The following is a 54,193-nucleotide window of genomic DNA, read 5'->3' as shown; positions in this document are numbered from 1 at the left end:
ATTGAGTTCGCCGCCGAGGATGAAGATCGCCGACAGCATATAGAGGAAAACCACGGCGATCATGATCGAGGCGAGGCCGGCATAGGTCGTCACATAGGACGAGAAATGGTCGAGGTAGGTCGCGAACATCGTCGAGCCGACAAGCCACGCAGCCAGAGTGAAGATGATGCCAGGCACCAGCGAGACAAAGCGGCGCTTGCCCGCCGGCAGCCAGTAGTGGACGGCAAACAAGCCACCGATAATGACGGTTGAGGCGATGACGTAACGCCATAGCGTGATCGTGCCCGTATAGGGTTTGATCCACTCGAAATGAGCTTCCGCCAGCCGCGCCAGCAAAGGCGCAAAGACCAGGAGCACGCTGATCGCCAGGAAACCGGCCGTCGCGATCAGCACGAAGAAAATGCTCTGCACCCGGCGGTAGATGATGCCGCGCGTTTCGGCGACGCGGTAGGCGCGGTTGAGCGAGGTGCGCAGCGCCTCGATGCCGTTGGAGGCGAAATAGGCCGCCAGCAGCACGCCGTAGGTCAAAAGATCGGTGCGCCGCACGGTCAGCACGTTGAGCACTTCGCGCGCGATAGGCTTGGCGATCTGTTCGGGCCAGGTGTCGAAGACCAGGTGCACGGCAGTATCGGCGAACGCCTGCGCGCCGAGGAAGCTCGCCAGCGTGGTGGCGAAGATCAGGAACGGGAACAGCGCCATGAGCGAAGTGATCGCCAGATGGCTGGCCATGGCCCAGCCGTCATCGGTGTTGAAATGGCCAAGCGCGTCATAGAGCACGCGGCGCAGCACGACGATATTCCGCATCAAGAGCCGCGTTCCCTTCGATTGTCTCGACGCCGCGAATATGGGAAGGGATTGTGGCAAATGGCAACCCTTGCTCAAACCACGATGCCGCCTGCCAAAGAGTTGCGCACCATCATCGTCACCGGCGCCTCGTCCGGGATAGGCGCCCACTGCGCCCGTGCACTGAAGGCGGATGGCTGGCGCGTGTTTGCAACGGCGCGCAAGCCGGATGACATAGCCGCACTTGAAGCCGACGGCATCGAGGCCTTTTATCTCGACTACCGTGAGCCGGATTCCATCGCAGCACTTGCGGCATCGGTGCTGGAGCGGACAGGCGGACGCCTCGACGCCCTGTTCAACAACGGCGCCCATGCACAGCCCGGCGCCGTGGAAGACCTGCCGGTTGCGGCATTGCGCGAGCAGTTCGAGGCCAATTTCTTCGGCTGGCACGACCTCACCCGACGCATCGTACCGGTAATGCGTCGCCAGGGACATGGCCGCCTCGTTCATTGTTCCTCGATCCTTGGGCTAGCGCCGGTCCCTTTTCGCGGCGCCTACTCAGCCTCCAAGCACGCGCTCGAAGGCCTGATGCTGTGCATGCAGCAGGAACTCAGGGGCAGCGGCATCCATGTCTCGCTGATCGAACCGGGGCCGGTGATCTCGAAAATCGCCAGCAACGGGCTGTTCTGGTTCCTGAAAAACATCGACCACGAGAATTCCGTCCACCACGTCGCCTATGCCACGCAGCTGGCGCGGCTTCGGGCCGGCGGCAGCTCATCACGGCTGAAAAAGGGGCCGGAGGTGGTCTATGCGGCCTTGCGCCATGCACTTCTGTCGCGGTGCCCGCGCCCGCACTATGTGGTAACAGTGCCGGCCAGGATTGGCGTGATGCTCAAGCGCATCCTGCCGGCATCGATGCTCTACCGCGTTCTGGCCGGACGCGCCTGATCGCAACAGAACTGGGAACAGATCATGGCAACCGTCATCAAAGTCCTCCTCGTCCTCGTCATGGTCGCCGTGGTGATCGTGCTTGTCCGCGGCCTCATCAACATGATGCGCGGCGGCTCCGGTGTGAGCTCGAACAAGCTGATGCAGGCACGCGTGCTGCTGCAGGCGCTGGCGTTGGCACTGATCCTGCTGGTGGTGTATTTCACCCGCAAGTGACGGCCGTTCGGGAGGCGACGTGGTCAAGCTCAACAAGATCTACACCCGCACGGGCGATGACGGCACCACTGGCCTCGGCACCGGTGAACGCAGGCTGAAATCCGACCTGCGCGTCGATGCCTACGGCACCGTCGATGAAGCCAATGCCTGCATCGGCATCGCCCGCCTGCACACAGCGGCAAGTTATCCCGCCATCGACGCCATGCTGTCCCGCATCCAGAACGATTTGTTCGACCTCGGCGCCGATCTCGCCGTGCCCGACGACGGCAAGCCGCTCGGCTACGAGCCGCTGCGCATCATCGCCTCGCAGACCGACCGCGTCGAAAAGGATATCGACCTTCTCAACAAGAATCTGCAGCCGCTCAAATCCTTCGTGCTCAATGGCGGCACGCCGGCGGCGGCAGCACTTCATCTTGCCCGCACCGTGGCGCGACGGGCCGAGCGGATCATGGTGGCACTGGCGCAGGACCCGGCCGAACATGTCAATCGCGAGGGGCTGAAATACATAAACCGCGTCTCGGACTTTCTGTTCGTCGCCGCTCGTGCGGTCAATGACAACGGAAATGCCGACGTGTTATGGGTGCCCGGCAAGAACCGCTGAATTTTCGAAGGCGGGAAAGGGCTTGGGGCATGTTCATCCCGCTTTACGACTCCAACAGGTTGCGCCACATCCGGCTGCAATATGTGACGATCGGCCTGATCGCGGCCAACGTGTTGGTCTTTCTCATCACGACGATCGGCGGCGAAAATTTCAACAACGCAGCCGTGCTCGGCTTCGGCTTCATTCCTTCGGTTGTCCACGACACGGCAGAACTCTCGCCCCAATTCGTCGTCATTCCCGAGAGCCTGAGTTACCTTACCTATGCCTTCCTGCATGCCGATATCTTTCATCTCGGCGGCAACATGCTGTTCCTGTGGGTGTTCGGCGATAATGTCGAGGACGCACTCGGCCACATCCGCTACCTCATCTTCTACCTGCTTTGCGCCATCGCCGGCGCCTTCTTCCAGGGGCTCGTCGCCTGGAGTTCGGAGGTTCCGCTGATCGGCGCCTCCGGCGCCATTGCCGGCGTCGTCGCCGCCTATCTGGTCCTCTACCCTCGGGTGAAAGTGTGGGTGCTGGTCTTTGCCCGGATTCCGCTGCGTATCCCGGCCTTCATCCCGCTGATCCTGTGGATCGGCTTCCAGGTGGTGATGTTTGCCGCCGGCGGCGAAAACCAGATATCCTGGGCCTGCCACATTGGCGGCATCATTGCCGGTGGCGTGCTGGTGCTCATCATGCGCAGCCGCGGCGTGCCGCTGCTCGCCGGTGACGACGGCGAGCCGGAACCCGCCGATCAGCCAGCCGCTTCTATTGGGCCGGCGCCAGCCGGTCCGGCTCCCGTGCAACCTGAGACGCGTTGGGGCCGGGGTGGCGCTTCCGGTCACAACTGAACCGATTTGAGTGGTTTGGCCGCTGCCGTGGCATATTGACGTGTTGCGTCGCCACAACTACGGAGAGCGCCACCGCTAGGCGGCAGAAGACCAGAATTCGTCCGGCCAGGATTCCGTTTGGCCGCAATTCAGTCAGGAATGTCGGCTTTCGACAACTCTGCGGAGGCGCACGCTGCTATAGCGCGCCCGGATATCTCAGGAGAGGTGACAGGCAAATGAAGATCCTTGTGCCCGTGAAGCGGGTTGTGGATGCGAACGTCAAGGTTCGCGTCAAGGCTGATGGTTCGGCGGTTGAACTCGCCAATGTCAAGATGGCGATGAACCCGTTCGACGAGATCGCGGTGGAAGAGGCACTCCGGCTGAAGGAAGCCGGCAAGGCCGAAGAGATCATCGTCGTTTCGATCGGCCCGCAGCAGGCGCAGGAAACGCTCCGCACCGCGCTCGCCATGGGCGCCGACCGCGCCATCCTGGTCAAGACAGATGAACAGACCGAGCCGCTCGGCGTCGCCAAGGTGCTGAAGGGCGTCGTCGACGCCGAGCAGCCCGGCCTCGTGATCCTCGGCAAGCAGGCGATCGATGATGACTCGAACCAGACCGGCCAGATGCTGGCCGCCCTGCTCGGCTGGGCACAGGGCACCTTCGCCTCCAAGGTCGTGCTCGACGGCGACAAGGCCAAGGTGACGCGCGAAGTCGATGGCGGCCTGCAGACGGTGGAACTGAAGATGCCGGCGATCATCACCGCCGATCTTCGCCTCAACCAGCCGCGCTACGCCTCGCTGCCCAACATCATGAAGGCCAAGAAGAAGCCGCTCGACGAAAAGAGCCCGGCCGATTACGGCGCCGACGTCAAGCCGCGCCTGAAGGTGCTCAAGACCGAGGAGCCCAGCGGCCGCAAGGCGGGCGTGAAGGTCAAGAGCGTCGCCGAACTGGTCGACAAGCTGAAGAACGAAGCCGGCGTGCTCTGAGACTGGAAGGAACAGATAAAATGACCATTCTCCTCATCGCAGAACACGACAACGCAACTCTTTCCGACCAGACCGCCAAAGCGCTCTCGGCGGCGCTGCAGATCGGTTCGGACGTGCATGTGCTGGTCGCCGGCAAAGGCGCCAAAGGCGCTGCCGACGCCGCCGCCAAGCTCAAGGGCGTGAGCAAGGTGCTGCTGGCCGAGGCCGACGAACTGGCCGAGCGCCTCGCCGAACCGCTCGCCGCACTCGTTGTCTCGCTGGCCGGCGCCTACGACACCATAATCGGGCCGGCGACCTCGTCGGGCAAGAACGTCGCGCCGCGCGTGGCGGCCCTGCTCGATGTCGCGCAAGTCTCCGAGATCATCGAAGTGGTTTCACCAGACACGTTCAAGCGGCCGATCTATGCTGGCAATGCGATCCAGACGGTGCAGTCTACCGACGCCAAGAGGGTCATCACTGTGCGCACCGCCTCCTTCCAGGCTGCCCCCGAGGGCGGCTCGGCAGCTGTCGAGACGGTGAAGGCCGCGGCCAATCCCGGCCTCTCCACTTTCGTCGAGAACAAACTCTCGGAAACCGACCGTCCGGAGCTGACCTCGGCAAAGATCATCATTTCGGGCGGCCGCGCGCTCGGCTCCTCGGAAAAGTTCCAGGAAGTCATCCTGCCGGTCGCCGACAAGCTCGGTGCAGCCGTCGGCGCCTCGCGCGCTGCCGTCGACGCCGGCTACGCCCCGAATGACTGGCAGGTCGGCCAGACCGGCAAGGTCGTGGCGCCGGACCTCTATATTGCCGTCGGCATTTCCGGCGCCATCCAGCACCTTGCTGGCATGAAGGATTCGAAGGTCATCGTCGCCATCAACAAGGACGAAGAGGCGCCGATCTTCCAGGTTGCCGATTACGGCCTGGTCGGCGACCTGTTCGTCATCCTGCCGGAACTGCAAAAGGCGCTTTGACGCTCTCTGCCAAAGCGTATTAAATTGTGAAAGGGTGGGGTAGACGAAGCTGCCCCACCCTTTTAGTTTGCACTGCACAAAAAGCAGGCCGCAAAGGCCTTTTCGACGGGATCGCTGCAAATGGCCAAGATCGAGACGATCGGCATCATCGGCGCCGGCCAGATGGGCGGCGGCATCGCGCATGTATCAGCACTTTCGGGTTTCAAGGTGCTGATCTACGACGTCTCGCCCGACCGTATCGAGAAGGGCATTGCCACGGTCAGCGGCAACATGGCCCGTCAGGTCGGCTCCGGCAAGCTTGAGGAAAAGCTGCGTAACGAAGCGATGGCGCGCATTTCCGCAGCCCCCACCATGGCTGATCTCGCCGGTGCCGATCTGGTTATCGAGGCGGCGACCGAGGACGAGACGGTCAAGCGCAAGATTTACGCGCAGCTCTGTCCCCAGCTCAACCCGGAAGCCATTCTGGCGACCAACACCTCGTCGATTTCGATCACCCGGCTTGCGGCGCAGACCGACCGTCCCGAGCGTTTTATCGGCATACATTTCATGAACCCCGTGCCGCTGATGAAGCTGGTCGAACTGGTGCGCGGCATCGCTACCGAGGATCAGACCTTCGAGGCGGCCAAGGCCTATGTGAAACAGCTCGACAAGACCATCACCGTCTCTGAAGATTTTCCGGCCTTCATCGTCAACCGCATTCTGTTGCCGATGATCAACGAGGCGATCTACACGCTCTATGAGGGGGTCGGCTCGGTCGATGCCATCGACACCGCCATGCGGCTCGGCGCCAACCATCCGATGGGACCGCTGCAGCTCGCCGATTTCATCGGCCTCGACACCTGCCTGTCGATTATGCAGGTGCTGCATGACGGCCTGTCGGATTCGAAATATCGCCCCTGCCCGCTGCTGGTGAAATATGTCGAGGCCGGCTGGCTCGGCCGCAAGACCGGGCGCGGCTTCTACGACTATCGCGGCGAGCATCCGGTTCCGACGCGCTAACCACCAGAACGAAAGTTCCGTGCTCCCTCAGGACGCCGCTGCAAGCGGCGGCTCTGCTTGGCCTCTTGACCCGGTATCGTCAGGCGCCACGGAAACACAGCCGCGGCCGGCGGCCTTGGCCGCATAGCAGGCAGCATCGGCCCGGGCGATGATCTCGTCGACTTCACCGCTGTTGCTGTGGATTGGCGCCAGCCCGATGCTGGCATCGATCGCATGCGGCCGGCCGTCCCAGCTGAACTGCAGGCCGCGGATGGCGTCGATGACAGAGCGTGCGGCAATCCTGGCGCCGGCGCTCGGCCCGGCTTTCAGGATGACCGCGAATTCGTCGCCGCCGAGGCGGGCCACGATATCCTCCGGCCCAAGCGCACCGCGAATGGCCTCGGCAACCCGCTTCAGCAAGGCGTCGCCGGCGGCGTGCCCGCCAGTGTCGTTGACCAGCTTGAAATGGTCCAGATCGATGAACATGAAATGATGTTCGCCCGCCGACCTGGCTGTGCCGGCCTTGCGGCTCCGGTCGACCAGTTCCTCCATGGTGCGGATAAAGCTCGAACGGTTGGCAAGGCCGGTCAGCGCATCATGCGCGGCGGCATAGGCGAGCTGGCGCTGCAAGGCGCGCGCATCGGTGAAGTCCTGGAAGACGATGACAAGACCGCAGAACTCCTGGCGGTCGTTCATGATCGGCGACACCACCTGGCGGATGCTGCAGCGTGTGTCGTCGCGACGGATGAGGACGGCGCGACTGTTCTGGTCGGCAGGGCTGGCGCTGCCGAGCGCCGGCCGCGTCATGCCGATCCTTTGCCCGGTTTCTTCGTCCACCGCCCAGTAGACATGGCCAAGCGTCTTGCCGAGCGCCTCCGCGCCAACAACGCCGGTGAGCTTTTCGGCGACCGGGTTCATGAAGGTGATGCGGTTGGCGGCATCGGTGCAGATGACGGCGTCGCCGATCGACTGCAGCGTCACCCTCAGCCGCTCCTTCTCGTCGGCCAGCATTGCCGCCGATACGATGAGGCTTTCCTCGGTTTGCTTGCGCTGGGTGATGTCGGTCAGGCTGCCGATGGCCCTGACCAGCCGTCCGTCCTTGTCGCGTTCGAGCGTCTTGCCGCGGTCGAGGATCCAGACCCAGTGGCCATCCTTGTGGCGCATCCGGAACTCGGCTTCGAAGAACGGTGTCCTGCCCTCCAGATGGGCACGATCGGCTTCGGCGACGTTTTCGCGATCGTCGGGGTGGATCATCGCCAGCCAGCGGTCGGGGTCGCCGTCCAGTTCGCCATCGGCATAGCCCAGCATCTTCACCCAGGTGGCGGAGTAGGTGGTGCCGCCCTTCCGCATATCAAGATCCCAGACGCCTTGTCCGGCGCTGGCCAGGGCAAAATTCCAGCGCGTTTCGGCTTCGGCTATGCGCGCCTCGGATTGCTTGCGCGCATCGATATCCTCGATCTGGGAGACCAGGTAGAGCGGGCTCCCGCTCTTCTCGTCGCGAATGACGGAACCGGCAAGATGGGCCCATACCGGCGTGCCGTCCTTCCTGAGGTAGCGCTTTTCGAAGTGGAAGGCGTTGACGGTGCCCGCCCGCATGCCGTCCATCGTCTCACGGCCGATCTGCACATCGTCGGGATGGGTGATCTGGAAGAAGGTCAGCGCCTCGATCTCCTGCTTGCTGTAGCCGAGCATGGCGGCGAAGGCCGGGTTGGTTTCATGGATGCGGCCGTCGAGGCCGACAATGGCGATGCCGATCGCCGAATCCTCCATGGCGCGGCGGAAACGCTGCTCGCTTTCGGCGATCTGCCGGCGGTCGTCCAGTATCCGGTAAATGAACAGGGCGGCGAGAATCAGCGCAACGGCGGCGACCGGCACCGATATCTGCAAGCATAGCTTCAGCACTTCGGCGCTGACATCGAGCCGCGACAGCAGGAGCGCGACCACGGCAGCGCAAAGCCCTCCGGCCGCAAGCACCAAAGCCACGTGACTGTCAGCCCGCAGGCTTTTTCGCTCTCGCCGCATCACTGTGCATGCCACCCCATGCGCAACACATTTCTGCAAAAAACACTGGATGATCGATTTTAAGGAAAGGTTGCGCCGGAGCCACCGGCAACACGGTGAACCCGCAAACAATTGCCGGCATGATTAAGGATCGGTGATTATTGGGCGATCTTGAACGGCCCGGTCACCAGCGCACGAAGAACCGTCCCCCGAGCGCGCCCAGACCGGCGAGGACGGCGATGGCGAGCGTGTACCAGGTGGCGACGAAAAGCGGCGAATCGTCGAAGCAGTGCGCGGCGTAGAAGGTCGCCGCCAGGCCGCCGGCGAGCAGTCCCGCGACCGCCCCGGCCAACACCGGCCGCGTCGGCGCGCCATAGCGCAGCATCCACAGGAAGACGGCAAGCGGGCCGATGCCGATCAGCGGGATGAAGCCCATGCAGATCATCATGTTGGAGCCGACCATGCGCGTGCTCCACATCGGCTCCGGCACCATGAACAGTTCGAGAGCCACCGCCACGGCCACCAGCAGCGGCGCCGCCAGCATCCAGGCCGCGGCTCTTGCCGTCGAAGCGCCAGGCGTCGACAACGCCCGGACCAGGCCAAAGGCGGTGACGGCGAGCACGATGGTGAACACGAACTTCGCCAGGAACCGCATCGTGTGCATGGCGGTCATGATGTCGGGACGCGGGCCGATGGTGAGAAAGAAGACCAGAGCCGCGATCACCGCCGCGGCTGCGGCCGCCATCAACCAGGCCGAGCGCAGCGGCATCGCCTTGCTGCTTGTGTCGGCGTCGAGTGCCTTGATGAGATCCTCCGTCCTCATGTCACTGCCGCCCGAAGCGCCCCTGCCCAAATCGCTTGGCGATCGCGGCAAGCCCGCGATGCAGCGACACCCGCACCGCCGTCTCGCTGACGCCGAGCCTGGCCGCCGTCTCGCCGATGGAGCGGCCGTCGACCGAGATCGAAGAAACGACGGAACGCTGCGCAGCCGGCAGTCCGTCCAGCGCCCGGTTGATGTCGCGTTCGCTGACAGTCTCGGTTTCCGGCTCGGCAAAGGTCTCGGCGATCTCGTCGATCTCGATTTCGATGCGCCGTCCGCGCCGCCGGAAAGCATCGATCAGCTTGAAGCGGGCTATCGCATAGATCCATGGCAACACCGGCGCGTCCTGGCGCCAGGTATGCCGTTTCACATGAATGGCCAGCAAGGTTTCCTGCACGACATCCTCGGGATCGACCCCGCCCTGTACGATCTTGCGCCTCGCAAAGCCGCGAACCAGCGCGGCGATCCGGTGCAAAAAGTCGGCGTAGGCCCTTTCATCTCCCGCGATCGCGGCCCGCATCAGCCGGGAAAGCTCGGCCTCATCCTTGCCGCTCACAAGAGTTCACTCCCCGATCTTCGCGCCTCGGCATCGATTTGTTACGTGTCCGGCGAAATGATGTCCAAGCCAAAGTGCCGCAAAATCACGAAAGTTTGCGGGAGCGGCGACCGATTGAAGCAGCCGAGCAATGTTGACTACTGCTGTCAGGTATCGATAGGTGCAGCCTGCGAAACCAGAACCACCGAGATTGAGGATGACGCCATGAGATACACGCTCTCCACCCTAGCGGGGGCCACAGCGCTGGCCGTGAGCATGATCGCCGGGCCGGCGATGGCCGCGGATGCCGGCATCATCGTCTACAACGCCCAGCATGAGAGCCTGGCCAAGGAATGGGTCGAAGGTTTCACCAAGGAAACCGGCATCAAGGTCACGCTGCGCAATGGCGGCGACAGCGATTTCTCCAACCAGATCGTCGCCGAGGGCGCTTCTTCGCCGGCCGACGTGTTCCTGACCGAAAACTCGCCGGCGATGACCCTGGTCGAAGCGGCGGGCCTTTTCGCGCCGGTCGACGCCGACACGCTGGCGCAAGTCCCGGCCGAATTCCAGCCGAGCAGCGGCAGATGGGTGGGTGTCGCGGCGCGCAGCACCGTCTTTGCCTACAACAAAACCAAGCTCACGGCCGAAAAGCTGCCCAAATCGATGCTCGATCTCGCCGATCCGAGCTGGAAAGGCCGCTGGGCAGCCTCGCCTTCCGGCGCCGATTTTCAGGCCATCGTCAGCGCGCTGCTCGAGCTCAAGGGCGAAGCCGCAACCGCCGACTGGCTGAAGGCCATGAAGGAGAATTTCACCGCCTACAAGGGCAACGGCACGGTGATGAAGGCGGTCAATGCCGGCGAGATCGAAGGCGGAATCATCTACCACTATTACTATTTCGGCGATCAGGCAAAGACCGGCGAAAACAGCAAGAACGTCGAACTGCATTATTTCAAGAACCAGGATCCCGGCGCTTTCGTCTCGATCTCCGGCGGCGGCGTGCTCGCCTCGAGCAAACACCCGAAGGAAGCCCAGGCGTTCCTCAAATGGGTGACCGGGAAAGGCGGCCAGGACGTGCTGAAGACCGGCACGTCCTTCGAATACGCTATCGGCAAGGACGCGCAGTCCAATCCCAAGCTGGTGCCGCTGGCCGACCTGCAGGCGCCGAAGGTCGATCCGGCGACACTGAACTCCAAAAAGGTGACGGACCTGATGACGGCAGCCGGCTTGCTTTAGGCTGGGTTCGTCCTAAAAGGGCAACGATTGCGCTCCTGCCGGACTTTCCGCAGGAGCGCTCTGTTTTCGAGATGGCATTGTCCATGACAACACATTGCGTTTCCGGCCGCGCCTGCGGCGCCCCCGCCCCGGCGGCAGTGGCGCGGTCGAGCTGATGCAAACTGCGGTCGATCTCGCACGTTCAGGCCAGACAGTCGGGCGGTCCCGCCGGAAGCCCATGTCATCCTGGATCGCGCTTGCCGCCATAATCGTCTCGCTGCTGTCGCTGCTGCCGCTGGCGTTCATCATCTGGATCGGTGTGCAGATCGGCTGGGACACTGCTTCGGCCCTGGTCTTCCGGCCGCGCGTCGGCGAACTTCTGGTCAACACCGTGCTTCTGGTGGCGCTCACCGTGCCGATCGCCACCGTGCTGTCGGTGACGCTGGCATGGCTGACCGAGCGCAGCGACCTGCCCGGCGCCCGCCTGTGGGCTTGGCTGTCGGTGGCGCCGCTCGCCATCCCCGCCTTCGTGCATTCCTACGCCTGGATCACCATGGTGCCGACCTTGCACGGCCTGTGGGCCGGCGTGCTGGTCTCGGTTCTCGCCTATTTCCCGTTCCTCTATCTGCCGCTGGCGGCGGCTCTGCGCCGGCTCGATCCTGCTTTGGAGGACGCAGCCGCAGCACTCGGCCTTGGACCATGGCGGGTGTTTTGGCGTGTCGTGCTGCCGCAGCTGAGACTGGCCATTTGCGGCGGCGCGCTGCTGGTCGGCCTGCATCTGCTGGCCGAATACGGCCTCTACGTCTTCATCCGCTTCGACACTTTCACCACCGCGATCGTCGACCAGTTCCAGTCGACCTTCAACGGCCCCGCCGCCAACATGCTGGCCGGCGTCCTGGTGACATGCTGCTTCGTGCTGCTCGCTCTGGAGGTGCTGGTGCGCGGCGAAGAGCGCTATGCCCGCGTCGGCTCAGGCGCGGCGCGCCACCGGCAGCGCTCGAGGCTCGGGCGCGCCACGCTGGCTTGCCTGGCTCTGCCTGCCGTCACCACGCTGCTCGCCATCGGCGTGCCCTTCGTCACCATCGGCCGCTGGCTGGTCGCCGGCGGCGCCGATGTCTGGCGTTTGGACGAGATCGGCCTGGCGCTTGGCCAGACACTGTTCCTGGCGCTGGCCGGCGCCTTGCTTGCGACCATCGCCGCCATGCCGATGGCCTGGATCTCGATCCGCGCGCCGGGACCGCTGCAGCGGCTGCTCGAAGGCTGCAACTACATTGTCGGTTCGCTGCCCGGCGTGGTCATCGCGCTGGCCTTGGTCACCATTACCGTGCGCATCGCCATGCCGCTCTACCAGACGCTGTTCACAATCCTGGTCGCCTATGCCCTGATGTTCCTGCCGCGCGCCTTGATCAGCCTCAGAGCCTCGATCGCACAGGCGCCGGTCGAGCTCGAACGCGCCGCCGCCAGCCTTGGCCGGCCGCCGCTGAAGGCGCTTTGGTCGACAACGATTCGCCTGTCGGCGCCGGGGGCTGCGGCCGGCATGGCGCTGGTCGCGCTCGGCATCATGAACGAGCTGACCGCCACCCAGATGCTGGCGCCCAACGGCACGCGCACGCTGGCCATGGCGTTCTGGTCCTATAGCGGCGAGATCGACTATGCCTCCGCCGCCCCTTACGCCTTCATCATGGTGGCGATGTCGCTGCCGCTGACCTGGCTGCTCTATGTCCAGTCGAAACGGATGGCCGGGCGATGAGCTTTCTCGAAATCAGTGGCCTCACCAAGCACTACGGCCCGGTCGCAGCCCTTGCCGGCATCGAGCTCAGCGCCGCAAGCGGCAGTCGCACCGCGATCGTCGGCCCGTCCGGCTGCGGCAAGACGACGTTGCTGCGGCTGATCGCCGGCTTCGAGGCGCCCGACCAGGGCCGCGTCGTGCTCGACGGCGAGGTGCTGGCCAATGGCGGCCATGCGGTGCCGGCGCACCGCCGCGGCATCGGCCTGGTGGCGCAGGATGGCGCCCTGTTCCCGCATCTCAGCATCGGCGACAATATCGGCTTTGGCATGGCCCGCGGCGAGGACCAGCGCGCCGAGCGCATCGCCGAGCTCGCCTATACCGTCGGGCTGGACAAGGCGATCCTCAAGCGCCGCCCGCACCAGCTCTCCGGCGGCCAGCAGCAGCGCGTGGCGCTGGCCCGCGCCATGGCGATGAAGCCCAGGCTGATGCTTCTCGACGAACCGTTCTCGGCGCTCGACACCGGTCTGCGCGCCTCGATGCGCAAGGCGGTCGCCGAACTACTCGAAGCCGCCGGCATCACCACCATCCTGGTCACCCACGACCAGGCCGAGGCGCTGTCCTTCGCCAGCCAGGTGGCGGTCATGCGCGACGGAAGGTTCTCTCAGATCGGCACACCGCGAGAACTCTATCTGCAGCCGAAAGACCGCATGGTTGCCGAGTTTCTTGGCGACGCCATCATCTTGCCGGCAAAGATTTCAGGCGGCTTCGCCACCTCCTCGCTTGGTCGCATAGCCGTCGACTCGAAGGAGCGGCGCGACATCGCCCGCATCATGCTGCGACCGGAGCAGGTGCAGGTAAAGCGCACGTCGCGCGAAGGCATGTCGGGTCCTGCGGGCACGATATTCGCCGAGGTGACGGACTCGGAATTCGCAGGCTCGATGTGCACCATTGCCGTGCGGCTGTTGAACAACCCCGATCCGCCGGACGCCGCGGCGATCGGCAGCACACCGCTGACCTTACGCAAGCCGGGAATCGACGCACCTGCCGTCGGCGAGATCGTGCGTCTGACAGTTTCCGGCAAGGCGCATGTCTTCGCCTGAACTGCCGATGCGTCGGATTGGCGCGAGCGGCTGCGTCAATCGACTCGTTTCCCAGCATTGTCGAACCAATGCAGCTTCTCGGCCCTGGCCACGACGCGCAGTTGATCGCCGGGTTTGGCCGTGGCGCGGCCGGCCACACGCACGACGATGCGGTTGCCGCCGGCGGCACAGTGAAGAAAGCTTTCGGCTCCCACAGGTTCGACCGCCTCGACCGCCGCAGGCAGAATAAGCGCGCCGGATGATGCCTCGGCACTGAAGGTGACGTCGGCATCCTCAGGGCGGAAGCCAAGCGTGGCGGCGTTCGTAGGCGCGAAGTCAACCGTCTTGCCGTCGGTCAGCGCCGGACCAGCCGGTCCTTGCGAAAGAGGCAGAAGGTTCATCGGCGGCGCTCCGATGAAGGAGGCGACGAAGGTCGATGCCGGCTTCTCGTAGATGTCGAGCGGCGCGCCCGTCTGCTCGACCAACCCGCCATTCATGACGACGAGAATATCGGCCAGCGTCATCGCCTCAAGCTGGTCGTGGGTGACGTAGACCGAGGTGACACCGAGCGAGCGCTGCAAATTCTTGATTTCGACCCGCATCTGGCCGCGCAGTTTGGCGTCGAGGTTGGAAAGCGGTTCGTCGAACAGGAAGACTTTTGGATTGCGCACGATTGCGCGACCCATGGCCACGCGCTGGCGCTGGCCGCCGGAAAGCTCGCGCGGGCGCCGGTCGAGCAGCGCCGTGAGCTCCAGCACCTTGGCGGTCGAGCGAACCCTGCTGTCGATCTCGTCCTTGGGAGTACCCCGGTTGCGCAACCCGTAGGCCATGTTGTCGTAGACCTTCATATGTGGATAGAGCGCATAGTTCTGGAACACCATGGCGATGTCGCGCTCGGTCGGACCGATCGTGTTGACGATCTTGCCGTCGATGGCGACGGTGCCGGAAGAAATGGTCTCAAGCCCGGCGATCATCCGCAGCAGCGTGGACTTGCCGCAGCCGGACGGCCCAACCAGCACGCAAAGCTCCTTGTCGGGAATGGCGATCGAGACACCCCTCACCGCCTCGACGCCGCCGGGATAGACTTTCTTCACATCCTTCAGATCGATGGTCGCCATCAGCTTCTCACTTTTCGGTATCGACCAGTCCGCGCACGAACCAGCGTTGCATCAGCACCACGATCAGGATCGGCGGCAGTATGGCCAGCATCGCGGTGACCATGACCAGATGCCATTGGGTATCGGCATCGGCGAAGGAGACCATTTTTCTAAGTGCGATGACGATGGTGTTCATGTCATTGCTGTTGGTGACGAGCAGCGGCCACAGGTACTGCGTCCAGCCATAAATGAAGAGGATGACGAACAGCGCCGCGATGTTGGTGCGCGACAGCGGCAGCAGGATGTCGAAAAAGAATCGCCATGGTCCGGCGCCGTCGACACGCGCCGCTTCCACCAACTCACCTGGGATGGTCATGAAGAACTGGCGAAACAGAAGCGTGGCGGTGGCCGAGGCGATCAGCGGAATGATCAGGCCGGCATAGGTGTCGATCATGCCGAGATCGACCATCACCTTGTAGGTCGGCAGGATGCGCACCTCGACGGGAAGCATCAGCGTGATGAAGATCAGCCAGAAGAAGACCATCCGAAGCGGAAAACGGAAGAACACGATCGCATAGGCCGAAAGGATCGAGATGAAAATCTTCCCCACCGCGATGCCGAGCGCCATGATCGTGGTGTTGAGCAGCAATCGGCCGACACTGACGCCGCCGATGCGGCCGACACCGCCGAACAGCGCCTCGCTGTAATTGTTCCAGACCTGGTCGCCGGGCAAAAGAGGCAATGGCGGCTTGAGGATGGTCTGCAGCGTCTGCGTGGAGGCAACGAAGGTGTAGTAGATCGGGAAAGCGACGATCAGGATGCCCAGGATGAGCACGGCGTGGGCGATGAGGGCGCGAAGCGGGGACTGACCAATCATCGCTCGCGCTCAACCGTAGTGGACTTTGCGTTCCACATAGCGGAACTGGATGGCCGTGAGTGAGATGACGATGACCATCAGGATGACCGACTGCGCGGCCGAATCGCCGAGGATCAAATTGACGAAACCGTCATTGTAGACCTTGTAGACCAGCGTCTCGGTGGCCTTGCCTGGCCCGCCGCCGGTGACGGCATGAACGATACCGAAAGTGTCGAACAGCGCATAGACAGTGTTGACGACCAGCAGGAAGAAGGTCGTCGGTGCGAGCAGCGGGAAGACGATGGTCCAGAAGCGCTTCGTCTCCCCGGCGCCGTCCATGGCCGCCGCCTCTATCAACGTCTTCGGCACCGCCTGCAGCCCGGCGACGAAGAACAGGAAATTGTAGCTGATCTGCTTCCAGGCAGCCGCAGATACCAGCAGGATCATGGCTTGGTTTCCGTTAAGCAAGGGATCCCAGGCGATGCCGAGACCTCTCAAGGCGTAGGCCAGCGAACCGATCGAGGGGTTGAACAGAAACAGCCACAACATGCCGGCAATCGCCGGCGCCACCGCATACGGCCAGATCAGCAGCGTGCGATAAAGGCCTTTGCCGCGCACCACCTTCTCGGCCATGACGGCAAGCAACAGGGCCACACCCATGGCGACCATCGCGGTCGCCAGAGAGAACACCAGCGTAACTTTGATCGAGTTGAGGTAGGCCGGGTCGGCCAGCACCTTGCGAAAATTGGCGAGCCCGACGAACTTGCTCTTCAGCCCGAACGGGTCTTCCCTAAGCATCGACTGGTAGAGCGCCTGCCCGGTCGGCCAGTAGAAAAAGATCAGCGTAATGGCGAGTTGCGGCGCCACCAGCAGGTAAGGCAGGGTCTTGTTGGGAAAGACGACGCGTGGAGACAGGGTGATTCCCTCGCTATTCAGGAAATCGTCCACGCGGGTCCGCGTGGACGAGGTTCAACTGACAATCGCTTCAGTTTCCGATCGCTTCCTGAATCGCCTTGTTGCCGCGTGCGACCGCGTTGTCGAGCGCCTGCTGCGCAGTCTGCTGGCCGGCCAGCATCTTCTCGAACTCCTCATTCTCGATGTCGCGCACCTGCGGCAGGTTGACGAGGCGCACGCCCTTCGAGTTCTCGGTCGGCGCCTTGCCCAGCATCTGCAGGATCGGCGTCTCACGGCCCGGGTTCTTGTCATAGAAGCCGGACTTCTTGGTCGCCTCATAGGCAGCGAGCGTCACCGGCAGATAACCCGACTTCTGGTGCAGATACTCCTGCACTTCGGTCTTGGACAGGTAGGAGAAGAACGCCGCGACGCCCTTGTATTCCTCGTCCGATTTGTTGCCGAATACCCACAGGCTGGCGCCGCCCGGCGTGGTGTTCTGGGGCGCGCCCTTGGCGTCACTATCATAGGGAAGCTGGCCGATGCCGTAGTTCATGCCCGATTTGACGATGTCACCGAGACCCCCCGACGATTCGGTGAAGATGCCGCATTCTCCGGCAAGAAAGATCTGCTTGGCTTCGGATGTACGGCCGCCATATTTGAAGGTGCCGTCCTTGGCCAGGTCGGCGAGCGCCTGGAAATGATTGACGAAGATCGGCGCATTGATCTTGAGCTCGACGTCGGTTCCGGCAAGTCCGTTCTGGTTGGTGCCATAGGAAACGTCGTTCCAGGCGGCGAAGGCCTCAAGGTGGATCCAGGTCAACCACGTCGAGGTATAGCCGCAGGAAGCGGCGCCGCTCGCCTTGATCTTCTTGGCGGCTTCCCACACCTCGTTCCAGGTCTTTGGCGGATTGTTCACGTCAAGCCCGGCCTTCTGGAAGATATCCTTGTTGTAATAGAGGATGGGCGACGAGGAATTATAGGGGAAGGACAGCATGGTCCCGTCCGGCTTCGAATAGTAGCCGACGATGCCGGGCAAATACTCGCTCTTGTCGAAGGTCACGCCGGCGCTGGTCAGCACATCGGCCACCGGCTTGATCGCACCTTCGGCGGCCATCATGACGCCGGTACCCACGTCGAACACCTGGATGATGTCGGGCGCTTGCCCCGCACGAAAGGCAGCGATGCCGGCATTCAGCGTTTCGGGATAGGTGCCCTTGAAAACAGGGAGAATTTCATAGTCGCTCTGGCTGGCATTGAAATCCTTGGCGATCTTGTCGACCACCTCGGCATTGGCGCCGGTCATTGCATGCCACCAACTGATCTGGGTGGCGGCGAAGGCGGAGGTGGTGGAAAGCAGGGTCAAGGTGGCGGCAACACCGGCCGCAAAGCCGAACAACTTCATGTTTCATCTCCCGTTTGTCATTGGCGAAAGGGGCGCTCCCGCGAACGCAATATGTGTCGCTGATGACAATCGGACAACGGATTTGTTGCTGTTTCGTGAATTTCATACCCGGCTAACTTCGCGCCCCCTCGCCTTGCAACGAGGACAGAGAGAAATGCCAAGCCGGCTCAGCGATAGAATGGGGCATGGTGGGCCTGCAAGGATCGCCGACCGCCCAGCAATGCGTGAAGGGCCCGCGTGACAGCGCCACGCACCTGCACCGTGCGGCCGCCAAACCGGCGCTCGGCCAGATCGAGATCGGCCGAGCGGCATCGCGCCAGGCGCTGCTGTAACCGTGCGTCTGGAATGAGACAGGATCGCCGCAACGTACAACCCGAAAAACCCGCTGTAGTTGTAGTTCGCATAACCGATTCTTCGTCAAGCGTGGCATACTAATCAAGTGGACGGCTTGATTGCTGTGGGAGAGCAGGTGGGGCGAGATGCTGACGGTCTATAATTGTATCGTGCATGAGCACGATCTGAGACTGGTCGCACTGGCAGCGCTCATTTGCGGTATTTCTTCCTTCTCGGCGGTCAACCTGCTTCGCCATGTCGACCGCTCGAGCGAGCGCAACCGCTATACCTGGCTGATGATAGCAGCCACTTCCACCGGCTTCGGTATCTGGGCGACGCACTTCATCGCAATGCTTGCCTTTTCTCCCGGAATCCCCAACGCCTACAATACGGAAATGTCGGCGCTTTCGCTCGCCGGTTCCGTCGCCCTGACCGCTGCGGGCATGTGGATCGCCACCTTGCGCCGGGGCATCGACTACCCTCTGGTCGGCGGCGCGGTCCTCGGCGCTGGTATCGCCGCCATGCACTATATCGGCATGGCCGCCTTCGAGGTCGAAGGGCGCATCGTCTGGAACCCGCTGCTGGTCGGCGTCTCGGTGCTGACAGGCGTCACCCTCGCCGCGCTGGCGCTGCTGGTCGTGTTGCGACGGCCGTCCATGCAGGCCACAATCGCCGCCGCCATCCTGTTGACGCTGGCGATCTGCAGCCTGCACTTCATCGCCATGGGCGCGGTGTCGATCTTCCCGGACTCCTCCATCGAGATATCGCAGTTCACGGTCGAACCGGTGTCGCAGGCCTTCGCCGCCGCTGCAGTCAGCATGGCTATCCTGGTGCTTTCAGCCGCAGCATTGTGGATCGACCTTCGCTTCCGGCGTCACAAGCTCGAGGCCGAGCGCATGCACGGCCTCGCCAACGCCGCCGTCGAGGGGCTGATCGTCTGCGACGGCGCCCGCATCGTCAGCGCCAATGACAGCATCGCGGCACTCACCGGCATTGCGCCGGAAGTGCTGAACGCGATGCTGCTTGGCGACCTCTTCGGCGAACGCACCGCGGCCGGCATGTCCGACTGCAGCGGACAGGCACAGGAAGCCGAACTCAGAGCCCATGACGGCGCCACCATCCCCGTCGAACTTATCGCCAGAAGCATCGACTATTGCGGCAAGCGGCACAGCGTGGTCGCCGTGCGCGACATCCGCGAACGCAGGAAGGCCGAGCAGGAGATACTGCGCCTCGCCCATTTCGACCCGCTGACCGGGCTCCCCAACCGCCGCAGTTTCTCCGGCCGGCTCGAGGCCGAAATTGCCGCAATGGACCGCGGCGGCAAGGGCGGGCATCTTGCGCTGCTGCTGCTAGACCTCGACCGCTTCAAGGAAGTGAACGACCTGTTCGGGCACGGCGCCGGCGATGCCATGCTGCAGAAGGTGGCGCTATGCGCCTCCGCCGTGCTCCGCCACGGACAGATGCTGGCGCGTCTCGGCGGCGACGAGTTCGCCATCATCGCTCCGAACCTTCCCGATCCGCAGGCGGCCGGCCGCATCGCCGAGGCGGTGCTGGCGGCCATGCGCGAGGAAAACCGGCTGTCGGTCGGTGGCGGGCTGGTGTCGGCCAGCATCGGCATTGCACTTTATCCGCTCGACGCCGATGAGCCGACACTCCTGGTCAGCCACGCCGACACCGCGCTCTACCGCGCCAAGGCCGAGGGCAAGGACACCTACCGTTACTTCGAGGCCTCGATGGGCGCCGAGGCGCGAGACCGGCGCGTGATGGAGCACGAACTGCGCCAGGCCATGGCGCGCGATGAGTTTCGCCTCGTTTACCAGCCACAAAAGGAGATCAGCAGCGGGCGGATGGTCGGGTTCGAAGCGCTGATCCGCTGGCGCCATCCGCAGCGCGGCGACGTGTCGCCGGCGACCTTCATCCCGGTGGCCGAAGACAGCGGCGTCATCATCCAGATCGGCGAATGGGTGCTGGCGACGGCCTGCGCCGAGGCTGCGCGCTGGAAGAACCCTCTCACCGTCGCGGTCAATGTCTCGGCGGTGCAGCTCCACAATCCGAATTTCAGCCGCAAGGTGCATGAAGTCCTGCTCGGCTCCGGCCTGACGCCCGGCAGGCTCGAACTCGAGATCACCGAAACGGCGCTGGTCAAGGACATGCCGCGCGCGCTGGCGACCTTGCGCCAGGTGAAGGCGCTTGGCGTGCGTGTGGCGATGGACGATTTCGGCACCGGCTACTCCTCGCTGTCCAATCTCCGCGCCTTCCCCTTCGACAAGATCAAGATCGACGGCTCATTCATCAAATCAGTCGACAGCAACGGCCAGGTGGCAGCCATCGTGCGCGCCGTTCTGGGGCTTGGCCGCGGTCTCGGCCTGCCGGTTCTGGCCGAGGGCGTCGAGACGCTGGGCGAGCTGAAATTCCTCGACGCCGAGGCCTGCGAGATCGGCCAGGGCTATTATCTAGGCCGGCCGAGCCCGATCGAGGCGTTCAGCGAACTGACCGGCGTCGCGGCGCCGGCGGCACAAGAGGACGCCAGCGTCAAACAACGCGGCGGCAGCATCTTGATGCTGCCGCCGGCGGCGGCCCTGCGCTCAGCCTAGAGCAATTTCAGGAAAAGTGTGAAACGGTTTTCCGTCCGAAATTGCGTCGAAACAAAAAAGTTAGCGCGGGTAGCCGTTTCGACGAAACGGTGAACCGCTCTAAGGGGCGAGTGCGGCCTCGACCAGGCGCTTGGCATCCGGTCCTGACCATTCGGCCGGTCCGTTCATATGCGCGATCAGGCAGCCTTCGCCATCGATCAGCATGGTGACGGGGAGGCCTAGCGCCAAGCCACGCGTCTTGACGTCGTTGAACAGCGCCAGCGTCGAATCGCGGTAGTAGCCGAGCGACCCGATGCCGATATCGGCGAGGAACTTCTTGGGCTTCACATCGTCGCCGGCATCGACATTGACCGCGACCACTTCGAAGGCATCGCTGCCCTTTTCCTTCTGCAAGGCGTCGAGCGCCGGCATTTCGGCGCGGCAGGGCGCGCACCACGTTGCCCACAGATTGAGCAGCACGGTCTTGCCGGCATGATCGGCGAGCGTCATCGGCTTGCCGTCGGGACCGTTGAAGGCGAGACTTTCCAGCGATTGCGGCGGATCGGCGGGCAGCAATGCCGCAACCTGGCCGGTGGCCGCGGCGGCAACTTTTTTGGCGCGGTCGCTCTTGGCGGCGCAGGCGACGTCGTCCTTGCTGTTGCCCGCGCCGGCCGCAGGTGCGCTGCCGGTGGCTGCGTTGTTGCCAGACCCGCTCTCGCTGACATATACCGCGACCGCGCCGGCCAGCACGCCCGCCAGCAAAGCGGCGAGGATCAGGCGCGGGGCCGGGAAGTATCTGTTACCGTCTGCCATTTTTCTAAGACTGCTCCGGAGCACGGGTTATAGCGATGAGCGACAAGAAGGCCAGCAACCAGATGTGGGGCGGACGTTTTGCCTCGGGTCCGGCCGCGATCATGGAAGCGATCAACGCGTCGATTTCGTTCGACCGCAAACTCTATGCCCAAGACATAAGAGGTTCGATCGCCCACAGCGAGATGTTGGCTGAAACGGGCATTATTTCGGCGGCCGATCAAGAAAAAATCGCTCACGGGCTGAACACGATCCTGAAAGAGATCGAGGCCGGCACGTTCGAGTTCTCGACCCGGCTGGAAGACATTCACATGAACATCGAGGCCCGCCTTGCCGACCTGATCGGCCCGGCCGCCGGCCGCCTGCACACGGCGCGGTCACGCAACGACCAGGTGGCGGTGGATCTCCGGCTCTGGGTCAAGGACGAGTGCTTTCGCGTCGCCGAGGCGCTGAAGGGGCTGATCTCAGCCTTGCTCGACCGCGCCGAGGAGCATGCGGCGACCGTGATGCCCGGCTTCACCCACATGCAGGCGGCGCAGCCGGTGACCTTCGGCCACCATTGCATGGCCTATGTCGAGATGTTATCGCGCGACCTGTCGCGCGTCCGCGACGCCATCGAGCGGATGGATGAAAGCCCGCTCGGCGCGGCAGCGCTTGCCGGCACCAGTTTTCCGATCGATCGCCACAAGACCGCCAAGGCGCTCGGCTTCCGCGAGCCGATGCGCAATTCCCTGGACAGCGTCTCCGACCGCGATTTCGCGCTGGAGTTTTTGAGCCTGGTGGCGATCTCCGCCACGCATCTATCGCGGCTCGCCGAAGAAATCATCATCTGGTCGACGCCGCAATTCGGCTTTGTCAGACTGTCGGACAGTTTCTCCACCGGCTCCTCAATCATGCCGCAGAAGAAGAACCCGGACGCCGCCGAACTGGTGCGCGGCAAGACCGGCCGCGTCACCGGCCATCTCGTCGGGCTGCTGACGGTGATGAAGGGCATGCCGCTGACCTATGGCAAGGACATGCAGGAAGACAAGGAATCGGTCTTCGACGCCGCCGAGACGCTCGATCTGATGCTGGCGGCGATGACCGGCATGGTGCGCGACATGACGGTCAATGCCGCCGCCATGAAGAAGGCCGCCAGCTCGGGCCACGCGACCGCGACCGACCTCGCCGACTGGCTGGTGCGTACGCTGGGCCTGCCCTTCCGTGAGGCACACCATGTCACCGGTCGCGCGGTGGCGGTGGCCGAAGAGAAGAAGGTGAGCCTTGAAAAGCTGTCGCTGGAAGATCTGCAGTCGATCAACCCCGGCATCACGGCAGACATCTTCTCGGTTCTGGCGGTGCAGAATTCGGTGAAGAGCCGCACCAGTTTCGGCGGCACGGCGCCGTCGGAGGTCAGGAAGCAGATCCGCAGCTGGAAAAAGCGCATCGCCAAGGCATGATGCCGGGGTGCAATGCGCCTAAAACTCGGTTAAAAGCGCAGCACATAAAGTTTCGGACGGATGGATCGATGACCGCAAGCAGGATTTTGGTGACGCTGACGCTGCTTACGGCGATAGCTGCCGTGACCGCTTGCGGCCGTAAGGCCGGTCTCGACACGCCCTATGAAGCGGCCGTCCAGGCCCGCAAGGACGCCGAGCGCGCCAAACAGCCGGTGCCGCCGGAGCCGGAAAAACCGGTCGTGGACAAGAAGTTCATCCTCGACCCGCTGATCTAGAGCCGATGAGACCGGCTTGGTCTTTCTGGCCAGGTCTCGTGCTAACCAGGTCTCGTGCTCCAACTTCCGGAAACACTCTCGTGAACCATTTCGATTACCGCGACGGCGTGCTCCATGCCGAGGACGTGGCGATACCAGACATCGCCGCAAGCGTCGGCACGCCGTTCTATTGTTATTCGACGGCAACCTTGACCAGACACTACCGGGTGTTCGCCGGGGCCTTTGCCGGGCTCGACACGCTGGTCTGTTACGCCTTGAAGGCGAATTCCAACCAGGCGGTGCTGCGGACGCTGGCAAAGCTCGGCGCCGGCGCCGATACCGTCTCGGAAGGCGAAATGCGCCGCGCGCTCGCCGCCGGAATCCCGGCCAACAAGATCGTGTTTTCCGGTGTCGGCAAGACCGCGCGCGAGATGGATTTCGCGCTCGAGGCCGGCATTCTCTGCTTCAATGTCGAATCCGAGCCGGAGCTTGAATTGCTGTCGGCCCGCGCCACCGCGCTCGGCAAGGTGGCGCCGGTGTCGCTGCGCATCAACCCGGATGTCGACGCCAGGACGCACAGGAAGATCTCCACCGGCAAGGCCGAGAACAAGTTCGGCATTCCCTGGCAACGGGCGCGCCAGGTCTATGCCCGCGCGGCCGGGCTGCCGGGCACCAAGCCCATCGGCATCGATACCCATATCGGCAGCCAGATCACCGAGTTGCAGCCCTTTGACGATGCTTTCGCGCTTCTGGCGGAACTGGTCGGCGCGCTACGCGCCGATGGCCACGCCGTCGAGCATGTCGATCTCGGCGGCGGCCTCGGCATCCCCTACCGCACCGACAACAGCCCGCCGCCTCTGCCCGATGCCTATGCCGAGATCGTCAGGAAGCATCTGACAAAGCTTGGAGTGAAGGTGATGTTCGAGCCGGGCCGGCTGATCGTTGGCAATGCCGGCATCCTGGTCTCGGAAGTGATCTTCGTGAAGGAAGGCGACGCCAAGAACTTCCTCGTCGTCGACGCCGCCATGAACGATCTGATCCGGCCGACGCTCTACGATGCCTTCCACGACATCAAGCCGGTGGTGCAGCCGCCGGCCGACACGCCGCGCATGGGGGTCGACGTCGTCGGCCCGGTCTGCGAGACCGGCGACTATCTCGGCCTCGACCGTGACCTGCCCCGGCTCAAGTCTGGCGACCTCATTGCCGTCACCACCGCCGGCGCCTATGGCGCGGTGCAATCCGGCACCTACAACACCCGCCTACTTGTGCCTGAGGTTCTGGTCGACGGCGACCGTTTCCATGTCGTACGCCGGCGCCAGACCTATGACGAGCTTATCGGCCTGGATTCGGTGCCCGACTGGCTTGCATAGGAGCCGCCACGGCGGCTGCGCTACAGCCGGTTTTGGATGAGCATCCTTGTGTCGGCGATCCTGTCCTCGTCGCGGCGGTAGAACGTCCATTGCTTGATGCGCTTGGGCCGCAGCAGGCCGGCCTGGGTAAGCACGCGCATATGTTCGGAGAGCGTCGCCTGCGTAATGCCGAGCTTCTCCGCGATCAGCAGCGCGCAAACGCCGTCCTCGACCAGATCGCCGTCTGCCTGGGCCGGGAAATGCGCCTGCGGATCCTTCAGCCAGTCGAGGATCTGCAGCCTGCGTTCATTGGCGATCGCCTTGAAGACATCAACCTCTTGCATTTAGCCATTTTGCCAAGTTACTAATTGCTGTCAATCCCAAGGAGATGGTCATGACGAACGGCAACACCGTCACGCGCGAACGCATTGCCGCGATGGAACCGCGCATCCGCCGCTATATCAGGCACACGCCGGTGCTGCGCGTCGACATGGCCGATTTCGACCGGCCGCCGCTGGCGGTCGACCTCAAGCTCGAATGCCTGCAGCATTCCGGTTCGTTCAAAGCGCGCGGCGCCTTCACCAATCTGCTCGAACGGCCGGTGCCTGCGGCCGGCGTGGTTGCGGCTTCGGGCGGCAATCATGGCGCCGCGGTCGCCTATGCCGCCATGCGGCTTGGCCACAAGGCGACGATCTTCGTTCCCGAAGTCAGCCCACCGGCCAAGCTGCAGCGCATCCGCGGCTACGGCGCCGAACTGATGGTCGGCGGCGCCCGCTATGCCGAGGCGCTGGCCGCCAGCGAGGCTTTTGCCGAAAAGACCGGCGCGCTGCAGATCCATGCCTTCAACCAGGAGGAAACATTGGTCGGCCAGGGCACGCTCGGCCTCGAAATCGAAACCGATCTGCCAGACATCGACACGCTGCTGGTCGCTGTCGGCGGCGGCGGCCTGATCGGCGGCATCGCCGCCTGGTTTGCCGGCCGCATCAGGATCATCGCCATCGAGCCCGAAGGCGCGCCGACGCTGCATCGCGCCTTCGAGGCCGGCCACCCCGTCGATGCGCCGGCCGAAGGCGTCGCCGCCGATTCGCTGGCGCCCAAACGCGTCGGCGAGATGATGTTCCCGATCGCCGAGGCCTTCGTCGAACGCTCCATCCTGGTCACCGACGACGCCATCATTGCCGCGCAGAAGGCGCTGTGGGAGCGGGTGCGGATCATCGCCGAGCCGGGTGGCGCCGCAGCCTTTGCGGCTCTCTTGTCCGGCCGCTACACACCGGCGCGGGGCGAGCGGATTGCCGTCCTTGTCTGCGGCTCGAATACCGATCCGGCGAAATTCTAAACCTTGCTTCGACTGAAGTGGGACGCAAACCCGTCAAAGCTTTTCAAGTTTTCCGGAACCGCCTCGCCTTTGCCGTGTTTGCTGGTAAACTTCTGCTTGTTGAGTCCGGGCTATCCCGCCCGGGCAGGAAGGGCCGATGACGGAACGCCCCATTTCCAGTGGCGATCGCAGCCTGGCCGGGCGGCTTGCCCTGAGCCGGCTGGCGACACGGGTCTCGATGACGGTCGAGCGCGGCTGGCCGCTGCTTCTGCCGCTGCTCATCATCGCCAGCCTGTTTCTCAGCCTCTCCTGGCTCGGCCTTTTCCCCCGGCTGCCTGACATTGCGCGCATTATCCTGGTCACTGCGTTCGGTATTGCCACGCTGGCGGCGCTCTATCCGCTGCGTTTCTTCAAGCTTCCATCCGCCGCTGAAATCGACCGCCGTATCGAGGCCGCCAACCAGCTGCAGCACAGCCCGGTGCTGGTGCAGACCGACCGTCCCAGCGGCAAGGAAAGCATCTTTTCCCAGGCGTTGTGGCGCGAACACCAAAAGCGCATGGCCGACAAGCTCGGCAGCCTTGGCGCCGACCTGCCGCGTACCCGCGTGCCGGAGCGCGATCCGTGGGCATTGCGCGCCGTGGCGGCGCTGCTGTTGGTCACCGCTTTTGCCTTTTCCTTCGGACCGTCCGGCGGCAGGCTGTCCGATGGTTTCAGTGCCCATGCGGCGCGCGACATCGTACCGCCGCGCATCGATGCCTGGGTGACCCCGCCGGCCTATACCGGCAAGCCGCCCATCTTCTTGACCGCGCCAGTCATCGATGGCAACGCCAAGCAGGCGGTTGCCACCTTCACCGTGCCGCAAGGCAGCGACGTCTCGCTGCGCGTGACCGGCGGCTCCGGCGAGGAAACGCTAAGCTTTGCCGACAAGGGCGGCAATGCTCGCGCCATCGACCCGTCGGGACCACAGGTGGCGGCCGTCAAGGCAGCGGCGGTCAACCCGGCGACCCCCAAGCTGCGCCAGTTCACCGGCAAGCTGACCGCCGACGGGACACTGACGCTGAAGTCGGGCGAAGCCGATCTCGGTCGCTGGGCCTTCGCGGTGATCCCCGACAAGCCGCCGACGATCCGCTTCGTCGGCGAGCCCAAGCGCGCCGTCAACGGCGCCTTCGAGCTCAACTACCAGATCGACGACGACTATGGCGCGGCCACCGCCAAGGCGGTTTTCGCGCTGGCCGATCCGGCGGCGCCCGATGCGCATCCGCTCTACGGCCCGCCTGACCTGCCGCTGGCGCTGCCGCGCCGCGGCGGCAAGGCGAACGCCGCCAAGACCACCAAGGACCTCACCGAGCACGTCTGGGCCGGCGCCAGCATCAAGCTGTCGCTTGTCGCCACCGACGATGCCGGACACACCGCGACCAGCGAAACCAAGACTATTGTGATGCCGGAGCGGCCCTTCGCCAACCCGCTGGCGCGGGCCGTGGTCGAGCAGCGCCGCCTACTGGCGCTCGACGCCAATGCCAAGCCGCGCGTGCTCGACCTGATGGACGCCATCACGCTGCGGCCCGAGGACACGTTCGACAACATGTCGCATTACCTCGCCATCATGAGCGCCCGCAGCCGGCTGAAGATGTCGGACAGCGACGATCAGTTGCGCAACGAGGTTGCCTATCTCTGGGAAATCGCGCTCGGCATCGAGGAAGGCAATCTCTCGTCCGCCGAAAAGCGGCTCCGCCAAGCCCAGCAGGCGCTGCAGGACGCCATCAAGCGCGGCGCCAGCGACGAAGAGATCGAAAAGGCGATGAAGGAACTGCGCGAGGCGATGAACGAATTCCTGCAGGAATTCGCCGAGCGCGCCAAGCAGAACCCGAACGCGCCGCAGATGCAACAGAATGGTCGCGAGCTGCGTCAGAGTGATATCGACCGCATGATGGACCAGATCGAGAACCTGGCGAAGTCGGGCGACCGCGACAAGGCGCAGGAGCTGCTGTCGCAGCTGGAAAACATGATGAACAACCTGCAGGCCGGCCGTCAGCAGCAGGGCGGCGAGCAGGACAGCGAGATGCGCCAGCAGATGGACAAGCTGGGCGAGATCATGCGCCGCCAGCAGGAGATGATGAACGACACCTACCGCATGGACCAGATGCAGCGCGGAGATAATCAGCAGCCCGGCGAAGGCAATGGCGACGACCCGGACCAGCCGGGCGTCGGCAAGGATCGCGATCCTCTCGCCCGGCCGAAGTCGATGACACCGCAGGAATTCGCCGATGCGATGAAGCAGCTGCAGGAAGGCCAGGGCCAGTTGCAGAGCGAACTCGACAAGCTGAAGAAGGGCCTGGAAGGCATGGGCATGCAACCCAATGAGGGGTTTGGCGACGCTGGCAAATCCATGGGCAATGCCGAAAAGTCGCTTGGCGAAGGCGAAGGCGACCAAGCAGTCGGCCACCAGGGTCGCGCGCTGGAAGCGCTGCGCAAGGGCGCCAAGGAGATGATGAAGCAGCTGCAGGCGATGCAGGGGGACCAGGGCGGCAGCCAGGAAGGCGGCCGCCAACAGGACGCCGGCCGCGATCCGCTGGGCCGACCGCGCGCCAGCCGCGGACCCGATTTCGGCGATTCGGTGAAGGTGCCCGACGAGATCGACGTGCAGCGCGCCCGCCAGATTCTCGAGGCGATTCGCAAGCGGCTCGGCAACGCGCTCAGCCCCGACATCGAGCGCAGCTACCTCGAGCGGCTGCTGGAGCTGAAGTAGCCTCCAAGGCAACATCCGTCGAACTGAATGGTATCAGCGCCATGCCGAAACTCGGTGCCGTCACGCCCATCCTGCGCATCTTCGACATCGCCAAGGCACGCGAATTCTATGTCGACTTTCTCGGCTTCAAGGTCGAGTTCGAGCACCGCTTCGACGACAATGCGCCGCTCTACATGGGTGTAATCCGCGACGGCTGTGTCCTGCATCTGAGCGAACATCATGGCGACGGCGCGCCGGGTATAGCCATGCGCATCAAGGTCGAGGACATCGCGGCATTGCACCGCGAACTGATCGGCAAGAGATACCGCTACGCCCGGCCGGGCCTCGAAACCACGTCGTGGCAGACCCGTGAAGTGTCGGTCGGCGACCCCTTCGGCAATCGCCTGCATTTCTACGAGGATGCAACAGACTAAGCCGGCCGGTTGACGAACGCCTCGCGGATCGCCTCCTGCATGCCGTCGATAGCTTCGCCTGAGGCATTTGGGCTGCGGTGCATCACCACATTCGAGGAATCGATATGGCCGAACCCGTCAGCGGCGGTGAGTTCACGACAGCCATCCGGAATATTGCTGTGCGAGATCGGCGCGATCGCCAGGCCAGAGGTGACGGCGAGCTTCAGGCCGCCGGTGGTGTCGCTGGTATAGGCGACACGGTAGGCCAGCCCACGCTGCTCAAGCGATTTGATGGCAAAGTCCTTGCACCAGCCGGCCCGGTTGTAGAGCGCGATCGGCACCGGCCGCTCCTCATGCATGTGATGCAGGCTCGATGTCACCCACACGGTCGGATCGTGCATCAGCACCTCGCCGCCGGAAGGATCCTGCCATTCGAACACCACGGCGAGGTCGAGTTCACCGGCGGCTAGCGCCGCCAGCTGGGCGCCGGAATGTGCATAGCGCACGGTGACCTCGACCTTGGTGTGACGCTTCGAGAAGGCGCCGAGCGCGCGCGACAGGATGGCGTGACCATATTCCTCGGGAATGCCGATGCGCACCGGCCCGCCAAGCGGTGCCGCCGCCATCGATGCCGCCGTCTCGTCGAGCAGAGAGACGATGCGGCGGGCATTGACGATCAGCTCGCCGCCACGGCGCGTCAGCGCCACGCCGCGCGAGCCGCGTTCGAACAGGCTGTCGCCGACCAGCTCCTCGAGCTTCTTCATCTGCATCGACACCGCCGACTGGGTGCGCCCGGCCTGCTCCGCCGCCCGGGTGAAATTGCCCGCTTCGGCAATGGCGACAAAGGTGCGCAGGAGATCGCTGTCGAGGGCTGGCCGCATCGAATCCGTCATAAGCAAATTTGATCGCTGGTATCATTCCAATTCGTTTGCAACATGTCAAACGCCGCAGCATAGTCCGCTCACCCATTGGATATGCCGCCGCGAAACCGGCTGCGGACCAATCAAAGAGTCCTCACTCATACCCGCTGCCCGAAACGGTGGCGGGTTCTTTTTACCCCATGGCCGGGCGGCTGCGGGCAGTTAAGGCAAGGGCCGGCAGAACAACATGCGCAACCGGATCGTTCTCGGCATCATCAGCCTGTGCCTTGGCGTGCTGGTGTTCTCGCTCCAGGACCCGCTGGTCAAGGCGGTGTCGGCCGGCTATCCCGTGACCGAGGTGATGTGGATCCGCTCGATCGTCGCTTTGCCGATCCTGGTCGTTCTCGTTCGCGCCGATGTCGGCCTGCGGGCCATTGTCTCGAAGCGGTTCGGCCTGCTGACGATACGCGCCTTCATCCAGTTCTCCTCCTATACGGTCTACTATCTGGCGATCGCTGCCTTGCCGCTCGCCGACGCGGTGGCGCTCTATTTCATGGCGCCCCTGTTCATCATGGCGATAGCCGGACCCTATCTCGGCGAGCGGGTATCCTGGCAGGCTCTCGCCACCGTGCTGATCGGCATGCTGGGCGTGGTCGTGATGCTGCGCCCGGGCGCCGGCCTGTTCGACTGGGCGGCGCTGCTTTCGTTGGGCTCGGCTTTGCTCTACGGCTTTTCACAGCTGATGGCGCGCAAGATCGGCGACACCGAATCCTCCACCGTCATGGCCTTCTACCAGAACGGCGCCTATCTGGTCGGCGCCGCTGCGGTTGCCGGCACATTCTGGCTTGCCGGCATAACCCATGCTGTCCACCCCAGCCTCGAATTCCTGGTGCGGCCGTGGGTCTGGCCGACGACCCCGGATTTCCTCAAGATGGCGGCCTGCGGCTTCGTCGCTTCGGCCGGCATGATTCTGCTGTCGCAGGCCTACAGGCTGGCGCCCGCCAACCGCGTCGCCACCTTCGAATACACCGGCATCATCTGGTCGCCGCTGTGGGGCTTCCTGTTCTTCGACGAGGTGCCGCGCTCGACCACTGCCATCGGTGCGGCGCTGATCATCGGCGCCGGTCTGCTGGCGCTCAACACCGAACGGCGCCGGAGCGCTGCGCCTGTCCTCGCCGCGTCTCAGGATGCCGCCTGAAGCGTGTCAGGCGAAGCAGGCGAGCGCCTGGTCGACCCGCGAGCGGATTTCGGCCAGCGTGAAAGGCTTTTGCACGACGTCGATAACGATGCCGTTCAATTCCTCGGCGCGCTCGCGCTGGTCGGCATAGCCGGTCATCAGCAGGATCTTCATGTCAGGGAAAAGCCTGGCTGCGGCGATCGCCATCTCGATGCCGTCCATTTCCGGCATGCGGATATCGGAGACGACGAGGTCGTAGCCGCCGCCTGCAGCACTGACCATCGCCAGCCCCTGCGCGCCGTCGGCGGCGATATCGATCGAGTGCCCGGCGCGTTCGAGCGCGCGGGCGGCGAGGGTGCGGACGGACTCATCGTCCTCGACGATCAGAAGCTTTGCCATGGGCCGGAATTTGGCGGGCAAAAGTTGACTTTTTCTGAAAAATTTGAAGCGTCGGGGGCCTTTTCTCAGGCATCGCCTTTGACGACACCGACAAACGGCAGTTCGCGAAAAGCGTGAGCGACGTCCATGCCGTAGCCGACGACGAAGTAATCGGGACAGTCGAAGCCGACATAGTCGGCGTTCAGCTCGGTCTGGCGGCGCATGCGCTTGTCCAACAGCACCGCGATGGCGCAGCTTTTGGCGCCGCGCGACAGCATCAGGTTGCGGGTGAAGGAGAGCGTCTTGCCCGACTCCAGGATATCGTCGATCAGCAGCACGTCGCGGCCGGCGACCTCATTGTCGATGTCGCGCAGCACCCTCACCTCGCCGCTGGTGGTGCCGGCGCCATAGCTGGAAATGAAGATGAACTCGACCTCGGGCGACAGCCCGACATCGTGCATGGCGCGGATCAAATCGGCGGCGAAGATGAACGAGCCCTTCAGCACCGAAATCACCAGCAGGTCGTGATAGTCGTGCTCGGCGATCTCCTTGGCGAGTTCGAGATTGCGCCGCGCGATCGCGGACGCCGAAAACAGGACCTCGATGTCCTTGCCGCGCACAACTGGCATCAACAACCTTTCCAGAGAACCGACTAGCCGGCGAAGGTGACCGCCACGGCCTTGACGCCGTTTCTAGGCACATCGAGGCGGCTGGAAAAGCCGAATCTTTCGCCGGGCGCCAGAGAACGGTTGGATGTCCCCAGAGTATAACGGGTGATGCGGCTGTCATTGCCGGTGACACGTATCTCCAGCGGCGGCAATTGTCCCGCCTTCAAACCGTCATTGACGGCCTCGCCATCCACGAACAGCACCGGGGCGGGTCCCGAGGCGTCGACACGCGACGTGACGCCGGCAATGCTGAGTACGGCGCCCTCCGGCTGTTCGACTGACCAGAACGGCGTCTGGCGCACCAGCGCATGGCCACCCGAGACCCAGAAGGCGGCAAGCGCCGCACCGATGCCGGCAATCCAGAAGATCGGCCCGCCACGCGATGCCGGCCGCCCGGCTGACGCATCTGATTTGCGCAGCATCTCCATGCCTTCCATCGACGGCGTCGCGATGTCGCGCGCCGGCGTCGGCATGGCTTCTACCCTTGGGATCGGCTGCGGCAGCACCTCATAATCCGCATCGACAATGTCGGTCGCCACAGGACGCGATTCCGGTGCGACACTTGTCCCGGTCATGATTTCGCCGGAAACCGGGCGCGCGGTTCGTTGCTCAGCCATCATGGCCCCGCTGTTGCCTGTTCGTTTCTTTTGCGTAAATGGAAATGGTTAACGCTTCCCACCGGAACCCTTGTGACGCACTCAAGAACAGCGAAAATTAACCGACGGTTAACCATGGCGGCCGATGGTCGTCGGACAGAAAGGGCTGGCACGCCGCCGCCCTCAGGTCGTCGCACGTGATCCGCTTCGAAAATGTCGGCCTCCGCTATGGCATGGGTCCGGAAATCCTCCGCGACATCTCCCTGCACATTCCGGAGAGCTCCTTCCAGTTCCTGAGCGGGCCCTCCGGCGCCGGCAAGACGACGCTGCTGCGCCTTCTGTTCATGTCGCTGAAGCCGACACGCGGGCTGATCACCATCTTCGGCAAGGACCGCTCGCGCATCTCGCGCGCTGAACTGCCGCATCTCAGGCGCCGCATCGGCGTGGTGTTCCAGGATTTCCGCCTGCTCGACCACATGACCACCTATGAGAATGTCGCTCTGCCGCTGCGCGTGCGCGGCCGCGAGGAAGCGAGCTACCGCACCGACGTCACCGAACTTTTGAAATGGGTTGGCCTGGGCGAGCGCATGCATGTGCTGCCGCCGGTCCTTTCGGGTGGCGAAAAGCAGCGCGCGGCAATCGCCCGGGCCTTGATCGAACAGCCCGAAATCCTGCTTGCCGACGAGCCGACCGGCAATGTCGACCCGCCACTGGCACGCCGGCTGCTCAGGCTGTTCATCGAGCTCAACCGGCTCGGCACCGCGGTGGTGATCGCCACTCACGATCTCGGCCTGATGGAACAGGTCGACGCGCGCCGCATGATCCTGGCCGGCGGAAGGCTGGATATTTATGACTGAAGTATCGGCCGAACAGCTGCATGGAGACGCCGCCGAGCGCGCGACGACGACGCAGCGCATCCAGCGCCGCATGGCGCCGATCGTGCCGGCGCAGAATATTGCCGGCCGCGCCTTGGTGCTGGTCATCGCCATCATGACCTTCCTGTCCTGCCTGACTTTCGGCGCCGTCACGCTGGTGCGCGACACTGCCTCGGTCTGGGAAAACCAGATCTCGCGCGAGGCGACGATTCAGATCAAGCCGGTCGACGGCCTCGACATGGAGGCAGCCCTTGCCCAGGCCTCGCAGATCGTCGGCGAATTCCCCGGCGTGAAGGAAACCCGGATCATCGATCGCGACGCCACCGCGCGTCTGTTGGAGCCATGGCTGGGTTCGGGCCTGAATATCGACGAATTGCCGGTGCCGCGCCTGATCATCGTCACCATCGACGAGACCAGTCCGCCCGACTTTAGCGCCATCCGTGCGGCGCTCACGCCCAAGCTGCCGAGTGCTTCGCTCGACGATCACCGTACTTGGGTCGACCGGCTGGTCGCCATGGCCCGCACCACGGTCACCATCGGCATCGCCGTGCTGGTCCTGATGCTGTCGGCGACGGTGCTGACCGTAGTGTTTGCGACGCGCGGCGCTATGGCGGGTAACGGCCATATCATCGAAGTGCTGCATTTCGTCGGCGCCGAGGCGCGCTTCATCGCGCGCGAATTCCGCTGGCATTTCCTGGTCACCGGGATGAAGGGCGCGGCCGCCGGCGGCGCAGCCGCGATCCTGGTTTTCATCGTCTTTTCCTGGTGGTCGTCGCGCAACATGGCAACGCCGCAGGCCGACCAGGCCACCGCTTTGTTCGGCAATTTCGCCATCGGATCGGCAGGCTATCTCGGCGTCGGCCTGATGGTGCTGGTGATCGGCGGACTGACGGCGGCGACCTCGCACGCCACCGTGGTCGCCTATCTCAGCGACATCGATGTCCGCCAGCCGGATGCGGGGTGAACCGTGAGGGCAGAAGCGAAAACAGTTGGGGGGAAGGACAGGAATGGAAGGGACGATCACGGATCGAAAACCGACGTAACGCAATGTGCGCTTTTTTCCTTACCAAAAAGGCATTTCAGGATTAACCATAGGATGATGAACGCGCGGGAGTCGACCGGAACGGCTGGACAGATGCCAGTGGTGCGTTCGCGTGTGCGCACCGGGCTGGGCCGTTTGCGCACCGCCCTGCGTCTCGCCTCCCTCTGTCTACTGCTGCTGGTGGCCCTGTTTGCCGGTGGCTTCGGCTGGTTCGCCAGCAAGGTCAGCCACATGACGACCCCGGCCAACCCGGCCAAGGCCGATGCGATCATCGTCTTGACCGGCGGTCAGGCCCGCCTCGACGCAGCACTCGATCTGCTTGCCTCCGGCAAGGGCGAGCGGCTGCTGATCTCAGGCGTGCATCCCTCTGCCAGCCGCCGCCAATTGCAGGCTGCTACCGGCGGCGACAAGGCGCTGTTTTCCTGCTGTGTCGACATCGACCGCGCCGCGCTCGACACGATCGGCAATGCCGAGGAAAGCGCTAAATGGGTGGAGAGCCACGCCTATGGCAGCGTCATCCTCGTCACCAACAATTACCACATGCCGCGCAGCCTGCTCGAGATGGGCCGCCTGCTGCATGGCGCCAGGCTTGAACCCTATCCGGTGGTCAACACCAATCTGGACAATGGCGACTGGCTGACCAAGCCGGAAGCGCTACGCGTGCTTCTGACCGAATACAGCAAATACCTGCTGGCGCTGGCGCGCGGCGTCGTCCCGGTCCGCCAGACCGCCGACAGCGTCGCTCTGGCCGAGGTTTCGACCGCCAAGGACTAAAGCAATTCCAGGAAAAGTGTGTAGCGGTTTTCCCGGGAAAAACACGTACGCTTTCCCTTGGGAATTGCGTCCAAACAGACGATTCTGACGGCGCTCGATTACCCCTTGGCCGTGCCGTCTTCCGCGCCACGCAGCCGCGCAATCTCCTGTTCGAGGCGTTCGATCCGCTTGTCGCGTTCGGCGAGTGCGGCCGCGACATCGGCGGCCTCGAATCGCTGCGGAATGTGTTGCGGGCAATTGGCATCCCAGGCCGAGACGGTGAACAGGATGACCTGCTCGGGGCGCGCCTTGTAGTCCTGCGGCATCAGCCTTGCCAGAAGCTCGGCATCGTCCTCGACGACCCGCGCCGTGCCCCAGATCTTGACGCGCTGGCGATGCGCATAGTCGATCAGGAACAGGAATGCCTGGTTGTTGTCGGCGAGATTCCCCTGCGTGATGAACTGCCTGTTCCCGGAGAAATCGGCAAAGCCGATGGTCTTCTCGTCCAGCACCTTGAGGAAGCCGGCTGGCCCGCCGCGATGCTGGATATAGGGCTGACCCTCGCCATTTGCCGTCGACAGGAAGACGCTGGTCTGCGCCGCGATGAAGTCGGCGAGGTCGGGCGTCATATGGGCGCGCCATCCGCCGCGCTCCTCGGCGCTGGCATAGCCCTTGCGCGAACCTTTGCGGGTCTGGATCGCCTTGACCGTCGGCGTGAAGGCGACATCGCTGGTGAAAGTATGAGCATTCATGGAAGCCTCCGCGAGGCCGAAACACGGCCATTGTACGCGAAGAGGTAGGTCCTTCCATGTTTTGGATGTAGATGGCATAGTTGCAAGCTATCTTTCCAATTTCCGGAAGAAACTATGGATCGTCTCGAAGCCATGTCGCTGTTCGTCGCCGCGGTGGAAGCGGGCAGCCTTTCCGCTGCCGGCCGCCATTTCGGCATTCCACTGGCAACGGTCAGCCGCAAGGTTTCCGACCTCGAGAAGCACCTTCAGGCGCGCCTGCTGAACCGTTCGACCCGGCAGCTCACGCTGACCGATGCCGGCCAGGCCTATCTCGCCGCCTGCCGCCGCATCCTCGGCGAGGTCGGCGAAGCCGAACGCACCGCTGCCGGCGAATACAGCACGCCGACCGGCGACCTGTTCATCACCGCGCCGGTCGTCTTTGGTCGCCTGCACGTGCTGCCTGTCGTCACCGAATTCCTGGCGGCTTATCCTCAAGTCAACATTCGCCTGACGCTGGCTGACCGGATAACCCAACTGGCGGAGGAACATCTCGACCTTGCCATCCGCATCGGCGAGCTTGCGCCTTCGAGCCTCATTGCCATCCGCGTCGGCGCGATCCGTCGCGTCGTGTGCGCCAGCCCCGCCTATATCGCCGCGCATGGCATGCCGCGGACGCCGGACGATCTGGCCGCGCATGAATGCATCAGTTTCGAAGGGCCTGCAGCGCTCGCCAGTTGGAGCTTTGCCGGCGACAAGGGCGAACTGATCGTGCCGATCCGCTCACGGCTGCGCGTCAACACGGCGGAAGCTGCAATCGATGCCGCGATTGCAGGCGCCGGGATGACGCGGGTGCTCTCCTACCAGATCGCGGACGCAGTACGTTCCGGCGTGCTCGTCCCGGTCTTGCGACCCTTCGAGCCGCAGCCGTGGCCGGTGAGCCTCGTCCATGCCGGCCAAGGCCTGCTGGCGGTGAAACTCAGGGCGTTCCTCGATTTCGCCGCTCCGCGGCTGAAGCAGCGGCTATTGCAGGCGACGTGGTGAGTTGAGACTGGCTTGAGTCAGTGGCGAGCCGGCCTATGTCAGGCCATTGCGGCGTTTCCTTTTTGCCCGCGCTTGGTGTAACCAACGCACACCTCCTCAACGGGCCCTTCCCCGCATGCTCTATATCCGCTCGCTGGCGTTCAACTTCGTCTTCTATGTCAATCTGATCGTCCAGATGGTCCTCTGGACCCCTTACTACTTCCTCTCGCCACGCCATCGCGCCTGGTTCGTGCCTAAATTCTGGTCGCGCACCAGCCTGTGGCTCTACGACAAGATCGCCGGCACCAGGAGCGACATCACCGGCGTCGAAAACCTGCCCGAGGGCTCTTTCATCCTGGCGCCGAAACACCAGTCGTTTTGGGACGCGATCGCTTTCTTTCCGTTTTTACACGACCCGCTTTATATCCTGAAGCGCGAGCTGACCTGGATTCCCTTCTTCGGCTGGTACATCCTGAAGATGCGGATGATCCCGGTTCACCGCGGCAGCCGCTCCAAGGCGTTGAAGCAGGTCGTAGCATCGACAAAGCAGGAGATGGGGCGCAATCCGCGCCAGCTGATTATCTACCCCGAAGGCACGCGCCGAGCGCCAGGCGACGAGCCGGCTTACAAATACGGCATTGTCGAGCTCTATACGCAGCTTGGCGTCCCGGTGGTACCGGTCGCCCATGTCGCCGGCCTCTATTGGCCTCGCCGTAAATTCTTGCGCTTTCCCGGCACCATCAAGGCCCGCTTCCTGCCGCCGATTCCGCCCGGGCTCGGCAAGGACGAATTCATGGACCGGCTGATCGGCGATACGGAAGTCGCCTGCGACCAGCTGCTGATCGAGGCATCGCAGGCTCCTAACCCGCCGCAAATGCCGCCGACGGCGGTCAAGCGGCTGGCCGAACTCGCCGCGGCCGCCAAAGCAATTCCAGGAAAAGTGTGAGCGGTTTTTTCCGTCCTGAATTGCGCCAAAACAAGAAAGACCAAAGCTTGATCTCTTCTGCGGGTCGGCTCAAGGCCACGCCGCCAGCGCCGTGGTCAGCACCAGCGTCGCCGCGAAGGCCAGATTGATGATCCGCGACGCCAGCGGCTGGCGCAGGGTGCGGGCGAAGGCCGCGCCGGCCAGCAGCCACAGCACATGGATGGCTACGATCATCAGGTGAGAACCGCCAGCCTGGCCGGGATGCCGAGAGCATCGGCGCCGGCTGCGGTCGCGGAGCCAGCAAGGACCGCAGCAATCGCCACATAGGCTTTCGGGTTGGCAACGGCGAGCAGTAAGCCGCCGAGGAAGGTCGGCAGAACCGCGCTGCTGTCACGCGCGGCCAGCGGCGGCGCTGTCGCTATTCTATAGGCGAGGTAGAGAATATAGGCGGCGGAAGCCACCGCCAGCACTGGCGCTACGCCCGGCATCGAGGTGAGGATAGCCTTGATGCCGGTGGCCACCACCAGCAGCACCGCGACCGTGCCTAAAATCATCCCCGATGTGTAGTGAAGCGAATTGCGCAGGCCGAAGGCGGCCCCTATCGCCGTGACGCTGATCGTCGCCGGGCCAGGACTGCCCATGACGACGGTTGCCGCCAGCACCAGCGCCAGCAATTGCTGCCAGGGCTGCGCCTGCGAAAGAATGTCTGCGGCCATGCTGCCTCTTCTCCACAATAATGGAGAACAGTGTGGCAAGGCGGACAGCCGGCGTCTTGAACGATCGTGCCGAACCTGCGCGGCTAGGCGCTGGCCTTGTCCAGCGCCACGAGATCCTCCGCGCTGAGCTTCAGCGATGCGGCGCGCACCAGGCTGTCGACCTGGTCCAGCGTCGTGGCGCTGGCGATCGGCGCAGTGATGCCGGGCTGCGCCATCACCCAGGCGAGTGCTACTTCCGCCTGCTTGGCCGAATGGCGCGCCGCCACAGTGTCGAGTGCGGCCAGAATGCGCATGCCGCGCGCATTGAGATAAGCCTTCACGCCGCCGCCGCGTTCACTTTTGCCGAGATCGGCCTCGCTACGGTATTTGCCGCTCAAAAACCCCTTGGCGAGACTGAAATAGGTGATGACGCCGATATCCTCGGCCACGCACAGATCATGCAGCGGCCCGTCGAAGGATGAGCGGTCGTAGAGATTGTATTCCGGCTGCAGCACGCTGTAGCGCGGCAGCCCGCGCAGGCTGGCAACATCGAGCGCGGCGCGCAGCTGGCCGGCGTCAAGATTCGAGGCGCCGATATGGCGGACCTTGCCGGCAGCGAGCAGCTTCTGGTAGGCGCCGAGCGTCTCCTCATAAGGGGTTGTCGGGTCCGGCCAATGCGAGAGATAAAGGTCGATCACGTCGGTCTGCAGTCGCTTGAGCGACGCCTCGACTGCCCTTTCGATATGGGCAGCGGACAGATCCTTCTTGCCTTGTCCCATATCCGAGCCGACTTTGGTGATGACGATGATCTTGTCACGGTTGCCGCGGCTTTTCATCCATTTGCCGATGATGGTCTCGGACTCGCCGCCCGCGTGGCCGGGCACCCAGCGCGAATAGGCATCGGCCGTATCGATAGCGTTGAGGCCGGCGCCGCCGAACCGGTCGAGCAGGTCGAAGGAGGTCTTCTCGTCCGCGGTCCAGCCGAAGACATTGCCGCCCAGGACCAGCGGCGCGATGGAAAGGTCGGTTTGACCGAGACGGCGTTTTTGCAAGACGGGGCTCCGTGGGCTGGCGGCGGGCGACCCGAATGCTTCGGGCCGCAGCTAAGCTAGGTCTCGCCGCGCCGAGGTCAAAGGCCTCAGCCAATTTTTCCAGCGGGCCAGCGCTTCACAAAGGCGCGAGCGCTTCGCCTGCAGGCTCGCCGTGGTCTACTGGCTCACGAGGCGATCCGCTTCGCCACCTCTTCCAGCCAGTGGTCGCTGATACCCAGCGCCGCGAGATGCTGCAGCGTGTTGAGCACATAGTCCTCGTTGTTTCCGGACTGGCCGACGGCGCCACGGATAACACCTGCCGCATGCGCGGGGTCGAGCCCGCCGGCATACTGCTCATGCTGGCGGTGGACGATATAGGCGACCGCTTTCACTCTCTCTCCCGCGGCCGCCCCATTCCCGTCGAGGCTGATATCGAGCACACGCTCGAGGTAGACGCTGGTCACCAATTCGCGCTCGCGCAGATAGGTCAGCACCTCATCGCGCAGCTCGCCGGGCACGCGAAAGGCCAGCCCGATGCAGGAGCCGCCACGGTCGAGGCCTAGCACCAGGCCCGGCCGCTGGCGCGTGCCGCGATGCACGAAGGAATAGACGCACAGCGACCGGCGGTAGCCGTAAAGCCGCGCGCGGCGGGTCTCCACATGCGCAAATCCCGGCCGCCAGATCAGCGAGCCGTAGCCAAAAACCCAAAAATCGCCCATATCGCCAAGCCTGATTGCACGAGAGTGACGCCGCCGCATCGGAATCGGTGCTCTTCTGTTCTTTTTGCTTGTTGCGTAAGCCACAGTCCACCCGCAACACGCCCGCGTTAATGAAAGCCGCAGCATGACGTCAAGTGACGAGCGTCCGTCGAAGTTTCGCCGCCGGCTGATGTGGCTCGCTGCCTTGGTCGTTATGCTGTTCGGCGTCTACAGCGCGGTCTGGTTCTATGTCGCCGGTCGCGTCAGCAGCGAAGCCGACAAGGCGGTGGCCTCGCTCAAGGACAAAGGCATCGAGGCCGGCTGCGCCAACCTCACTGTCAGCGGCTACCCCCTGAGTTTTGCCATCTCCTGTGACAATCTGGCTTACGAGGACTACGCCAGGAACGTTGCCGCCTCGGCAGGCAGCTTCAACTTCGTTGCAGAGCTCATCCGGCCTTTGTCGCCTGCCGCCGAGTTGCGTGGGCCGCTGCGCACCTCGGTGCCGGGGATGGCGCCGCTATGGATCGACTGGGACAATCTGCAGGCCAATGCCAAGCTCTCCTGGCCCTTGCCACGCAGCATTTCGCTGCAGGCCGAGAGCTTGTCCGGCCAGACCGATCCGGCCGACGACACCGACCCGGTTTCACTGTTCAGCGCCGGAACCGCGGCGGGCGAGTTGCGACCCGACGGCCAGGACATCGGCTACGTCGGCAGCTTCACCGATCTTGAGATCGACGCCGACGCGATCGGCGGGCGCGTGCTGCCGCCGCTCGACGGCAGCGGCGACGCGACGCTGAAGAACGGCGTCGCGCTGATGAAGACGCAGGCCAGGAGCCTGCGCGGCCAGGCGGTCGACATCCACAAGCTCGATCTGTCGTCGGGAACCGCGCGCATCACCGTCTCCGGCCCGGTGTCGGTCGACGCCAACGGCCAGGTCAATGCCGACCTGACGATCAAGCTGCAGGATCCCAAAGCCGTGGCGGCAATCCTCGCCACCGCAATCCCCGAGCAGAAGAGCCAGATCGAGCAAGGCTTTGCCGGTCTGGCGCTGCTCGGCAACGAACCGTCGATGCCGCTCAAGGTGGTGAAGGGCAAGGTCTCGCTCGGCTTCATTCCGCTGGGCAAGATCAAGCCGCTCGATTAGAGCAATTCCAGGAAAAGTGTGAGCGGTTTTCCGTCCGGAATTGCGTTAAAACAAAGAGATAGAGCATGATCGCAAAGAGCGGGAACGGCTATTGGGGCGAGATCATGCTCGAGCAAGCCGACGCATGAACCGACCGGTGAAACTGCTGAGCGTTGGCGCGCTGACGCTGGATACCATCCTGCGCGTCGAAACCCTGCCCACGCATCAGGGCAAGTTCATCGCCTCGGACGGCATCCAGATCGCCTCGGGCATGGCGACAAGTGCTGCCTGCGCCGCCCGCCGTCTCGGCGCCGAGGTGTTCCTGTGGGCAAGTGCAGGTGACGATGCCGTCGGCGACCAATTGCTGGCCGGCATCGAGGCCGAGGGCGTCGATTGCCGCTTTGTCCGCCGCGTCGAAGGCGCCCGCTCGGCGCTGGCCGCGATCCTGGTCGACGCTCATGGCGAGCGCATCATCGTGCCCTTCTACGACCCAAAGGCGCAGGCCGACCCCGAGGCGGTGCCTGTCGCCGATCTTTCCGGCTTCGATGCCGTGCTGGTCGATGTGCGCTGGCCGGGCGCCGCCGCTCTTGCCTTGACCGCCGCGCGCAGCGCCGGCCGTCCCGCCATCCTCGACGCCGACACGGCGCCGGTTGAGGTGCTGGAGCGCCTGCTGCCGCTGGCATCGCACATCGTCGCTTCGGAGACGGCGGCACGCATCGTCTGCGGCCATGCGCTGGACCCCGAAACCGCCTGTGCCGACCTCGCCAGCCGCACCGATGCCTTCGTGGCGGTTACCGGCGGCGCCGCGGGAAGCTGGTGGCATGACCGGTCCGCCGGATGCGTGCGCCACATCGCGGCGCCGAAGATCAAGGCGATCGACACGCTTGCCGCCGGCGACGTCTTCCACGGCGCCTTTGCTGTCGCGTTGGCGGAAACCATGCCGATCGAGCAGGCGTTGCGCTTTGCCAGCGCGGCGGCCGCGCTCAAATGCCAGCGCTTCGGCGGCCGGCTGGGGGCGCCAAACAGGGACGAGGCAATGGCCATGGTCGCGGCGACCTGGCCCGTCTGAAACAGATTTAACTTTTCACCGGGTGCTCGACCGCCTGCCGGCCGAAATCCGGCACGTCGATATCCTGGCCGGCCTCGATGATCGAACGGCGAACGGCCCGGGTGCGGGTGAACAGGTCGAACAGCTTGTCGCCGTCGCCCCAGCGGATCGCCCGCTGCAGCGAGGCGAGGTCCTCCGAAAAGCGCGCCAGCATTTCCAGGATGGCATCCTTGTTGTGCAGGCACACGTCGCGCCACATGGTCGGGTCGGAGGCGGCCAGACGGGTGAAGTCGCGGAAACCGGAAGCCGAATATTTGATCACTTCCGACTTGGTCACCGATTCCAGATCGTCGGCCGTGCCGACGATGTTGTAGGCAATGATGTGCGGAAGATGCGAAACGATGGCCAGCGTCATGTCATGATGCTGCGGGTCCATCGTGTCGATGTTGGAGCCGCAGCGCCGCCAGAATTCCGACAGCTTTTCCAGCGCGGCCGGATCGGTTCCCGGCAGCGGCGTGAAGATGCACCAGCGGTTTTCGAACAGGTCGGCGAAACCCGCATCCGGGCCCGATTTCTCCGTACCTGCCAGCGGGTGCCCCGGAATAAAGTGCACGCCGTCCGGTACATAGGGCTGCATTTGCGCAATGACCGAGGCCTTGGTCGAACCGACATCGGTGAGGATGGCGCCCTTTTTCAGCGCCGCTGCGATCTCTTGCGCCACCTCGCCCGACGACCCCACTGGCACCGAGACGATGATCAGGTCGGCGTCGCGGACTGCTTCCCTGGCGTCGGTGGTGTAGCTCTCGCCAAGACCGAGCTCCTTCGCCCGCGCCAGCGTGGCCGGGCTGCGCGTCGCGATGGCGACATGGCGGGCCAGGCCCTCGCGGCGGATGATGCGGGCCAGCGACGAGCCGATCAGGCCGATGCCGACCAGCGCGATCTTTTCAAACATCGGTGCTGTCATTGTTTCAGCTTTTCAGGAATGTCGTGAGGGCATCGATGACGCCGCGATTTGCTTCTTCGGTGCCGACGCTCATGCGCAGCGCATTGGGAAAGCCATAGCCGGTAACGCGCCGCAATATATAGCCGCGCTGGGTGAGGTAATCGTCCGCCGCCTCAGCCGAATGCTTCTTGTCGTCGGGAAAGTGGATGAGGACGAAATTGCCGACGCTGGGCGTCACGCGCAGCCCAAGCTTCGTCAGTTCTTCATTCAGCCAGGTGAGCCAGGTCTCGTTGTGCAACGAACTGCGCTCGACATGGGCGCGGTCGCGGATGGCGGCAATGCCGGCCTCGATCGCTGTTGCGTTGACGTTGAAAGGGCCGCGGATGCGGTTGATGGCATCGACGATGTGCAGTGGGCCATACATCCAGCCGATGCGCGCGCCGCCAAGGCCGAGCTTGGAGAAGGTGCGGGTCATGACCACATTCTGCGCGCTGCCCGCCAGCTCGATACCTGCCTCATAGTCATTGCGCCTGACATACTCGGCATAGGCCGCGTCCAGCACCAGAAGCACGTTGCCTGGGAGCGCGGCATGCAGGCGGCGGACCTCCTGGAACGGCAGATAGGTGCCGGTCGGGTTGTTGGGATTGGCGAGGAAGATGATTTTGGTCCGCGGCGTCACCGCGGCCAGGATCGCGTCGACGTCGGCGCGCTCCTCGGTTTCCTTCACAGCAACCGGCTTGGCCCCCGCCGACTGAATGTAGATCTTGTAGACCATGAAGGCATGTTCGGTAAAAATCGCCTCATCGCCTGGCGCAAGATAGGTCTGCGCCAGCAGGCCAAGTATCTCGTCGGAACCGTTGGAGCAGATGATGTTTGCCGGGTTGAGGCCGTGCACCTCGGCGATCGCCTCGCGCAGCCGGCGGGCGGTGCCGTCGGGATAGACATCAAGCTTGCTGGCCACTTCGCGCGCGGCCTCGATCGCCTTCGGCGACGGGCCGAGCGGGTTCTCGTTCGACGACAATTTATGGACCTTGGCGACGCCGGCAGGTGCCGTGCTCTTGCCCGGTACATAGGCGTCGATGTCCATGATGCCCGCGCGGGGCGTCGGCCGTGCCTTGCCCGCTGTCTTGTCCATGTCGCAAATCCATCCAGAATGCCTCCGTCCGGAGGCCGCAGCGGAAATACAAGCCGTAGCCGCGAATGTCGAGAGGCGGGCATAGCTGGCCGTTGACGCCGGGCCGCACGAGTTCTAGAAGAACGCAACAGTTCCGTGGTGATTTGGCCGGTCGGCTTGCAGCCACGTTAAACAACTCGCTAAAGGGCCGTTTGCGTGACGTAACCGGCTTTGCGATCGCATTGCCGGTTTTTTATTGCCTGACGGCGGGCAAGGAGAGTCACATGGCCGCGCTCCGCGCTACAAAAACCAACAACGAGGCCGACAGCCCGTCGAGCCCGGTGTTGCGTTTTGGCCCTGACAAGCCGCTGAAGCTCGACGCCGGCACGCTTTTGTCGCCGTTCCAGATCGCCTACCAGACCTATGGCACCCTCAACGATGCCCGCACCAACGCCATCCTGGTCTGCCACGCGCTGACCGGCGACCAGCATGTCGCCAACACCAATCCGGTGACCGGCAAGCCCGGCTGGTGGGAAGTGCTGATCGGTCCCGGCAAGATCATCGACACCAACCGCTTCTTCGTCATCTGCTCCAACGTCATCGGCGGGTGCCTCGGCTCCACCGGTCCGGCCTCGACCAATCCCGCCACCGGCAAGCCCTACGGCCTCGACCTGCCAATCATCACCATCCGCGACATGGTGCGGGCGCAATTGATGCTGGTCGACCATTTCGGCATCGAAAAGCTGTTTTGCGTGCTCGGCGGCTCGATGGGCGGCATGCAGGTGCTGGAATGGGCATCGTGCTATTCCGAGCGCGTCTTCTCGGCCCTGCCGATCGCCACAGGCGCACGCCATTCCTCGCAGAACATCGCCTTCCACGAGGTCGGCCGGCAGGCCGTCATGGCCGATCCGGACTGGCATGGCGGCAAATATTTCGAGCACGGCAAGCGCCCGGAAAAGGGGCTCGCCGTGGCGCGCATGGCCGCCCACATCACCTATCTGTCGGAAGCCGCCCTGCATCGGAAATTCGGCCGCAATCTGCAGGACCGCGAAGCACTGACCTTCGGTTTCGACGCAGATTTCCAGATCGAAAGCTATCTGCGCCACCAGGGCATGACATTCGTCGACCGCTTCGACGCCAACTCCTACCTCTACATGACCCGTTCGATGGATTATTTCGACCTCGCCGCCGACCATGGCGGCCGGTTGGCAGATGCCTTTGCCGGGACCAAGACCCGCTTCTGCCTGGTGTCCTTCACCTCGGACTGGCTGTTCCCGACCGAGGAGAGCCGCTCGATCGTGCATGCGCTCAACGCCGCCGGCGCCTCCGTCTCCTTCGTCGAGATCGACACCGACCGCGGCCATGATGCCTTCCTGCTCGATGAACCCGAACTGTTTGCCGCCATCAAGGGCTTCATCGGCTCGGCGGCCCGCGCAAGGGGGCTCGCCTCATGAGCGTCAATGGCAGCCAGCGCGTCGACCTCGAAGTCGTGGCCAACCTGATACCGCCGCAGTCGCGGGTGCTCGATGTCGGCTCCGGCGACGGCCTGCTGCTCGAACTCCTGCAGGAGACCAAGCAGGTCGACGGCCGCGGGCTGGAGCTGTCGCAGCGCGGCGTCAATGAATGCGTGGCGCGCGGTCTCTCGGTCATCCAGGGCGATGCCGATACCGACCTCGAATTCTATCCGGACAAGGGTTTTGACTTCGTCGTCCTGTCTCAGACGCTGCAGGCGACCCGCAACCCGAAGCTGGTGCTCGACGAGCTGCTGCGAATCGGCAACCGCGCCATCGTCTCCTTCCCCAATTTCGGCCACTGGCGGGTGCGGCTGTCGCTGTTCGTCAATGGCCGGATGCCGGTGACCGCGGACCTGCCCTATTCCTGGTACGACACGCCCAACATCCATTTCTGCACCATCCGCGACTTCGTCAATCTGGTCGAGGAACTCGGCGCTTCGGTCGAGAAAGCCACCGCGCTCGACGGCAACGGCCAGAAGATCGGCCTGTCGATGCCATGGTGGTTCTGGAATTTCTTCGGCCAGCAAGCGGTGTTCTTGCTGAAGCGGTAGTTTGCCCCTATTCCAGCACGTCCGTCGCCTTGTGCGGGTGCTGAACGCCATCGGCGATGATCACATCGGCGTGGGAGTTGTCGGTGCGCAAGGCCAGAATCTCCCGATAGGCTGATGAATCGTACCAGCCCCACGCATGCGCCCTGTCCGGAAACTCGATGACGATCAGATGCCCGGGCCATTCGTTTTCGACCACGTCCATGTCGCCGCCGTGGACAAGGAAGCGGCCGCCGAACGGCTCCAATGTGGCGTCGATCCTCTGCAGATACTCGACAATCTGCGGGCCCATTGTGACTTGACGCATATGGGCGACGGCGTAGGCGGCCATGGCTGAACTCCCTGTGAGATCGAAGCCCGACGACCGGCTTCGTTGGCGCAATCTGCAGACATGATGGCCATCGGTCGATTACGTCTGGGGTAATCGGCCGGCTTACCGGCGTCCTGGCTCAACAGTTTGTGATGACATTGCCGCTGGTTTTTTGTAGCGTCGAATCGAATGCCATCCCGGGGTAAGGCTTGGACGGCGACCATCAAAACCTCCGGCCTCCAGGCATTTCGGGGCACAATCGAAGCAACATGTCCAAGGCAACCGACCTCGCTCCGCTGATCTCGGTGATCACACCGACGCACAATCGCCGCAGCAAGGTGGTGCGCGCCGTGGAGAGCGTGCTGGCGCAGAATTTTCCCCGGTTCGAACACATTGTCGTCGATGACGGCTCGACCGACGGTACGGCAGCCGCACTTGCCGAAATCCGCGATCCACGGCTGATCTATGTTGGCTCGAAATGGCGCGGCGCCAATGCCGCCCGCAATGCCGGCATCGAGCGGGCGCAGGCGCCGGTGGTGACATTCCTCGATTCCGACGACGTCTATTTGCCGGATCGCCTGGCGCGGACGCTGGAGCAGTTCGACAACAATCCCTCGCTCGAAGTGCTGATCAGTTCCTTCGTGTCGCTGAAGGGCAATCGCCGCACCAACTGCGTCAACCGCGAGGCGCTGCTGAGCCGCGACTCGCTGGAGCGGGCCCTTGTCGCGCAGACCATCTTCATTGCCGGGTCGGCAATCACCGCCCGGCGCGAGTCGCTGCTGGCCATCGGCGGCTACGACAGTGACGTCACGCGCATGCAGGATCGCGAATTGTTGCTGCGCTTTGCCCGTCGCAGCGGCGCGCAGCTGTCCGAAGTGATCGACTGGAAAAAGTACAACTCGGAGAATTCGATCTCCGGTCGCCGGGACGGCTATGTCGAAGCCTATGCGAGCTTGATCGACAAGCACCCCTATATCGCCGACCGCTACCCCTACATTCCGCCTTACATGATCGCCCGGCAGCTCATCGCCGATGCACTCAAGGGCAGGGTTTCGCAGGCGTTCTCCGGCTATATGGCCAACCGGTCGTCGAAGGCGCTTGGCTATTCGCTGCCGCAGCTGTTGCGTGGCTATGTCGGCGGCCGGCGCTGGCGCCGCGATCTCTATGCCGAATTTCGCGACAAATACGGTGCACGGCCGGCCTGAAGTTTGCCGACAAGCCGAGCAGCGGCTTTCCCCTCCGAACTGCCTCAAACCTCATTTGTCGAGTTCCGGCAGATATGGGTCGGAATATAGCCGCCGGTCGCGTTCGCCCTGCAGGCAGTCCATGGGTGCGGCGGCATCGATCGGGACCACGGTCGCATCGGCGATGCCGCTCACCTCCAGGATCAACTTGCGGCGTATGGCGGTGGCGAATTCCGAGGCCACATAGATCGGCAACACGAAGGAGCCGGGCCCACCGGTGACGCAGTCGTCATAATACTGGTCGAGATGGCTGAAGGTCGGCGACGGGCTGATCAGGATCGGCAGGCCGTTGATGACGATGCCCTTGGCCACCGCCGCATCGCGTGTCGTGGCGACGGGCAGCCCGGTGTTGTTGGGACCGTCGCCGGAAATGTCGATGACGCTGCGTGGCGCATCGAACCCCGTGCCCTCGAACAGCCCGGCGCCGAAGGCAAGCGCACCGGAAATCGAGGTGCCGCGAAAGCTGCGGAACGGCCGCGCTTCTATTCTGTCGGCGAAGGCGTTGGCGCTCTCTGCGCTGTCGATCACCTGCCAGGCGATGACGCCATCCTCGCGCACGACGCCCGCCCATTCGAAATAGGCAAGCGCGATGCGCCCGGTGGTTCCCGAGCGCACGGCCTTGATGAAATCGGGATGCCTGAGCGCCTCGACATAGCCAGCGCGCTGCAGCGCGAACTCCCTCTCGTCCATCGACTGTGATATGTCGACGGCCAGCACCAGTTCGACATCCACGGCAACGGCCGGGGCAGCCACGGGCGTGGTGCAGGCAAGGCAGGCAAGCAGGCTGAGCGCATCGAGCATGGCCGCACCACGGATGTTTCGACCCGTGAATCTTCGCCGCGATCGCGGCGAAATAAAGCCCCTTCTACTTCTTTCGCCGCACGGCCGCTTTCGGCGGCGGGTCGATGGCGCCGGTCCTGACTCGGGCGGGTTTCAATGGCGCAGCACCCGTATCCTTCACGATGTTCAATGCGCGTGGAAAGAAATGACCATTGTGCAGTCCGCGCCCGATGTTGAGGATCGCGGTTTCCGGCAGGCGTTTCTCCAGCATGGACAGTACCCTTCGCAGCGAAGGACCATCGAACGCGTCCATCGCTTCGTCGATGATCACCCATTTCGGCTGCCGCAAGGCCAGCCTGGCGAAGGCCAGCGACCGCTGTTCGTCATCGTTGAGTTCCCGCTCCCAGCGTGCGGAACGGTCGAGCAAGGATGACAGCCGCTCGAGGCCGACCTCGGCCAGCACCGCCCCAAAATCAGCATCGCCAGCCGGCGCCGAGCCATTCGGATGCAGCACTTCGCGTAACGTGCCGGCAGGAAAATACGGAACACGCGGCACGAAAATCGGCGTTTCTCCGGCCGGCAAGCCGATCCGCCCGCTGCCCCAGGGCCAAAGGCCGGCAATGGCGCGGAAGAACAATGTCTTGCCGGCGCCTGGGTCGCCGGTGATCATGACGCGCTCACCGGGATGGATCTCGACATGGCTGTCTGAAAGTTTGGTGCAGCCCTCCGGCGAGGCCACTTGGAGCTTCTCGAAGGTCAGGCTGCCATTGGCGTTATCGCCGAATTCGATGCGCTTTTCCTTGTCGTGCAACACATCGGTTTCATCGAGCGCAATGCGGAAGTCGGCAACGCGCATCAGCGTGGCGCGCCAGTCGGCGATGCCGCCAATATTGTTGATGAACCAGCGCAGCGACGAGTGCACCTGGTTGAAGGCGCCGACCGCCATCATCAACCCGCCAAAGCTGATATCGCCTGAAAAATAGACCGGCGATGCCACAAGGATCGGCGCCACCACGGTGATCCAGCCATAGGTATCGGTCACCCAGGAAAGGTTGATCTGCGCTTTGTAGATGTTTCGCATCGCGCCCAGCACCGTGCCAAGGTCGATTTCGAGCCGTCTCTTGGCATCGGCTTCGCCGTGATAGAGCGCGATGGCGTCGACATTCTCGTTGACGCGCACCATCCCGGAACGCAGCTCGGCCTCGCGGGTGTAGCGGTCGCTGTTGAGGCGGATCAGCGGCCGCCCGACCAGCCAGCTCAGCCAGGAGGCGATGCCGGCATAGAGGAACGCGGCCCAGACCATGTAGCCCGGTATCGCCAGCGACCAGCCGTTGATGTGGAAGACGAAGCCCGACGAGAGTTGCCAAAGCACGCCGACGAACGACACCAGCAGGATGAAGGATTGCAGCAGGCCGACGCCGAGGTCCGTCGACAGATCGGACAGATGCGCGGCATCCTGCTGCATGCGCTGGTCGGGATTGACGCCGATGGCGCCGGCATTGGCGAGCCGGAAGGCCCGCGCCGGCCGCATCCATTGGTCGATCAGGTCGAGCGTCAGCGCCTCGCGCAGCTTCAGCCGGATCATCTGGTTGAGCCAGGTCTGAGCGATGTTGAGCAGGAGCAGCGTGCCGGCAATCACGGCAAAGATCATCAGCTGATGCAGGAAGGCCGCCATGTCGCGACGCGCCAGCGCATCGTAGAAAGGCTGGTTCCAGCGGTTGAGCAGAACCTGGCCGATCGACGTGGCGACGATGACCGCCATAATGCCGACCGACGTCCAGACCAGCCACTTGCGCACCGGTGAGCCTACCAGCGCCCGTTTGATCGTCGCCACCTGATCGCGCAGGCTGCTGGCTTCGACGGTTGCCGGCTGAGCGGTGGCGGACTTGTCCGGTTGATCAGCCATGCACGAGGTCCTTGCGTTCAGAAGCGTTGCTGAACCAGATGGAGAGACTTGAAGGCATCCGCCGCTCAAACGGACCGCGAATGCATCTGCGACAGATAGGTGGGAAAAACCCACGCAACACCAGTTTTCATGATGATCACGAAGGTGTCACCTGACGCGTCGTCGATGTCACCCCTTCCGCCCGGCGGCCAAGCCGCGTCGCACCGTGCGGTGACAGTACCGGCACGAAGACACGGCGCGAGGCGCGCTGCGCGACCGGCACGCCCTGATATAGCCGCTTCTGCGCCTCGACCACGATGACGCCGGAAAAGATCGGCCAGAACCGCCGGCCGGCGCGCTCCAGCACATTGTGGAACCGCATCATGAAGCGCCGCGGCGATGGCGGGAAGAACAGCGCGTCGGACCAGGAAGCCGGTGTGAAATTCGCCTCGCGCAGCAATTCTGTCAGCTGGCCGCGCGAGAACGGCCGGCCATTGCCGAACGGCGTGTGCTCGAACCGCGCCCAGACACCGCGCCGGTTGGGCACGACGATGACGACGCGCCCTGCCGGCGACAGCACCCGCCAGATCTCGTTCAGCGTCTCGCGCGGGTTTTCGACATGTTCGAGCGAATGCACGAGCAGCATGCGGTCGATGCAGGAATCGACCAGCGGCAATTCCTCGTCGAAGACCAGCGCCGTAGCCGTCGGCCCGTTCGCCGGCCAGACGACGGCGCCTTGCGTAGCAGGCATGAAGGCAAACACCCGCTCGGCATCGGTGCCGAACCGCTCCAGCCACGGCAAGGTATAGCCGAGCCCGACCAGCCGCTCATTGGGCACTGTTGCCCATATTGAGGACAGCGCCATGGTGATCGAGCGTTCAGCCAGGCGGCCGAGCGTGGTCGAATAGAAGGAGCGGAGATCGACGATATCGGAATGCATGCGCGGGACGGTAGCTGCGATGCCGCCCAAGTTCAACAAAGCCGGCACGTTCTGCAAAGCTAGATGACATCAGCGGCCAAGCGCCCTATGTCTGCGCCAACAGATGGAGAGATGCCAATGCCCGTCGAAATCGAACAGTTCATGTGCCGCAGCGACAATTTCGGCGTGCTGGTGCATGACCCGAAAAGCGGCGAGACCGCCATTATCGACGCACCCGAAGAAGCGCCGATCATTGCCGCTATCGAGCGTACCGGCTGGAAGCCGACAATGATCCTGACCACCCACCACCATGTCGACCATGTCGAGGCCAATCTGGCGCTGAAGGAGCGCTTCAAGCTGCGCATCGTCGGACCGGAGGCGGAAAAGGAAAAGATCCCCGGCATCGACGAGACCGTCGGGCAAGGCTCGGTCGTCCATCTCGGCGGTGAGCGGATCGATGTCATCGCCACGCCCGGCCACACTGCGGGCCATGTCTCCTATCATTTTCCGGCCTCGAAAGTGGCGTTCACCGCCGACACTTTGTTCGCGCTCGGCTGCGGCCGGCTGTTCGAATGCAAGCCGCCGGTGATGTATGAGTCGCTGAAGAAGCTCGCCGCACTCCCGGCGGACACGGTCATCTATTGCGGCCATGAGTATACGCTTTCGAACGCCCGCTTTGCGTTGACCGTCGACCCGACCAATTCGGCGCTCAGGGAACGCGCCGCCAAGATCGAGACCCTGCGCGCCGACAACAAGGCGACGCTGCCGACCACGATCGGCGAGGAATTGTCGACCAATCCGTTCCTGCGCTGGCACGACCCGGCGATCCGCAAGCATCTCGGCATGGAGGAGGCCTCCGACGCCGAAGTGTTCGCGGAAATCCGCAAGCGCAAGGACAATTTCTGAGCATCGTTCCGGGATCAGCCATGACCAGCGCCGCTGAAATCATCGCCATGCTTGGCCTCAAGCCGCATCCGGAAGGCGGCTGGTATGCCGAGACCTTTCGCGACGGCGCCGGTGGCGCGCGTGGCCATTCGACGGCGATCTATTTCCTCCTTGAACAGGACCAGATTTCGGCCTGGCACCGGGTCAAGGACGCGGCCGAGGTCTGGCATTTCCATGCCGGGGCGCCGCTGGCGCTGTCGATGTGCGAGGAAGGCAGTCCAAAGGTTAACCAGGTGATCGAGCAGGTGCTCGGCATTGAACTTGCGGCGGGCGAGCGGCCGCAGATCGTCGTGCCGGCCGGCTGGTGGCAATCAGCGCGCAGCCTCGGCGAATGGACGTTGGTCGGCTGCACCGTGGCGCCGGGCTTCGACTTCGCCGCGTTTGAAATGGCCGAGCCGGGCTGGCAGCCTTAGGCCAGAAGAAAACCAAGAGTTATGCAGAGCTGGGCGGCATAGTACAGCACCCAGACCGCATAACGGATGCCGGCGCGATAGGGTGCTATTGCCGGAACCAGGAATTTCTCCGCGGCAAGCAGCCCGTCCGATGCCATGAACATAACAGCGCCGCCGATGACCCACGGATTGTCGAGCGTCAACGCCGAGATGCCCATCGCCAGAATGGCCGCGATATAGACGGCGATCGGCACCCGCAGGCCGGGACTGACACGGCGCCAGAGCGCCGCCAGCATGACGACTGCGAAGGCCGCCATGGCAAGCGCGATGGCGCCGCGCCATGTCTCGGTGCTGAGCACATCCAGCCCGCCGCCGCCGCGCAGGAAGAGCGGCACATAGAGGACATGCGCCGCAAGGAAGCTGGCCAGCCCGCCGAGGAAGGCCTTTTCGCCGTCACGCGACAGGAAGGCGTCGCCGACGGCGCTGAGCGCCAGCGCCGCGACGAGCAACAGCTGCCCACCTTGCATGAAGGCCAGCGCCGCAAGCATGGCCACGGCCAGCGTCTTTGCCGCCGAGCGGGCCAGCGTCGGCCGCATGTCCAGGGTGAAGGCGTAGATCACCGCTGCCACCAGCGAAAAAATCAATGTGGCGTTGGCATTGGCGTCGATGCCGCCGGCAAACGGCATCGTCATGCGCTTGCTCTACCCGTCGCCGGCTTCCGCACGAACAGCGATTTCGCCGCCAGCGCCGCGCCGCCGGTGATCAGTACGCAGGCCGCCAGGATACGCAGCGACGGCTCGGCAACGCCCGCCGCGATCAGCACCAATGTCGACAGCAGTGGCGCCGCATAGCTTGCCGCGCCGAGCACCTGG

At 63.9% G+C, this 54,193-nt stretch carries 56 protein-coding genes, 1 pseudogene and 1 riboswitch (2 of these 58 only partly in view); of the genes and pseudogenes, 31 read left to right on the top strand and 26 right to left on the bottom strand.

The annotated features are described in order from the left end of the window. Nucleotides 1–804, bottom strand: the 5' portion of a protein-coding gene (locus NKJ57_RS16630) for a YihY/virulence factor BrkB family protein (RefSeq protein WP_023671675.1). It extends 48 nt beyond the left edge of the window; 804 of the gene's 852 nt are visible here — the first part of the coding sequence; its start codon is at nt 802–804; its stop codon lies beyond the left edge, outside the window. A gap of 60 nt (nt 805–864) precedes the next feature. On the opposite strand from NKJ57_RS16630, the gene NKJ57_RS16625 reads away from it, so the two are divergent. The 7 genes from NKJ57_RS16625 to NKJ57_RS16595 all read left to right on the top strand — a co-directional run bounded on the left by NKJ57_RS16625 (nt 865) and on the right by NKJ57_RS16595 (nt 6,292). Further along, nucleotides 865–1,731: an SDR family oxidoreductase gene (locus NKJ57_RS16625; protein ID WP_352511808.1), complete on the top strand. Its 867-nt coding sequence runs from the start codon at nt 865–867 to the stop codon at nt 1,729–1,731. 24 nt (nt 1,732–1,755) lie between these two features. After that, a complete protein-coding gene (locus tag NKJ57_RS16620; protein WP_023671673.1) occupies nt 1,756–1,947 on the top strand; it encodes a twin transmembrane helix small protein in 192 nt (63 codons plus the stop codon). Nucleotides 1,948–1,966: 19 nt separating this feature from the next. Then, a complete protein-coding gene (locus NKJ57_RS16615) occupies nt 1,967–2,548 on the top strand; it encodes a cob(I)yrinic acid a,c-diamide adenosyltransferase (protein ID WP_023828413.1) in 582 nt (193 codons plus the stop codon). A 29-nt stretch (nt 2,549–2,577) separates the two neighbouring features. Further along, complete coding sequence (locus NKJ57_RS16610) at nt 2,578–3,378, top strand: rhomboid family intramembrane serine protease (RefSeq protein ID WP_023671671.1); 801 nt, start codon at nt 2,578–2,580, stop codon at nt 3,376–3,378. A 215-nt stretch (nt 3,379–3,593) separates the two neighbouring features. Then, entirely contained in the window at nt 3,594–4,343 is a 750-nt protein-coding gene (locus NKJ57_RS16605; RefSeq protein ID WP_023671670.1) for an electron transfer flavoprotein subunit beta/FixA family protein, read from the top strand. 20 nt (nt 4,344–4,363) lie between these two features. Continuing rightward, complete coding sequence (locus NKJ57_RS16600) at nt 4,364–5,293, top strand: electron transfer flavoprotein subunit alpha/FixB family protein (protein WP_023671669.1); 930 nt, start codon at nt 4,364–4,366, stop codon at nt 5,291–5,293. 120 nt (nt 5,294–5,413) lie between these two features. Then, complete coding sequence (locus NKJ57_RS16595; RefSeq protein WP_023671668.1) at nt 5,414–6,292, top strand: 3-hydroxybutyryl-CoA dehydrogenase; 879 nt, start codon at nt 5,414–5,416, stop codon at nt 6,290–6,292. Nucleotides 6,293–6,319: 27 nt separating this feature from the next. On the opposite strand, the gene NKJ57_RS16590 is transcribed toward NKJ57_RS16595, so the two are convergent. The 3 genes from NKJ57_RS16590 to NKJ57_RS16580 all read right to left on the bottom strand — a co-directional run bounded on the left by NKJ57_RS16590 (nt 6,320) and on the right by NKJ57_RS16580 (nt 9,648). Beyond that, the gene (locus NKJ57_RS16590; RefSeq protein WP_050587141.1) at nt 6,320–8,254 is read right to left on the bottom strand and encodes a PAS domain S-box protein; all 1,935 of its coding nucleotides are present in this window, start codon (nt 8,252–8,254) and stop codon (nt 6,320–6,322) included. A 202-nt stretch (nt 8,255–8,456) separates the two neighbouring features. Then, nucleotides 8,457–9,095: an NrsF family protein gene (locus NKJ57_RS16585; protein WP_023671666.1), complete on the bottom strand. Its 639-nt coding sequence runs from the start codon at nt 9,093–9,095 to the stop codon at nt 8,457–8,459. Nucleotide 9,096: 1 nt separating this feature from the next. After that, complete coding sequence (locus tag NKJ57_RS16580; RefSeq protein ID WP_023671665.1) at nt 9,097–9,648, bottom strand: sigma-70 family RNA polymerase sigma factor; 552 nt, start codon at nt 9,646–9,648, stop codon at nt 9,097–9,099. Nucleotides 9,649–9,852: 204 nt separating this feature from the next. Here NKJ57_RS16580 and NKJ57_RS16575 point away from each other — a divergent pair, with 204 nt between their 5' ends. From NKJ57_RS16575 to NKJ57_RS16565, 3 genes are all read left to right on the top strand, one after another. Beyond that, on the top strand, nt 9,853–10,860 hold the full coding sequence (locus NKJ57_RS16575; RefSeq protein ID WP_023685327.1) for an iron ABC transporter substrate-binding protein: 1,008 nt from the start codon (nt 9,853–9,855) through the stop codon (nt 10,858–10,860). A gap of 154 nt (nt 10,861–11,014) precedes the next feature. After that, a complete protein-coding gene (locus NKJ57_RS16570; RefSeq protein ID WP_352511810.1) occupies nt 11,015–12,589 on the top strand; it encodes an ABC transporter permease in 1,575 nt (524 codons plus the stop codon). Next, on the top strand, nt 12,586–13,668 hold the full coding sequence (locus tag NKJ57_RS16565) for an ABC transporter ATP-binding protein (protein ID WP_023704309.1): 1,083 nt from the start codon (nt 12,586–12,588) through the stop codon (nt 13,666–13,668). The genes NKJ57_RS16570 and NKJ57_RS16565 overlap by 4 nt, the downstream gene beginning before the upstream one ends. 35 nt (nt 13,669–13,703) lie before the next feature. Here NKJ57_RS16565 and NKJ57_RS16560 read toward each other — a convergent pair whose 3' ends face one another. From NKJ57_RS16560 to ugpB, 4 genes are all read right to left on the bottom strand, one after another. Continuing rightward, on the bottom strand, nt 13,704–14,765 hold the full coding sequence (locus NKJ57_RS16560; protein WP_023673333.1) for a sn-glycerol-3-phosphate import ATP-binding protein UgpC: 1,062 nt from the start codon (nt 14,763–14,765) through the stop codon (nt 13,704–13,706). 7 nt (nt 14,766–14,772) lie between these two features. Continuing rightward, nucleotides 14,773–15,621 carry a sn-glycerol-3-phosphate ABC transporter permease UgpE gene (gene ugpE, locus NKJ57_RS16555; RefSeq protein WP_023694018.1) on the bottom strand — a complete coding sequence of 283 codons (849 nt, stop codon included), beginning with the start codon at nt 15,619–15,621 and terminating at the stop codon, nt 14,773–14,775. Between the two features lie 9 nt (nt 15,622–15,630). Continuing rightward, nucleotides 15,631–16,515, bottom strand: a complete 885-nt coding sequence (ugpA, locus tag NKJ57_RS16550) for a sn-glycerol-3-phosphate ABC transporter permease UgpA (RefSeq protein ID WP_023685330.1) — start codon at nt 16,513–16,515, stop codon at nt 15,631–15,633. 70 nt (nt 16,516–16,585) lie between these two features. After that, entirely contained in the window at nt 16,586–17,896 is a 1,311-nt protein-coding gene (gene ugpB, locus NKJ57_RS16545) for a sn-glycerol-3-phosphate ABC transporter substrate-binding protein UgpB (RefSeq protein WP_023734601.1), read from the bottom strand. A gap of 185 nt (nt 17,897–18,081) precedes the next feature. On the opposite strand from ugpB, the gene NKJ57_RS16540 reads away from it, so the two are divergent. Together NKJ57_RS16540 and NKJ57_RS16535 are read left to right on the top strand one after the other, a co-directional pair. Then, nucleotides 18,082–18,228, top strand: a complete 147-nt coding sequence (locus NKJ57_RS16540) for a hypothetical protein (RefSeq protein ID WP_023734602.1) — start codon at nt 18,082–18,084, stop codon at nt 18,226–18,228. A 147-nt stretch (nt 18,229–18,375) separates the two neighbouring features. Further along, nucleotides 18,376–20,823, top strand: coding sequence for a bifunctional diguanylate cyclase/phosphodiesterase (locus NKJ57_RS16535; RefSeq protein WP_023734603.1), 2,448 nt, complete (start codon nt 18,376–18,378; stop codon nt 20,821–20,823). 99 nt (nt 20,824–20,922) lie between these two features. Here NKJ57_RS16535 and tlpA read toward each other — a convergent pair whose 3' ends face one another. Further along, the gene (tlpA, locus tag NKJ57_RS16530; protein ID WP_023734604.1) at nt 20,923–21,615 is read right to left on the bottom strand and encodes a thiol:disulfide interchange protein TlpA; all 693 of its coding nucleotides are present in this window, start codon (nt 21,613–21,615) and stop codon (nt 20,923–20,925) included. A 35-nt stretch (nt 21,616–21,650) separates the two neighbouring features. Here tlpA and argH point away from each other — a divergent pair, with 35 nt between their 5' ends. The 3 genes from argH (at nt 21,651) to lysA (ending at nt 24,675) form a co-directional block, all read left to right on the top strand. After that, nucleotides 21,651–23,051 (top strand): argininosuccinate lyase, encoded by a 1,401-nt coding sequence (argH, locus tag NKJ57_RS16525; protein ID WP_023734605.1) that lies wholly within the window; start codon nt 21,651–21,653, stop codon nt 23,049–23,051. Between the two features lie 68 nt (nt 23,052–23,119). Beyond that, nucleotides 23,120–23,326: a hypothetical protein gene (locus NKJ57_RS16520; protein WP_023743996.1), complete on the top strand. Its 207-nt coding sequence runs from the start codon at nt 23,120–23,122 to the stop codon at nt 23,324–23,326. 80 nt (nt 23,327–23,406) lie between these two features. Then, entirely contained in the window at nt 23,407–24,675 is a 1,269-nt protein-coding gene (gene lysA, locus NKJ57_RS16515; protein ID WP_352511813.1) for a diaminopimelate decarboxylase, read from the top strand. A 20-nt stretch (nt 24,676–24,695) separates the two neighbouring features. Here lysA and NKJ57_RS16510 read toward each other — a convergent pair whose 3' ends face one another. Beyond that, the gene (locus NKJ57_RS16510; protein WP_023694025.1) at nt 24,696–24,998 is read right to left on the bottom strand and encodes an ArsR/SmtB family transcription factor; all 303 of its coding nucleotides are present in this window, start codon (nt 24,996–24,998) and stop codon (nt 24,696–24,698) included. Nucleotides 24,999–25,048: 50 nt separating this feature from the next. On the opposite strand from NKJ57_RS16510, the gene NKJ57_RS16505 reads away from it, so the two are divergent. From NKJ57_RS16505 to NKJ57_RS16495, 3 genes are all read left to right on the top strand, one after another. After that, entirely contained in the window at nt 25,049–25,990 is a 942-nt protein-coding gene (locus tag NKJ57_RS16505; protein ID WP_352511814.1) for a threonine/serine dehydratase, read from the top strand. Between the two features lie 136 nt (nt 25,991–26,126). Then, complete coding sequence (locus NKJ57_RS16500; protein WP_023711721.1) at nt 26,127–28,715, top strand: TIGR02302 family protein; 2,589 nt, start codon at nt 26,127–26,129, stop codon at nt 28,713–28,715. A gap of 41 nt (nt 28,716–28,756) precedes the next feature. Continuing rightward, complete coding sequence (locus tag NKJ57_RS16495) at nt 28,757–29,128, top strand: glyoxalase superfamily protein (RefSeq protein ID WP_023685340.1); 372 nt, start codon at nt 28,757–28,759, stop codon at nt 29,126–29,128. On the opposite strand, the gene NKJ57_RS16490 is transcribed toward NKJ57_RS16495, so the two are convergent. Continuing rightward, entirely contained in the window at nt 29,125–29,988 is an 864-nt protein-coding gene (locus NKJ57_RS16490) for a LysR family transcriptional regulator (protein WP_023726969.1), read from the bottom strand. The genes NKJ57_RS16495 and NKJ57_RS16490 overlap by 4 nt on opposite strands. Nucleotides 29,989–30,214: 226 nt before the next feature. Here NKJ57_RS16490 and NKJ57_RS16485 point away from each other — a divergent pair, with 226 nt between their 5' ends. Next, nucleotides 30,215–31,165: a DMT family transporter gene (locus tag NKJ57_RS16485; protein WP_023750539.1), complete on the top strand. Its 951-nt coding sequence runs from the start codon at nt 30,215–30,217 to the stop codon at nt 31,163–31,165. A 6-nt stretch (nt 31,166–31,171) separates the two neighbouring features. Here NKJ57_RS16485 and NKJ57_RS16480 read toward each other — a convergent pair whose 3' ends face one another. From NKJ57_RS16480 to NKJ57_RS16470, 3 genes are all read right to left on the bottom strand, one after another. Beyond that, complete coding sequence (locus NKJ57_RS16480; protein WP_023686708.1) at nt 31,172–31,543, bottom strand: response regulator; 372 nt, start codon at nt 31,541–31,543, stop codon at nt 31,172–31,174. Between the two features lie 65 nt (nt 31,544–31,608). Then, nucleotides 31,609–32,151 carry a hypoxanthine phosphoribosyltransferase gene (hpt, locus tag NKJ57_RS16475; RefSeq protein ID WP_023673315.1) on the bottom strand — a complete coding sequence of 181 codons (543 nt, stop codon included), beginning with the start codon at nt 32,149–32,151 and terminating at the stop codon, nt 31,609–31,611. Between the two features lie 23 nt (nt 32,152–32,174). Then, nucleotides 32,175–32,810 carry a hypothetical protein gene (locus NKJ57_RS16470; protein ID WP_352511817.1) on the bottom strand — a complete coding sequence of 212 codons (636 nt, stop codon included), beginning with the start codon at nt 32,808–32,810 and terminating at the stop codon, nt 32,175–32,177. 173 nt (nt 32,811–32,983) lie between these two features. Between NKJ57_RS16470 and ftsE the strand changes: the two genes are divergently transcribed. The 3 genes from ftsE (at nt 32,984) to NKJ57_RS16455 (ending at nt 35,477) form a co-directional block, all read left to right on the top strand. Further along, nucleotides 32,984–33,643 carry a cell division ATP-binding protein FtsE gene (gene ftsE, locus NKJ57_RS16465; RefSeq protein ID WP_023685344.1) on the top strand — a complete coding sequence of 220 codons (660 nt, stop codon included), beginning with the start codon at nt 32,984–32,986 and terminating at the stop codon, nt 33,641–33,643. Beyond that, nucleotides 33,636–34,625: a cell division protein FtsX gene (locus NKJ57_RS16460; protein WP_023742887.1), complete on the top strand. Its 990-nt coding sequence runs from the start codon at nt 33,636–33,638 to the stop codon at nt 34,623–34,625. The genes ftsE and NKJ57_RS16460 overlap by 8 nt, the downstream gene beginning before the upstream one ends. Before the next feature lie 132 nt (nt 34,626–34,757). Beyond that, complete coding sequence (locus NKJ57_RS16455; RefSeq protein ID WP_502902043.1) at nt 34,758–35,477, top strand: YdcF family protein; 720 nt, start codon at nt 34,758–34,760, stop codon at nt 35,475–35,477. A gap of 98 nt (nt 35,478–35,575) precedes the next feature. Here NKJ57_RS16455 and NKJ57_RS16450 read toward each other — a convergent pair whose 3' ends face one another. Further along, nucleotides 35,576–36,208: a pyridoxamine 5'-phosphate oxidase family protein gene (locus tag NKJ57_RS16450; RefSeq protein ID WP_352511819.1), complete on the bottom strand. Its 633-nt coding sequence runs from the start codon at nt 36,206–36,208 to the stop codon at nt 35,576–35,578. Between the two features lie 114 nt (nt 36,209–36,322). On the opposite strand from NKJ57_RS16450, the gene NKJ57_RS16445 reads away from it, so the two are divergent. Then, nucleotides 36,323–37,228, top strand: a complete 906-nt coding sequence (locus NKJ57_RS16445) for a LysR family transcriptional regulator (RefSeq protein ID WP_023742890.1) — start codon at nt 36,323–36,325, stop codon at nt 37,226–37,228. Between the two features lie 115 nt (nt 37,229–37,343). Then, complete coding sequence (locus tag NKJ57_RS16440; RefSeq protein ID WP_023742891.1) at nt 37,344–38,153, top strand: lysophospholipid acyltransferase family protein; 810 nt, start codon at nt 37,344–37,346, stop codon at nt 38,151–38,153. A gap of 69 nt (nt 38,154–38,222) precedes the next feature. On the opposite strand, the pseudogene NKJ57_RS16430 reads toward NKJ57_RS16440, so the two are convergent. From NKJ57_RS16430 to NKJ57_RS16420, 3 genes and pseudogenes are all read right to left on the bottom strand, one after another. Then, nucleotides 38,223–38,848 (bottom strand): annotated as a pseudogene (locus NKJ57_RS16430) (LysE family translocator). Between the two features lie 83 nt (nt 38,849–38,931). Then, nucleotides 38,932–39,879, bottom strand: a complete 948-nt coding sequence (locus NKJ57_RS16425; protein ID WP_023701390.1) for an aldo/keto reductase — start codon at nt 39,877–39,879, stop codon at nt 38,932–38,934. A gap of 164 nt (nt 39,880–40,043) precedes the next feature. Next, nucleotides 40,044–40,577, bottom strand: a complete 534-nt coding sequence (locus NKJ57_RS16420) for a gamma-glutamylcyclotransferase (RefSeq protein ID WP_023742892.1) — start codon at nt 40,575–40,577, stop codon at nt 40,044–40,046. 124 nt (nt 40,578–40,701) lie between these two features. On the opposite strand from NKJ57_RS16420, the gene NKJ57_RS16415 reads away from it, so the two are divergent. Together NKJ57_RS16415 and NKJ57_RS16410 are read left to right on the top strand one after the other, a co-directional pair. Beyond that, a complete protein-coding gene (locus NKJ57_RS16415; RefSeq protein ID WP_352511821.1) occupies nt 40,702–41,700 on the top strand; it encodes a DUF2125 domain-containing protein in 999 nt (332 codons plus the stop codon). Nucleotides 41,701–41,824: 124 nt separating this feature from the next. Then, nucleotides 41,825–42,748, top strand: coding sequence for a sugar kinase (locus NKJ57_RS16410; protein WP_023742894.1), 924 nt, complete (start codon nt 41,825–41,827; stop codon nt 42,746–42,748). 7 nt (nt 42,749–42,755) lie between these two features. Here the strand turns inward: NKJ57_RS16410 and NKJ57_RS16405 are convergent, their stop codons facing one another. Together NKJ57_RS16405 and hisC are read right to left on the bottom strand one after the other, a co-directional pair. Then, a complete protein-coding gene (locus NKJ57_RS16405) occupies nt 42,756–43,691 on the bottom strand; it encodes a prephenate/arogenate dehydrogenase family protein (RefSeq protein ID WP_352511822.1) in 936 nt (311 codons plus the stop codon). Between the two features lie 4 nt (nt 43,692–43,695). Next, complete coding sequence (hisC, locus tag NKJ57_RS16400; RefSeq protein WP_023742896.1) at nt 43,696–44,805, bottom strand: histidinol-phosphate transaminase; 1,110 nt, start codon at nt 44,803–44,805, stop codon at nt 43,696–43,698. A 125-nt stretch (nt 44,806–44,930) separates the two neighbouring features. Beyond that, a riboswitch (SAM riboswitch) is annotated at nt 44,931–45,008 on the top strand. Between the two features lie 60 nt (nt 45,009–45,068). Between hisC and metX the strand changes: the two genes are divergently transcribed. Then, nucleotides 45,069–46,238, top strand: coding sequence for a homoserine O-acetyltransferase MetX (gene metX, locus NKJ57_RS16395; RefSeq protein WP_023742897.1), 1,170 nt, complete (start codon nt 45,069–45,071; stop codon nt 46,236–46,238). Further along, entirely contained in the window at nt 46,235–46,849 is a 615-nt protein-coding gene (gene metW, locus NKJ57_RS16390) for a methionine biosynthesis protein MetW (RefSeq protein WP_023673299.1), read from the top strand. Before metX ends, metW begins: the two co-directional genes overlap by 4 nt. 7 nt (nt 46,850–46,856) lie before the next feature. Here metW and NKJ57_RS16385 read toward each other — a convergent pair whose 3' ends face one another. Next, nucleotides 46,857–47,177, bottom strand: coding sequence for a DUF1330 domain-containing protein (locus NKJ57_RS16385; protein ID WP_023694041.1), 321 nt, complete (start codon nt 47,175–47,177; stop codon nt 46,857–46,859). 248 nt (nt 47,178–47,425) lie between these two features. On the opposite strand from NKJ57_RS16385, the gene NKJ57_RS16380 reads away from it, so the two are divergent. After that, nucleotides 47,426–48,361 (top strand): glycosyltransferase family 2 protein, encoded by a 936-nt coding sequence (locus NKJ57_RS16380; RefSeq protein WP_023673297.1) that lies wholly within the window; start codon nt 47,426–47,428, stop codon nt 48,359–48,361. A gap of 51 nt (nt 48,362–48,412) precedes the next feature. Here NKJ57_RS16380 and NKJ57_RS16375 read toward each other — a convergent pair whose 3' ends face one another. The 3 genes from NKJ57_RS16375 to NKJ57_RS16365 all read right to left on the bottom strand — a co-directional run bounded on the left by NKJ57_RS16375 (nt 48,413) and on the right by NKJ57_RS16365 (nt 52,005). Then, nucleotides 48,413–49,201, bottom strand: coding sequence for a DUF1194 domain-containing protein (locus NKJ57_RS16375; RefSeq protein WP_023673296.1), 789 nt, complete (start codon nt 49,199–49,201; stop codon nt 48,413–48,415). A gap of 64 nt (nt 49,202–49,265) precedes the next feature. Beyond that, on the bottom strand, nt 49,266–51,086 hold the full coding sequence (locus NKJ57_RS16370; protein WP_352511823.1) for an ABC transporter ATP-binding protein/permease: 1,821 nt from the start codon (nt 51,084–51,086) through the stop codon (nt 49,266–49,268). 136 nt (nt 51,087–51,222) lie between these two features. Further along, nucleotides 51,223–52,005: a class I SAM-dependent methyltransferase gene (locus NKJ57_RS16365; RefSeq protein ID WP_023670688.1), complete on the bottom strand. Its 783-nt coding sequence runs from the start codon at nt 52,003–52,005 to the stop codon at nt 51,223–51,225. A 117-nt stretch (nt 52,006–52,122) separates the two neighbouring features. On the opposite strand from NKJ57_RS16365, the gene gloB reads away from it, so the two are divergent. Next, nucleotides 52,123–52,890, top strand: coding sequence for a hydroxyacylglutathione hydrolase (gene gloB / locus NKJ57_RS16360; protein ID WP_352459742.1), 768 nt, complete (start codon nt 52,123–52,125; stop codon nt 52,888–52,890). A 20-nt stretch (nt 52,891–52,910) separates the two neighbouring features. Continuing rightward, nucleotides 52,911–53,342, top strand: a complete 432-nt coding sequence (locus NKJ57_RS16355) for a cupin domain-containing protein (protein ID WP_352511824.1) — start codon at nt 52,911–52,913, stop codon at nt 53,340–53,342. On the opposite strand, the gene NKJ57_RS16350 is transcribed toward NKJ57_RS16355, so the two are convergent. Together NKJ57_RS16350 and yddG are read right to left on the bottom strand one after the other, a co-directional pair. Further along, entirely contained in the window at nt 53,339–54,013 is a 675-nt protein-coding gene (locus tag NKJ57_RS16350; protein ID WP_352511825.1) for a lysoplasmalogenase family protein, read from the bottom strand. The genes NKJ57_RS16355 and NKJ57_RS16350 overlap by 4 nt on opposite strands. Next, on the bottom strand, nt 54,010–54,193 hold the 3' portion of the coding sequence (yddG, locus tag NKJ57_RS16345) for an aromatic amino acid exporter YddG (RefSeq protein WP_352511826.1). It continues 704 nt past the right edge of the window; only the last 184 of its 888 coding nucleotides appear in the window; its start codon lies beyond the right edge, outside the window; the stop codon is at nt 54,010–54,012. Before yddG ends, NKJ57_RS16350 begins: the two co-directional genes overlap by 4 nt.

It is taken from the genome of Mesorhizobium sp. M0077, assembly GCF_040322955.1.
In the GTDB taxonomy this organism is placed as follows: Bacteria; Pseudomonadota; Alphaproteobacteria; order Rhizobiales; family Rhizobiaceae; genus Mesorhizobium.
Note: the sequence above shows the minus strand (reverse complement) of the source record. Positions and strands in the feature narration are given on the sequence as shown.

Excerpts from the sequence above, each read along its gene's own strand:
- NKJ57_RS16625 (WP_352511808.1), top strand. The coding sequence starts at position 865 with ATGGCAACCCTTGCTCAAACCACGATGCCGCCTGCCAAAGAGTTGCGC.
- NKJ57_RS16620 (WP_023671673.1), top strand. The coding sequence starts at position 1,756 with ATGGCAACCGTCATCAAAGTCCTCCTCGTCCTCGTCATGGTCGCCGTG.
- NKJ57_RS16610 (WP_023671671.1), top strand. The coding sequence starts at position 2,578 with ATGTTCATCCCGCTTTACGACTCCAACAGGTTGCGCCACATCCGGCTG.
- NKJ57_RS16605 (WP_023671670.1), top strand. The coding sequence starts at position 3,594 with ATGAAGATCCTTGTGCCCGTGAAGCGGGTTGTGGATGCGAACGTCAAG.
- NKJ57_RS16600 (WP_023671669.1), top strand. The coding sequence starts at position 4,364 with ATGACCATTCTCCTCATCGCAGAACACGACAACGCAACTCTTTCCGAC.
- NKJ57_RS16595 (WP_023671668.1), top strand. The coding sequence starts at position 5,414 with ATGGCCAAGATCGAGACGATCGGCATCATCGGCGCCGGCCAGATGGGC.
- NKJ57_RS16585 (WP_023671666.1), bottom strand. The coding sequence starts at position 9,095 with ATGAGGACGGAGGATCTCATCAAGGCACTCGACGCCGACACAAGCAGC.
- NKJ57_RS16575 (WP_023685327.1), top strand. The coding sequence starts at position 9,853 with ATGAGATACACGCTCTCCACCCTAGCGGGGGCCACAGCGCTGGCCGTG.
- NKJ57_RS16570 (WP_352511810.1), top strand. The coding sequence starts at position 11,015 with ATGCAAACTGCGGTCGATCTCGCACGTTCAGGCCAGACAGTCGGGCGG.
- NKJ57_RS16565 (WP_023704309.1), top strand. The coding sequence starts at position 12,586 with ATGAGCTTTCTCGAAATCAGTGGCCTCACCAAGCACTACGGCCCGGTC.
- NKJ57_RS16560 (WP_023673333.1), bottom strand. The coding sequence starts at position 14,765 with ATGGCGACCATCGATCTGAAGGATGTGAAGAAAGTCTATCCCGGCGGC.
- ugpE (WP_023694018.1), bottom strand. The coding sequence starts at position 15,621 with ATGATTGGTCAGTCCCCGCTTCGCGCCCTCATCGCCCACGCCGTGCTC.
- ugpB (WP_023734601.1), bottom strand. The coding sequence starts at position 17,896 with ATGAAGTTGTTCGGCTTTGCGGCCGGTGTTGCCGCCACCTTGACCCTG.
- NKJ57_RS16540 (WP_023734602.1), top strand. The coding sequence starts at position 18,082 with ATGGTGGGCCTGCAAGGATCGCCGACCGCCCAGCAATGCGTGAAGGGC.
- NKJ57_RS16535 (WP_023734603.1), top strand. The coding sequence starts at position 18,376 with ATGCTGACGGTCTATAATTGTATCGTGCATGAGCACGATCTGAGACTG.
- tlpA (WP_023734604.1), bottom strand. The coding sequence starts at position 21,615 with ATGGCAGACGGTAACAGATACTTCCCGGCCCCGCGCCTGATCCTCGCC.
- argH (WP_023734605.1), top strand. The coding sequence starts at position 21,651 with ATGAGCGACAAGAAGGCCAGCAACCAGATGTGGGGCGGACGTTTTGCC.
- NKJ57_RS16520 (WP_023743996.1), top strand. The coding sequence starts at position 23,120 with ATGACCGCAAGCAGGATTTTGGTGACGCTGACGCTGCTTACGGCGATA.
- NKJ57_RS16510 (WP_023694025.1), bottom strand. The coding sequence starts at position 24,998 with ATGCAAGAGGTTGATGTCTTCAAGGCGATCGCCAATGAACGCAGGCTG.
- NKJ57_RS16505 (WP_352511814.1), top strand. The coding sequence starts at position 25,049 with ATGACGAACGGCAACACCGTCACGCGCGAACGCATTGCCGCGATGGAA.
- NKJ57_RS16500 (WP_023711721.1), top strand. The coding sequence starts at position 26,127 with ATGACGGAACGCCCCATTTCCAGTGGCGATCGCAGCCTGGCCGGGCGG.
- NKJ57_RS16495 (WP_023685340.1), top strand. The coding sequence starts at position 28,757 with ATGCCGAAACTCGGTGCCGTCACGCCCATCCTGCGCATCTTCGACATC.
- NKJ57_RS16490 (WP_023726969.1), bottom strand. The coding sequence starts at position 29,988 with ATGCGGCCAGCCCTCGACAGCGATCTCCTGCGCACCTTTGTCGCCATT.
- NKJ57_RS16485 (WP_023750539.1), top strand. The coding sequence starts at position 30,215 with ATGCGCAACCGGATCGTTCTCGGCATCATCAGCCTGTGCCTTGGCGTG.
- NKJ57_RS16480 (WP_023686708.1), bottom strand. The coding sequence starts at position 31,543 with ATGGCAAAGCTTCTGATCGTCGAGGACGATGAGTCCGTCCGCACCCTC.
- hpt (WP_023673315.1), bottom strand. The coding sequence starts at position 32,151 with ATGCCAGTTGTGCGCGGCAAGGACATCGAGGTCCTGTTTTCGGCGTCC.
- NKJ57_RS16470 (WP_352511817.1), bottom strand. The coding sequence starts at position 32,810 with ATGATGGCTGAGCAACGAACCGCGCGCCCGGTTTCCGGCGAAATCATG.
- NKJ57_RS16460 (WP_023742887.1), top strand. The coding sequence starts at position 33,636 with ATGACTGAAGTATCGGCCGAACAGCTGCATGGAGACGCCGCCGAGCGC.
- NKJ57_RS16455 (WP_502902043.1), top strand. The coding sequence starts at position 34,758 with ATGATGAACGCGCGGGAGTCGACCGGAACGGCTGGACAGATGCCAGTG.
- NKJ57_RS16450 (WP_352511819.1), bottom strand. The coding sequence starts at position 36,208 with ATGAATGCTCATACTTTCACCAGCGATGTCGCCTTCACGCCGACGGTC.
- NKJ57_RS16445 (WP_023742890.1), top strand. The coding sequence starts at position 36,323 with ATGGATCGTCTCGAAGCCATGTCGCTGTTCGTCGCCGCGGTGGAAGCG.
- NKJ57_RS16440 (WP_023742891.1), top strand. The coding sequence starts at position 37,344 with ATGCTCTATATCCGCTCGCTGGCGTTCAACTTCGTCTTCTATGTCAAT.
- NKJ57_RS16420 (WP_023742892.1), bottom strand. The coding sequence starts at position 40,577 with ATGGGCGATTTTTGGGTTTTTGGCTACGGCTCGCTGATCTGGCGGCCG.
- NKJ57_RS16415 (WP_352511821.1), top strand. The coding sequence starts at position 40,702 with ATGACGTCAAGTGACGAGCGTCCGTCGAAGTTTCGCCGCCGGCTGATG.
- NKJ57_RS16410 (WP_023742894.1), top strand. The coding sequence starts at position 41,825 with ATGAACCGACCGGTGAAACTGCTGAGCGTTGGCGCGCTGACGCTGGAT.
- NKJ57_RS16405 (WP_352511822.1), bottom strand. The coding sequence starts at position 43,691 with ATGACAGCACCGATGTTTGAAAAGATCGCGCTGGTCGGCATCGGCCTG.
- hisC (WP_023742896.1), bottom strand. The coding sequence starts at position 44,805 with ATGGACAAGACAGCGGGCAAGGCACGGCCGACGCCCCGCGCGGGCATC.
- metX (WP_023742897.1), top strand. The coding sequence starts at position 45,069 with ATGGCCGCGCTCCGCGCTACAAAAACCAACAACGAGGCCGACAGCCCG.
- metW (WP_023673299.1), top strand. The coding sequence starts at position 46,235 with ATGAGCGTCAATGGCAGCCAGCGCGTCGACCTCGAAGTCGTGGCCAAC.
- NKJ57_RS16385 (WP_023694041.1), bottom strand. The coding sequence starts at position 47,177 with ATGGCCGCCTACGCCGTCGCCCATATGCGTCAAGTCACAATGGGCCCG.
- NKJ57_RS16380 (WP_023673297.1), top strand. The coding sequence starts at position 47,426 with ATGTCCAAGGCAACCGACCTCGCTCCGCTGATCTCGGTGATCACACCG.
- NKJ57_RS16375 (WP_023673296.1), bottom strand. The coding sequence starts at position 49,201 with ATGCTCGATGCGCTCAGCCTGCTTGCCTGCCTTGCCTGCACCACGCCC.
- NKJ57_RS16370 (WP_352511823.1), bottom strand. The coding sequence starts at position 51,086 with ATGGCTGATCAACCGGACAAGTCCGCCACCGCTCAGCCGGCAACCGTC.
- NKJ57_RS16365 (WP_023670688.1), bottom strand. The coding sequence starts at position 52,005 with ATGCATTCCGATATCGTCGATCTCCGCTCCTTCTATTCGACCACGCTC.
- gloB (WP_352459742.1), top strand. The coding sequence starts at position 52,123 with ATGCCCGTCGAAATCGAACAGTTCATGTGCCGCAGCGACAATTTCGGC.
- NKJ57_RS16355 (WP_352511824.1), top strand. The coding sequence starts at position 52,911 with ATGACCAGCGCCGCTGAAATCATCGCCATGCTTGGCCTCAAGCCGCAT.
- NKJ57_RS16350 (WP_352511825.1), bottom strand. The coding sequence starts at position 54,013 with ATGACGATGCCGTTTGCCGGCGGCATCGACGCCAATGCCAACGCCACA.